The organism is Microcoleus sp. B4-D4, from assembly GCF_036705185.1.
Classification (GTDB): Bacteria; Cyanobacteriota; Cyanobacteriia; order Cyanobacteriales; family Microcoleaceae; genus Microcoleus.
The window spans coordinates 236958-294628 of the sequence record NZ_JAUBTX010000001.1 but is presented as its reverse complement, the minus strand read 5'-3'; the positions used below and the strand labels follow the sequence as shown (position 1 = coordinate 294628).

Annotated in this window: 52 protein-coding genes, 1 other RNA gene and 1 pseudogene; 19 read left to right on the top strand and 35 right to left on the bottom strand. The window is 45.5% G+C overall.

Features of this window, described 5'->3' with window-relative positions:
* Positions 1–24: 24 nt before the first annotated feature.
* From QUB13_RS01160 to QUB13_RS01135, 6 genes are all read right to left on the bottom strand, one after another.
* The gene (locus tag QUB13_RS01160; RefSeq protein WP_333377976.1) at positions 25–1509 is read right to left on the bottom strand and encodes a DUF1565 domain-containing protein; all 1485 of its coding nucleotides are present in this window, start codon (positions 1507–1509) and stop codon (positions 25–27) included.
* Positions 1510–1723: 214 nt separating this feature from the next.
* Positions 1724–2320: a Uma2 family endonuclease gene (locus QUB13_RS01155; protein ID WP_333377973.1), complete on the bottom strand. Its 597-nt coding sequence runs from the start codon at positions 2318–2320 to the stop codon at positions 1724–1726.
* A 213-nt stretch (positions 2321–2533) separates the two neighbouring features.
* On the bottom strand, positions 2534–3538 hold the full coding sequence (locus tag QUB13_RS01150) for a PD-(D/E)XK motif protein (protein WP_333377970.1): 1005 nt from the start codon (positions 3536–3538) through the stop codon (positions 2534–2536).
* Entirely contained in the window at positions 3535–6378 is a 2844-nt protein-coding gene (locus tag QUB13_RS01145) for a Z1 domain-containing protein (RefSeq protein WP_333377967.1), read from the bottom strand. Before QUB13_RS01145 ends, QUB13_RS01150 begins: the two co-directional genes overlap by 4 nt.
* 220 nt (positions 6379–6598) lie before the next feature.
* Positions 6599–8326 (bottom strand): hypothetical protein, encoded by a 1728-nt coding sequence (locus QUB13_RS01140; protein WP_333377964.1) that lies wholly within the window; start codon positions 8324–8326, stop codon positions 6599–6601.
* Between the two features lie 475 nt (positions 8327–8801).
* Positions 8802–10526 (bottom strand): zinc metalloprotease HtpX, encoded by a 1725-nt coding sequence (locus QUB13_RS01135; protein WP_333377962.1) that lies wholly within the window; start codon positions 10524–10526, stop codon positions 8802–8804.
* A 213-nt stretch (positions 10527–10739) separates the two neighbouring features.
* Between QUB13_RS01135 and QUB13_RS01130 the strand changes: the two genes are divergently transcribed.
* The 7 genes from QUB13_RS01130 (at position 10740) to folB (ending at position 16345) form a co-directional block, all read left to right on the top strand.
* Positions 10740–12026, top strand: a complete 1287-nt coding sequence (locus QUB13_RS01130; protein WP_333377959.1) for a glutamate-5-semialdehyde dehydrogenase — start codon at positions 10740–10742, stop codon at positions 12024–12026.
* Between the two features lie 44 nt (positions 12027–12070).
* Positions 12071–12538 carry a hypothetical protein gene (locus tag QUB13_RS01125; RefSeq protein WP_333377956.1) on the top strand — a complete coding sequence of 156 codons (468 nt, stop codon included), beginning with the start codon at positions 12071–12073 and terminating at the stop codon, positions 12536–12538.
* Positions 12539–12588: 50 nt separating this feature from the next.
* Positions 12589–13230, top strand: coding sequence for a hypothetical protein (locus QUB13_RS01120; RefSeq protein ID WP_333377953.1), 642 nt, complete (start codon positions 12589–12591; stop codon positions 13228–13230).
* 308 nt (positions 13231–13538) lie between these two features.
* Positions 13539–13931, top strand: coding sequence for a peptidase (locus QUB13_RS01115; RefSeq protein WP_194070715.1), 393 nt, complete (start codon positions 13539–13541; stop codon positions 13929–13931).
* The gene (locus tag QUB13_RS01110) at positions 13921–14337 is read left to right on the top strand and encodes a HEPN domain-containing protein (RefSeq protein ID WP_333092855.1); all 417 of its coding nucleotides are present in this window, start codon (positions 13921–13923) and stop codon (positions 14335–14337) included. The genes QUB13_RS01115 and QUB13_RS01110 overlap by 11 nt, the downstream gene beginning before the upstream one ends.
* Before the next feature lie 130 nt (positions 14338–14467).
* Positions 14468–15835, top strand: coding sequence for a serine/threonine-protein kinase (locus QUB13_RS01105; RefSeq protein WP_333377948.1), 1368 nt, complete (start codon positions 14468–14470; stop codon positions 15833–15835).
* A 153-nt stretch (positions 15836–15988) separates the two neighbouring features.
* Positions 15989–16345, top strand: coding sequence for a dihydroneopterin aldolase (gene folB, locus QUB13_RS01100; RefSeq protein ID WP_333377946.1), 357 nt, complete (start codon positions 15989–15991; stop codon positions 16343–16345).
* A gap of 261 nt (positions 16346–16606) precedes the next feature.
* Here folB and nuoK read toward each other — a convergent pair whose 3' ends face one another.
* From nuoK to QUB13_RS01030, 14 genes are all read right to left on the bottom strand, one after another.
* A complete protein-coding gene (gene nuoK, locus QUB13_RS01095) occupies positions 16607–16912 on the bottom strand; it encodes an NADH-quinone oxidoreductase subunit NuoK (protein WP_228050326.1) in 306 nt (101 codons plus the stop codon).
* Between the two features lie 131 nt (positions 16913–17043).
* On the bottom strand, positions 17044–17667 hold the full coding sequence (locus QUB13_RS01090) for an NADH-quinone oxidoreductase subunit J (RefSeq protein WP_333377942.1): 624 nt from the start codon (positions 17665–17667) through the stop codon (positions 17044–17046).
* A gap of 203 nt (positions 17668–17870) precedes the next feature.
* Positions 17871–18446 (bottom strand): NAD(P)H-quinone oxidoreductase subunit I, encoded by a 576-nt coding sequence (gene ndhI, locus QUB13_RS01085; protein WP_265239374.1) that lies wholly within the window; start codon positions 18444–18446, stop codon positions 17871–17873.
* Between the two features lie 103 nt (positions 18447–18549).
* A complete protein-coding gene (gene nuoH / locus QUB13_RS01080; RefSeq protein WP_333377940.1) occupies positions 18550–19668 on the bottom strand; it encodes an NADH-quinone oxidoreductase subunit NuoH in 1119 nt (372 codons plus the stop codon).
* 194 nt (positions 19669–19862) lie between these two features.
* The gene (locus QUB13_RS01075; protein ID WP_333377936.1) at positions 19863–19994 is read right to left on the bottom strand and encodes a hypothetical protein; all 132 of its coding nucleotides are present in this window, start codon (positions 19992–19994) and stop codon (positions 19863–19865) included.
* A gap of 169 nt (positions 19995–20163) precedes the next feature.
* Positions 20164–20554, bottom strand: a transfer-messenger RNA (tmRNA) gene (ssrA, locus tag QUB13_RS01070).
* Between the two features lie 198 nt (positions 20555–20752).
* Positions 20753–22501 carry a serine/threonine protein kinase gene (locus QUB13_RS01065; protein WP_333377932.1) on the bottom strand — a complete coding sequence of 583 codons (1749 nt, stop codon included), beginning with the start codon at positions 22499–22501 and terminating at the stop codon, positions 20753–20755.
* 69 nt (positions 22502–22570) lie between these two features.
* On the bottom strand, positions 22571–22798 hold the full coding sequence (locus QUB13_RS01060) for a type II toxin-antitoxin system Phd/YefM family antitoxin (protein WP_333377928.1): 228 nt from the start codon (positions 22796–22798) through the stop codon (positions 22571–22573).
* A gap of 58 nt (positions 22799–22856) precedes the next feature.
* Positions 22857–23126, bottom strand: coding sequence for a ParE family toxin-like protein (locus tag QUB13_RS01055; RefSeq protein ID WP_333377925.1), 270 nt, complete (start codon positions 23124–23126; stop codon positions 22857–22859).
* Positions 23123–23341: a hypothetical protein gene (locus QUB13_RS01050; RefSeq protein WP_242716725.1), complete on the bottom strand. Its 219-nt coding sequence runs from the start codon at positions 23339–23341 to the stop codon at positions 23123–23125. Before QUB13_RS01050 ends, QUB13_RS01055 begins: the two co-directional genes overlap by 4 nt.
* A 105-nt stretch (positions 23342–23446) precedes the next feature.
* Complete coding sequence (locus QUB13_RS01045) at positions 23447–23707, bottom strand: hypothetical protein (protein WP_333377920.1); 261 nt, start codon at positions 23705–23707, stop codon at positions 23447–23449.
* Positions 23708–23856: 149 nt separating this feature from the next.
* A complete protein-coding gene (locus QUB13_RS01040; protein WP_333377917.1) occupies positions 23857–25800 on the bottom strand; it encodes an ArnT family glycosyltransferase in 1944 nt (647 codons plus the stop codon).
* Positions 25801–25971: 171 nt separating this feature from the next.
* A complete protein-coding gene (locus QUB13_RS01035) occupies positions 25972–26136 on the bottom strand; it encodes a hypothetical protein (RefSeq protein WP_333377914.1) in 165 nt (54 codons plus the stop codon).
* The gene (locus QUB13_RS01030; protein ID WP_333377911.1) at positions 26112–26687 is read right to left on the bottom strand and encodes a hypothetical protein; all 576 of its coding nucleotides are present in this window, start codon (positions 26685–26687) and stop codon (positions 26112–26114) included. Before QUB13_RS01030 ends, QUB13_RS01035 begins: the two co-directional genes overlap by 25 nt.
* Positions 26688–26999: 312 nt before the next feature.
* Between QUB13_RS01030 and QUB13_RS01025 the strand changes: the two genes are divergently transcribed.
* Both QUB13_RS01025 and QUB13_RS01020 read left to right on the top strand, forming a co-directional pair.
* Positions 27000–27332, top strand: a complete 333-nt coding sequence (locus tag QUB13_RS01025) for a DUF565 domain-containing protein (RefSeq protein ID WP_333377908.1) — start codon at positions 27000–27002, stop codon at positions 27330–27332.
* A 57-nt stretch (positions 27333–27389) separates the two neighbouring features.
* Positions 27390–28538, top strand: a complete 1149-nt coding sequence (locus QUB13_RS01020; protein ID WP_333377906.1) for a glycerate kinase — start codon at positions 27390–27392, stop codon at positions 28536–28538.
* A 272-nt stretch (positions 28539–28810) separates the two neighbouring features.
* Here the strand turns inward: QUB13_RS01020 and QUB13_RS01015 are convergent, their stop codons facing one another.
* Positions 28811–29176, bottom strand: coding sequence for a hypothetical protein (locus QUB13_RS01015; RefSeq protein ID WP_333377903.1), 366 nt, complete (start codon positions 29174–29176; stop codon positions 28811–28813).
* 327 nt (positions 29177–29503) lie between these two features.
* Here QUB13_RS01015 and QUB13_RS01010 point away from each other — a divergent pair, with 327 nt between their 5' ends.
* On the top strand, positions 29504–30031 hold the full coding sequence (locus tag QUB13_RS01010; RefSeq protein ID WP_333377901.1) for an orange carotenoid protein N-terminal domain-containing protein: 528 nt from the start codon (positions 29504–29506) through the stop codon (positions 30029–30031).
* Between the two features lie 333 nt (positions 30032–30364).
* On the opposite strand, the gene QUB13_RS01005 is transcribed toward QUB13_RS01010, so the two are convergent.
* Positions 30365–32260 carry a sensor histidine kinase gene (locus QUB13_RS01005; protein WP_333377898.1) on the bottom strand — a complete coding sequence of 632 codons (1896 nt, stop codon included), beginning with the start codon at positions 32258–32260 and terminating at the stop codon, positions 30365–30367.
* 533 nt (positions 32261–32793) lie between these two features.
* Between QUB13_RS01005 and QUB13_RS01000 the strand changes: the two genes are divergently transcribed.
* Both QUB13_RS01000 and QUB13_RS00995 read left to right on the top strand, forming a co-directional pair.
* Positions 32794–33513 carry a response regulator transcription factor gene (locus tag QUB13_RS01000; protein ID WP_333090073.1) on the top strand — a complete coding sequence of 240 codons (720 nt, stop codon included), beginning with the start codon at positions 32794–32796 and terminating at the stop codon, positions 33511–33513.
* A gap of 474 nt (positions 33514–33987) precedes the next feature.
* Positions 33988–35643, top strand: a complete 1656-nt coding sequence (locus QUB13_RS00995; RefSeq protein WP_333377894.1) for an alpha-amylase family glycosyl hydrolase — start codon at positions 33988–33990, stop codon at positions 35641–35643.
* 429 nt (positions 35644–36072) lie between these two features.
* Here the strand turns inward: QUB13_RS00995 and QUB13_RS00990 are convergent, their stop codons facing one another.
* Together QUB13_RS00990 and QUB13_RS00985 are read right to left on the bottom strand one after the other, a co-directional pair.
* On the bottom strand, positions 36073–38721 hold the full coding sequence (locus QUB13_RS00990) for an EAL domain-containing protein (protein WP_333377892.1): 2649 nt from the start codon (positions 38719–38721) through the stop codon (positions 36073–36075).
* A 368-nt stretch (positions 38722–39089) separates the two neighbouring features.
* A complete protein-coding gene (locus QUB13_RS00985) occupies positions 39090–39893 on the bottom strand; it encodes a DUF2267 domain-containing protein (RefSeq protein WP_333377889.1) in 804 nt (267 codons plus the stop codon).
* A gap of 669 nt (positions 39894–40562) precedes the next feature.
* On the opposite strand from QUB13_RS00985, the gene QUB13_RS00980 reads away from it, so the two are divergent.
* The gene (locus QUB13_RS00980) at positions 40563–41024 is read left to right on the top strand and encodes a response regulator (RefSeq protein ID WP_333090065.1); all 462 of its coding nucleotides are present in this window, start codon (positions 40563–40565) and stop codon (positions 41022–41024) included.
* Here the strand turns inward: QUB13_RS00980 and QUB13_RS00975 are convergent.
* Both QUB13_RS00975 and QUB13_RS00970 read right to left on the bottom strand, forming a co-directional pair.
* On the bottom strand, positions 40993–41409 hold the full coding sequence (locus QUB13_RS00975) for a DUF2294 domain-containing protein (RefSeq protein ID WP_333377886.1): 417 nt from the start codon (positions 41407–41409) through the stop codon (positions 40993–40995). The genes QUB13_RS00980 and QUB13_RS00975 overlap by 32 nt on opposite strands.
* Positions 41410–41836: 427 nt before the next feature.
* A complete protein-coding gene (locus QUB13_RS00970; protein WP_333377884.1) occupies positions 41837–42223 on the bottom strand; it encodes a BON domain-containing protein in 387 nt (128 codons plus the stop codon).
* Positions 42224–43397: 1174 nt separating this feature from the next.
* Here QUB13_RS00970 and QUB13_RS00965 point away from each other — a divergent pair.
* A complete protein-coding gene (locus tag QUB13_RS00965; protein WP_333115167.1) occupies positions 43398–43646 on the top strand; it encodes a hypothetical protein in 249 nt (82 codons plus the stop codon).
* A 255-nt stretch (positions 43647–43901) separates the two neighbouring features.
* Here QUB13_RS00965 and QUB13_RS00960 read toward each other — a convergent pair whose 3' ends face one another.
* Positions 43902–44726 carry a cyanophycinase gene (locus tag QUB13_RS00960; RefSeq protein ID WP_333377881.1) on the bottom strand — a complete coding sequence of 275 codons (825 nt, stop codon included), beginning with the start codon at positions 44724–44726 and terminating at the stop codon, positions 43902–43904.
* Positions 44727–45137: 411 nt separating this feature from the next.
* Entirely contained in the window at positions 45138–45335 is a 198-nt protein-coding gene (locus QUB13_RS00955) for a hypothetical protein (RefSeq protein WP_333090057.1), read from the bottom strand.
* A gap of 751 nt (positions 45336–46086) precedes the next feature.
* Between QUB13_RS00955 and QUB13_RS00950 the strand changes: the two genes are divergently transcribed.
* From QUB13_RS00950 to coaBC, 4 genes are all read left to right on the top strand, one after another.
* On the top strand, positions 46087–47997 hold the full coding sequence (locus QUB13_RS00950; RefSeq protein ID WP_333377877.1) for an ATP-binding protein: 1911 nt from the start codon (positions 46087–46089) through the stop codon (positions 47995–47997).
* A 177-nt stretch (positions 47998–48174) separates the two neighbouring features.
* Positions 48175–48801, top strand: coding sequence for an alpha/beta hydrolase (locus QUB13_RS00945; protein ID WP_333377874.1), 627 nt, complete (start codon positions 48175–48177; stop codon positions 48799–48801).
* 47 nt (positions 48802–48848) lie between these two features.
* Complete coding sequence (gene isiD, locus QUB13_RS00940) at positions 48849–49061, top strand: protein IsiD (RefSeq protein WP_006632739.1); 213 nt, start codon at positions 48849–48851, stop codon at positions 49059–49061.
* Positions 49062–49468: 407 nt separating this feature from the next.
* Positions 49469–50668, top strand: coding sequence for a bifunctional phosphopantothenoylcysteine decarboxylase/phosphopantothenate--cysteine ligase CoaBC (gene coaBC, locus QUB13_RS00935; RefSeq protein WP_333378231.1), 1200 nt, complete (start codon positions 49469–49471; stop codon positions 50666–50668).
* 95 nt (positions 50669–50763) lie between these two features.
* Here coaBC and QUB13_RS00930 read toward each other — a convergent pair whose 3' ends face one another.
* The 4 genes and pseudogenes from QUB13_RS00930 to QUB13_RS00915 form a co-directional block, all read right to left on the bottom strand.
* Positions 50764–51069, bottom strand: coding sequence for a helix-turn-helix domain-containing transcriptional regulator (locus QUB13_RS00930; RefSeq protein WP_333377871.1), 306 nt, complete (start codon positions 51067–51069; stop codon positions 50764–50766).
* Complete coding sequence (locus tag QUB13_RS00925) at positions 51053–51400, bottom strand: type II toxin-antitoxin system RelE/ParE family toxin (protein WP_333377868.1); 348 nt, start codon at positions 51398–51400, stop codon at positions 51053–51055. The genes QUB13_RS00930 and QUB13_RS00925 overlap by 17 nt, the downstream gene beginning before the upstream one ends.
* 4 nt (positions 51401–51404) lie before the next feature.
* Positions 51405–51782: a helix-turn-helix domain-containing transcriptional regulator gene (locus tag QUB13_RS00920; protein WP_333377864.1), complete on the bottom strand. Its 378-nt coding sequence runs from the start codon at positions 51780–51782 to the stop codon at positions 51405–51407.
* Positions 51754–52099: pseudogene (locus QUB13_RS00915) on the bottom strand (type II toxin-antitoxin system RelE/ParE family toxin). Before QUB13_RS00915 ends, QUB13_RS00920 begins: the two are co-directional and overlap by 29 nt.
* Before the next feature lie 150 nt (positions 52100–52249).
* Here QUB13_RS00915 and QUB13_RS00910 point away from each other — a divergent pair.
* Positions 52250–52723 carry a hypothetical protein gene (locus QUB13_RS00910; RefSeq protein WP_333377861.1) on the top strand — a complete coding sequence of 158 codons (474 nt, stop codon included), beginning with the start codon at positions 52250–52252 and terminating at the stop codon, positions 52721–52723.
* 229 nt (positions 52724–52952) lie between these two features.
* Here the strand turns inward: QUB13_RS00910 and QUB13_RS00905 are convergent, their stop codons facing one another.
* The 3 genes from QUB13_RS00905 to QUB13_RS00895 all read right to left on the bottom strand — a co-directional run bounded on the left by QUB13_RS00905 (position 52953) and on the right by QUB13_RS00895 (position 57194).
* Positions 52953–54023 carry an aromatic ring-hydroxylating dioxygenase subunit alpha gene (locus QUB13_RS00905; protein WP_333377858.1) on the bottom strand — a complete coding sequence of 357 codons (1071 nt, stop codon included), beginning with the start codon at positions 54021–54023 and terminating at the stop codon, positions 52953–52955.
* Complete coding sequence (locus QUB13_RS00900) at positions 54023–54709, bottom strand: class I SAM-dependent methyltransferase (protein ID WP_333377854.1); 687 nt, start codon at positions 54707–54709, stop codon at positions 54023–54025. Before QUB13_RS00900 ends, QUB13_RS00905 begins: the two co-directional genes overlap by 1 nt.
* A 484-nt stretch (positions 54710–55193) precedes the next feature.
* Entirely contained in the window at positions 55194–57194 is a 2001-nt protein-coding gene (locus QUB13_RS00895) for an FAD-dependent oxidoreductase (RefSeq protein ID WP_442922115.1), read from the bottom strand.
* Positions 57195–57671: the final 477 nt, after the last annotated feature.

Below are 57671 nucleotides of genomic sequence, written 5' to 3'. Positions count from 1 at the left end.
ACGATTCGGGTAATCCCAATCGCCTTAGACGATGTAGGGAGAGTTAATTGCCTCAGCCCGGTTTGTGGCTACCAGGGTTTGGTAAACCAGCGCGGATATCTCGCCGCGGGTGATGTCGCGGGCGGGGGAAAGCTTGTCGCGGGCGGGATAGTTGACTACCATTTTGCGCTCTGTGGCGGTGGCTATCTCGTCGGTGGCAAAACTGGGAATCAATGCTCGATCGGCATAAACGCTCAAAGAATTGGGATTGCCGCCAGTCAACTGCAAGCCGTTTACTAAAGAGACGATCGCCTGAGATCTGGTCAAATTTTGCTCCGGGCGAAAGGTGAGATCGGGATATCCAGCCAAAAACCCACCTCGATTCGCTTTGACGATCGCCCCATACGCCCAAAAATCCGCCGCCACATCCTTAAAAACCGTCGCTTCACGGCGCGGTGCCAACTCAAACGCCTTCGCCAGCAAAGCCGCATACTGAGCTCTAGTTAAACTCTCGTCAGGTTTAAAAGTGCCGTTGGGAAACCCGCTGACAATATTCATCTTAGCGAGGCGATCGATAAAATCCTTAGCCCAGTGGGTGCTGGTGTCGCTAAATTTTACCCCGCCAGGAGTCGGAGTGGGAGTCGGAGATGGTGTCGGAGTCGGCGTTACATTACCCAAATCAAATAAACCTTTCACCCGCGCCGGATTGAGCTGATTTCCCAAGGCAGAAATCTTTACCCCAGTCGCGTTTTGCAAGTCAAATTCGCCGTTATCCCGAAAAATATTGCCCCCCAAATCTTGAGCCGTACCGATATCTGGCAGCGATTTCCCCACAGCAGTCAAACCGTCTTCGGTATTTTTTTCAATGCGATTCTTCCGCACAACCGGCTTAGATTCCCCTGATAAAACAATACCGGAGCGATTTTCCAAAATTTGGTTATCAACAATCAAAGGAGCAGATTTATCTTGCAGAGAAATGCCGAAACCGGTATTTTGAAAAACATTGCGCCGCAGTACGCCTTTAGCCGTTTCCGCCGCAATTACGCCAGCCGCCGAGTTTTGTACAAATTTGTTGTCTAGAATCGCAGGATTTGCCGAACCTGTGATAAAAACACCTTCGCGCTTGCAAAGCGTGAAAGTGCAGTTAGCCACTGTGGGAGAAGTTGACTCAATCCAGACTCCGGTGCCGCGACTCTCCAAATTAGTGACTGTTACGCCGCGCAATTCGGCATCGGTTGCTAGCAATATTGTGATATTTTGACTGGCTGCGGTGGGACTGACAAATTTGCCGCTTCCTTGAATCAGAGTGCCGCTTCCTTTGTTAGTTTCGCTACCGATAACTTTGACTCCAGAGGGAATTTCCAAGGGGAATTTTTCGCCGCTGGCTGCGCTGTAAGTTCCCGGTGCTAGCTGAATAATTGTTCCCGATGCAGCGCGGGCGATCGCGCGGGCGATCGTTTTCAAGGGCGCCGATTGGCTGCCGGCGGCTCCATCACTACCTGTTTGCGGGTTGACGTAAACTGTTGCCATGTTTTTGTCCAAGAAATAAATTTGCGATCGGGTCTTTGTGTACTTTTCATTCTCTACTAAGCTGACCCCGGATCTATATTTAGCTCGATCGGGAAGACAACCACAGGGGAAGACAACCACAGGGGGATTGACCCTACAAAGAACTATATTTATCGTTACCAGCAACAGCAAATACCCGATTTTTTAAACAAGTCAAGTATCTGCATCTTCTATTTCAATCGCAGACAGTCGAGATTCCCTGCCCAAAAACCTTAACCGCTTCAGCCAAATCAGTTTCACCCATTAAAATGCAGCGTCTTAGCAAATCGATATCCAGCGTTTCCAATCCTGAGAGTTGACTCCCAATTACTTCCTCGTAGCCATCTTCCCGGAGGTGATAAATCCGCAGCGTGCCATCTTCCCAAAACCAGATTTCTGGCACGCCCAAAGCTCTATATTTTGGCAACTTGCTCAATCCACCGCTAGTATAAACCACCTCGATCGACAAGTCGGGAATCAACTTAGGTTCCCCCAAACAAAACGATTTGTCTGCTTGAGTTGAAGCTTCTCCGATTTTCTCCTGCGTCATGGAACCAGAAGGGTAAAACCTAATGCCTTGCGCTAGCAAAAAAGTTGTCACCAAGTAACCAATAATTTCCGAAAAATTTTCGTGTTGGAATCCCGGCATTAGAATTTCGATTGCACCTGCAAAAAAAGACAACTTTACACCGGGAGAGTTTTCCGAACCCTTCTGGATTAGCTTGAATTGTTCCCATGTGCCATTGAGCACCACTCGTCCATCGAGAATTTCGCGATCGAGAACTTGTGTCATTGAGCCGCACCATTATCTGCTATGGGAATTATAGCGCATTGGGCGATCGCCCCTACAGAAGATCCGTGCAGCAATTGTAGGTGAGGAATCCGAACAGTTTTTCTCGTTTTTGAATAGAACAGGATCGACGCGAGTCTTAATTTTGAAAGATAGCCCTGAAGGGCAGCAAATGGGATTAGCAGCAGATTCGGTATTAATTTGGCTGGTTCACTCCTAGCTACCCCCGATTAGAGAAATTACATCTAATTCTGGTATTGAAAAGCGTCGGCACTCGGCAACGCTGATGGTGTAGCGAACATCGCCAACGCCATTTCGCAGATCCGCTTCAATAATTCTGGGAAAATCTCCCTCGACTTTGAAATAGTTAACTTCTCGTGGGGTATAGCCAATTTGTTCATAGTGGGGAGTATGTATATCCAGATAGCCAACTTCAAAAAGGAGTATTTCTAATTGTTCCTTGGCTATATGATCGTTTTCGAGAAGCGATCTAAGACTGGCGACAATCTTCGGTAGAGATTCACCTCGTTCTTGTCTGGCATCAAGGGATAGGTGCAGTAAAATCAGTGTGCCAGTGCCAGTATCATCTAGTTGCCGTTCGCTGGATATCGCTAGTTTCTGATGCTGTTTGGCTACAGTAGTTTTGACTTCAACAGCACAGTGTTGAAACTGGAAATCTTGTTGAGTTCCTTTTGCACCTGTCCAGCATTTGACTCCTTGGCGAGAGCCCAGTTGAGGAATGACAATATGCCGCAGAAACCAGAGTTCACCATATAATCCTTGCTGTTCCGCTTGGCTCAGTCCTTCGGCGTTATGTTTTTCTAAGAATGCTTGCCATCGCCGCAGACGGGTAAAGAATGCCACTACAGCGTTTTGCTCATCCGCAATCGGGGCAATTGCATCAACAATATCCTGTACTAATGTTGTAAAGATATCGCTGTAACGCGAGTTAATAAGTACCAGTTGCAGGGTGGCATGGGAATCCTCATCACCTTGCAAGACTACACGCCTAACCTCAAAGCAGTTGGAATTCGGAAAAACAGTGGCTTTCGCGATTGATTTTTGATTCACCCGCATCATCAGCAAACGCGCATTAGAAGGTCTTTCAATAGCGAGATAAACATCGTATGTAACCTCTGGCAATAGGCGGCGGGTTATATAGCCAGAGGTTACATTTGCAGTATCCTCTTCCAGTAGTTTCCAGGTAGTTTGCACTGTCATGGCTGACCAAATTCCTCTTTCCAGTACACATTATTAACCTTATATTCGACCATCTGAGCTGTCTTACTATCGGGAAAACTGATCACAAAACCGATGACAGCAATTTCAGAATTGATTACTTCTGGATCTAGTGGATAAAGCAGCAGTAAGCCGTTTATTGGGGAACGCTTGGAACGCAAAACTTTTCCATCAGGCGTATTACTAGAACTTGGTGGTTTACCAGCCTCTTCTCGCATCTTCTTAGTGATTTCAAGAATTTCATCACGAGTTTCTTGAGAGAGATCGAGCCATTCATCGGTTGGAATCAGGAGACGAGAATTGCTGAACCGATATTCGTGAGAAGATTCAGGAGAGTCATCCTTACGAAAAGTTAAACCAACCTCATTTCCGGCAATAGTTCTCTTATTTTTGGCTCGATTACTTGATATTAAAACAACTGTCCATAAGACGAGTTCATTGGGGAGTTGAGCCTGGATGTATTTGACAAGGAGTGAAGTATTTGCCAGTTTACAATTATCGTGAGACTGATAACCTGACAGAAAATCAATGACTTTTTCTGGAGGAACCTGCTCCCAGATATAGTTATTCTTTTCTGCTCTGGTATATGAGCCTTGGCTTCTCAGTAGTTCTTCTGTGACCTCAAGATTTTTCAGATTTATATTCTCATCTTTGTGTAAAATTGTGGTCTGGCTGAGGGTTCTGGTGTAGGACAGCCGCATGACAGTGCCGGTCTTCATCTTGTTAGCCCCAGTAATTACCAAACCCTGCGGGTGTGTGCGAACTTTTAGACCGAATTCATCAGGTTTCGCTCCGGCATCAGCCATATAGTCAAACTCCTGCCGGAGTTCCTCACTGGCAATAGTGATATGTTCGTACCATTCTATCAACTCATCAGTTGTGTACAATCGGCAAAGGTCGAGATATCCCGGTCTATACCCAAACCATCGACCCATCTGCATCAGCGTATCGTACATCTTTGATGCTCGGAGATAATAGCTGACACTTAGACCTTCCAAAGTCAGACCACGAGACAATTTATCACCGCCGATCGCAATAACGCTTAACCCTTTGTCTTTGTGTTCCCAGTAGTCTAGTACATCTTTGGCTGTGCCGTTTATTTTCTTAACCTGAATCTTAGAGGCAGCCCGGTGCAGTAAAAGTTTGACTTCTTGCCAAGAAACTGAAGTTAGTTTTGGATCAGCTATAGATGAGAGTATGGATGAAGTCGTTGGCACAAAGTCATCTTTCCATAACTGCTCAAATTCTTCCTCTAGCTTCCCTGTTACTTTGCCATCGCTGTGTCGCAATCCTTTTTGTAGGGAAGTCAACTCGTCTTTGACTTGCTTTGCTACCTCGGATTGGACAGCCGTAAAACGGGCGACATGAACTAGCATTGAGTTGTGTTCGTTCTCCTGTCCTCGCACAATTCTTGCAGCGCAACAAAGAATAAACGCCTTAATTGCCTCCTTTACAGACACTGGAAGTTCACCAGGAACATGGTCTTTTTTGTGTTTGTCGGGCATCCATTCTTTTTGGTCTTCTAGTAGATGTCTCGGAAAATTAGGTTTTTGTCCAGACCGGGCAAGGGTTTCTAATTCTTTTTTAGATATTAATGGTCTGATGATAGGCAAAGCTTTTGATGCTTCACGACCAATAGCCGGCTCGGTGTCCAGTCCAAATATCTGCACTGGGCCAATGTAGTTTGATGGTGCAGGTAGGTTGATAATGAAACTACGTGGAAAGAGATCGTCTCCATATTCTGGATTTTTTTTATCTATATCTGGGTGTATGAAGATATTAGCAAATGGTGTTGCTGTGTAACCCACATAAGCACTATTTTCAAAACTATGAAGCAGCTTCCTAATTAATCCATTGATTGCTGAAACATCATACTCTTCCTCAACTTTGCCATTTTCATCCAAGAGTGGGAAATTTGTGTTGATCGAGGCATTGTCTGCCTCGTCATCAATGACGAGTAACGGAACTCCTCTAACGATACCTTTTCCTGATTTTTCATCTTTATCCCCATGACGCAAAGCCCACTGTAGGAGATTTTTGAGTACAGTTGTATTCTTTTTAACAACAAACAATAGTGGATTTCCTCCCCCTGCCGATACCCCAAACTGACCTGCTATTTTTTTATGAAAATCACCTTTATTAGCACTGTTTGTAGCTGAATCAGCAATCAGCCTCTTCCCAACAGGAATTAGCCCCGCTCCAATGGAAGAACTATCTTGAGCCGAAGCTCTATGTACTTGTGAGTCATATCCCAGAAAACCTTCGTCTAGACGTAGCTGTGTCTGGCTCCGCAAGTTGTCCTGCATACCAGCAAGCACAATAATCAGTTTGTATCCTGCATCAACCGCCTTGCAGATCAGACCAGTATAGTTTGCTGTTTTTCCAGACTGAACCTGTCCAACAACCATTCCTCTCCGATCCCAAGATCCTGAACGCAAAGGGTTCTCTAGGCGTTCAAGAATAGAGCTTGTCAACTGATCTAAACCTTTGGTAGTTGCTGGTGCCCAGCCCTTGTCTTCCTCTAAATAACGTTCATAACGGTTCCAGAAATCCCAATTGATTTCACTGTTGCGGTCAGCCAACCAAGGGATGTGACCCTCTTTATTTTCTAGTACAGTACCTAGACCCATCCAGATGTTAAAAATACCTTCAAGTTCCCGGACGAGCTTTTCCTCATCTACCTCAACGGTACGGCCCTGTTGGCTAGTTCTGGTTGAATCAACGGCGATTTTGACTTTTTCCTGAATGATTTGTCTGGTGGGTGTCTGTTCACCCTTCAACAGAACTTGAGCCACCTGACGAGCTGTATCGTAGTCGTTCATTTTAGGATTCTCCATTTGTCTGCTTTTAGTTGTGAAATGTACTTGAGGTCTACCTGAACCTAGATTAACCCCTTTCGGACTGAGCCTCGTAGTAGGCTTGTACTTGTTTTACAATTGGTTTGGCGATCGCTTCAGCTAAAAGAGATTGACTTTTTTTAGAGTTCCCGGGTTCTGCTTGGGAATGCAGATGCTTTGGCTCTGCCTCGCCTTAATTCCCGGTCTATTTCACAATACAAGACGCATCCAAAACCACTACAACTTCATTCTGAAAAACAGCACAACTTGTGATTGCTGAAGCTAAGGCGGGAATTTTTCCTTGTTTGAGAGAAAGCATCGCCTCTTGTGCAGTATCAAACTGATCGAGCCAGCCGTAATCCTCTAAATACTCAAGAGTCAACGCATTGCGATTGAGCATCCAAAAATCAACTCCATAGCTATTAATGAAGTTTTGCAATACAGCTCGATCGGGAGTGTACTGAGCGCGAATTAAATCTCTAACTCGCTGCCGATATTTGCTGTAGTAGCCTTTTTGATAAGGCACGGCATATTCCTTTGCCACCAAAACCGAACGCTGGCTAAATGTTGGCAAATTGTCCGCCTCTGCCGCGATCGAAGCAATCAGGATATCTTTAGGTTGTTGTTGAAAAAAGTTGTACAAAGGCGGCATTTTACCTTCTACATAACCGACTGTCGGAAATGTTTCAACGAAGCAAGGATAAAGCACCACTGCGACAGCAATTATCGCTATTGTAATTAGTGCAACTAGATTTTTCAAATCAAGTTTTGTTACGGTTTGCGATGCCCAATGACCGACTCCATCAATAATTAACGTTAGGGCGATCGCACTTATCAAAACAATAATAAATCGCAAGCTGTACGCCGTATAGCGCCCTGGTTGATACAGCTTAAAAATGGTAGCGTGAGCCGCAAAAAACATCGCCGAGGATGCTAAAAATAGCTGAAGCAACAGCCAAATTTTGCTTTGAATCTGTTTGGCTAAAGGAAAGCGCGATCGCCAAAACAGCAGCAGCGGAAATAACAGCCCGACACAGTGAGTTACAGGCGTAAACAGCGACTTGGGAAACATCCCGCTACCCCTAGCCGTCAGCCAAAAATCTACCGGATTGGGACGAAAAAAAGCATTTCTACCCTTGGGCGCAAATTCGGCCATTTGCTTCGCTTCTGCTGCGGTATAAGTGGGGCCAAATTCAGATTTATCTAAGGCATAGGGCAGCATTACTAAAAAAATAACTCCCAAACCTGTACTGCAAAATAGGTAATTTGTGCGATCGCCCGACAAGCGCAAACGGCCGTTTTCCCAGCCTAGCAGCCGCAAAACTAAAATTCCGGCAGCAACCAAGGCGTAAGGAGGATAGAATAGTCCGATTAGAGCGATCGCCCCCAAACATGGCAGCAACGAACTGCGCGACAAATAATATAAAAAAGCTATAAATATCGGGTAGACAAAAGCTCTTGGCGTTGTGGAAGCCAAATCGTCAGTCATCCACATATGCTGATTTAACAGCAAAGATGCGATAAATCCAGTCAGTGGCACCGGCAGCATTTCTAGGCAAAGCCCAAAACAGAAATAAGTGGAGATTAAGCCGAGAAATAGCGGCAATATTTTGTGCAATAATAGGGGGTGAATGCCAATTGTTGCTGCTATCTTGTAGAGCGTGCTGTATCCTGCCGGGGCGACTGATTGATAGTAGTTAGCGATGAAATCGTTGGGGAATAATTGTCGATCGACAAACCGCATCATCCAGAAAACGTGCTGCCTCGCATCGTCTTGCACCACATACTCGGCGCTGAATGCTTGCTGCATACCTAAAACAGCATAAACTGCGGCAAATGTCAAGCTAAGAGTCAACCAAAATATTGTGTGCGATCGGGATTTTTCATCCACAGTCGCCGTCAGAAACTTGTGCAAGCGGGCTATTAATACCATTTAAGATTTGAGATTTGAGATTTGAGATTCGGAATAGCTGATTCTCAAAAGTAGAACTATATCATAAGCTGTTGTGCATCTAGATTCTGTATTGTGATTGAGGGGGAGAGGGGGAGAGGGGGAGAGAGGGAGAAAATTTTTGATCGATCGTCGAAATATACAATGTTTATTTGCACAACAGCTTATCTGGTCAATTACCCCTCAAAAAAACAGAAAATCGCCAGCTAACAATCATTTTTCCGGCCGTTATATCGTTTCCACTTGCATCGGAATGATTTAACCACAGAGTACACAGAGTACACAGAGGGAGAGGATATATATCTGAATCATTCCGATGCTACCGGATTTGATATTAGATGGGTTCCCAGACTCTTCGACAGCAACCGGTTACAACCTTTCAAATAAAACAATGGTAAGGTGCGCGTTGCACACCCTACAGATCGAGTTTGCGTGTCTGGGAGTATCCTTTCTATTTTTAAGCTGCAAACGAGACAAATAGAGAAGCAATACCGATCGCGATCGCGCCAATCCCCATTACAAAAGACCAGAAACGGTGATAACTGCTAACCGTCGTACCGCTATCGCTTTCAACCCGAATCAAATCCATCCAAGGCGCGACACCTCGGCGGAACCAACCCAAAGCGCTAACATCCATACCAATCAAACTTTTAACCCGTTTCATCCCAAACAAAAAATTACCAATCGGCCCAAAACGAGAAGCATAGCGCAGATAAATCATTCCCGTTTTGTCTTGCAATTTTAGATCGGAACCAAACGCATAACCCGCGTCGCCGCGACCAATTAATTCGCCTTGCAGTTTCGCAGGTTGACCGCGCAAAGGACTTGCATAGGGGTCAGACATTAAGGTTAAAACATCCAATTGTTCTGCTTGTGCGTAATTGGGGAACATTACCAAAGCTTTGAGCAAAATTCCCGCACCCAAACCGATCAAAGGACAAGCAACTATCATCATCGGATTCGCAGCAGACAGCGAAATGCCGATCGCAAAACCCACCGCCAAGCCCAGAGTTTCCGCACTGTACAGCAGCAAATCGAACACAAAATTGCCGTACAATTTCCGCTTGCTCAAATTGCGGCCTTCCCCAACAATCCTGCCCATATCAAACTCAATATTCAAACCCAATTGTTCTGCGTAGTTACTCAAAGCGCGAACTCGCTTACCAGTTAGCGGGTGAGTTGAATTCAACTCCATCCACCAAGCCCAAGGATTAAACATATCCCACAGAAACACTCGCCCAATTTTTTCGGGTTCCGACGCAATCCGGTAAGCAGTACCAGTAGAAGTTGCAGCTTTGGCATCGTAAATGCCTAAAGCGCGAGTTCCTTCTAACAAGCGGCTGGGTTCCGTTCCTCTTTGTCCTTCTTCCAAAATACCGTAAGCAATTTTTACCAAAGCGCGCGATAAAGCGTTGGGATTTCCGGTAGTTTCGGCGGCAAAATGGTCGGCAAAATATTCTCGCGTCCGCGACAAATACAGCAATAAATAAGTGCCGGCGATGTAAAATAAATAAGCAACTGCAGCTACAGTACCCGCCGCATCTTTAGCTTTGTCGCCGCCCTTACGACCGAGACTTTGAGCTGTTGTGTAAATTAAGTAAGTAATTTGTACCAAAGTGGAAGCTAAAGTCATTACTGCAAAGTCCCAGTGGACGATGTGACCGAGTTCGTGGGCGTAAACAGTGGCAATTTCATCGTCGTCTAAATAGGTGAAAAGACCTTGACTGACGACTAAGCGAGCGCTGTTAGGAAAGGAACCGTAGGTAAAAGCAGTGGGGTTTTGATCGTCGATAATTCCTAACCGTGGCTGAGTCAGTTTTTTCTGTTTGCAAACCTTCTTAATAACTTTCGCTGTTTCGGGACTGAGGTTTTCAATTTCTGCTAGGGAAACCCAGCGAGTATTGTACAGCCAATTTTGGGTTAAGTCCATCAAGTAAGGCGATAGAAAAAAAGCTGCTATGTTAAAAATTAGGGTAATCGGAAGTGCGATCGCCAATCCGGTGACTGGATCGGGACTGTTGAGAATCAAAACTGAGGCTAACGATAGCGCCAACACCATACCAAATAACATGGTGATCGTGACACCGGAAGCTAAAACGAGGTTTCCGCCAGTTTTCTGTATAAGTTTAACGCCGGCTTTGGGCGATCGCCCTGCCTTGCGTAAAGGAGCTTGAGATGGCATAATAATCTCCTAATGTTATTGACAAATGGAAATTTCGGCGGGATTTTATCTATACTTCACTGTTTTAACCTATAATTGCCGAGGGCTGTTAGGAGTCTCAACAAAAATATAGAATTTACTCGATCATTGTTAAGATGGAAAACCGCCTGCTAAATTTATTTGTGGGGATTCAATTCTCAACTCAAAACCGAAAACTATTTAAAACTTACTGCCATGTCGATTATTGAAATTGCCCAAAAAACCCGCGCATCTGCTAGAAAATTGGCAGTTTTGTCCGCCGATCTCAAAAATCAAGCGATTGAGGCTGTTGCTAAAGCTTTAGAAGCTGCTGCTGCGGATATTCTAGCGGCGAATGCTGCTGACTGCAAGGCGGCCCAGGCGGATGGAATTGCAAAACCGCTGTACGATCGCCTGAAGTTGGATGAGAGCAAGTTGAAAAGTGCGATCGCGGGCGTGCGAGACGTTGCCAAACTCCCCGATCCCATCGGTGCCGTGCAAATCCACCGCGAATTAGATGCAGGATTAATTCTGAAGCGCGTAACCTGTCCTTTGGGTGTTTTGGGCATTATTTTTGAAGCGCGTCCAGAAGCCTTAATTCAGATAGTATCCTTGGCAATCAAATCGGGTAACGGAGTTATTCTCAAAGGCGGCAAAGAAGCAGTCCGTTCCTGCGAAATCTTGACAAAAGTCATCCATCAAGCATTAGCAGAAACAGCGGTTAATCCCGCAGCCGTGCAGTTGCTCACCACGCGGGAAGAAACAATCGAACTCCTGAAAATGGATGAATACGTAGATTTAATTATTCCCAGAGGTTCTAATTCCTTCGTGCGGTTCGTGCAGGAAAATACCCGGATTCCCGTGTTGGGACACGCCGATGGGATTTGTCATTTGTACGCAGACAAAGCAGCGGATATTCAGAAAGCTGTAGAGATTTCTGTAGATGCCAAAACTCAATATCCAGCCGCCTGCAATGCCATTGAAACTATGTTAGTTCACAAGGATATCGCCCCCATTTTCCTGCCCGCAGTTGCCCAAGCTTTGCAGCAGAAAAAAGTCGAATTGCGGGGAGACGAACTAACTCGCCGCATCTTAGAAAATATTGCCGAAGCGACAGAAATAGATTGGTCTACAGAATACAGCGATTTGATTTTGTCAATCAAAATAGTAGATTCTTTGGAAGAGGCAATTAATCACATCAATACTTACGGATCGAGACATACAGATGTCATTGTTACCGAAGACAGCGAAGCGGCCGAAACTTTTTTAAATGCAGTCGATGCGGCGGGAGTTTATCACAATTGTTCGACTCGATTTGCTGACGGTTTCCGCTACGGTTTCGGTGCAGAAGTGGGGATTAGCACGCAGCAAATGCCACCTCGCGGGCCTGTTGGTTTAGAGGGTTTGATTACCTATAAGTATCGAGTTGTTGGAGACGGTCATATTGCTGCGAGTTATGTCGGGAAAGATGCTCGGGAATTTACTCATCGGGATTTGTTATGACGTTTGTAGTGAAGACTTCCGTCTTTATTAAACGGAGTTAACTAATGTCAGTCTCTATTTTTATAGACTACAAGCTCATTAATGATACTCAGTGGCATACTATTGAAATGTCACCTGAGAATTATTTTGATTTATATCTAGATGAGAAAATCAGATGGGATTGTGTCCCAAAATACGATAAAGTAATTGATTACTTAAATGTAGATCGTAAACAGGTACTAAATACTAGACTAAGGATAATTGATGATGAAGCAAGTGTCACCAAAATAATTACAACTACATTCTGGGATCAAGGTGAAAATACAATTGCTGAACGACTCGTTCGAGGTTTAGAAAAATTGTATTGGCTGATGGTCATCACAACTAAGGTACAAGATAACCCTGCTGTTTGGGAAATTTTGAGGTTGCAAAAAGAAAATGATGTCCCTATAGTAGAGTTTCATTCTTTTATAACAGATAATGAAGATGGCTCTGAAACTGAGAAAATAATTTATCCCATTAGGGAGGACTGATTTTTCCAACAGTGGTATAAAGTCGCACTGATGATGATTAGAGTTGGTGTATGTCAGTAGTTGACTTTTTTTATAAGGTGACAGGGATAATGATAGTAAATGGTATAGAATTCCTAGATGAGGATGCTGAATTTTTCCCAAATGGCTCCGTTCATGATGCTACACTTGCCAGCGATGCCGTGATTCAGGGCATTCCCTGTTTGGGCGATCGTAGTTTAGTTTTTTTTCCTTCCGAACGGCTTAAACTCTGCTGGCTATCCCAGACAACTGTTTTGGATGGTATTCCTTGTCCTGGTGACCGTATAGTCTACTTGCACGAAAATGGTAAGTTGCTGAATGCTTCGCTAGCTTGCGATATTCAAATAGATGGAGTTTTGTACCCGTTAGATAGCCGTCTGACTTTTGATGAAACTGGCAAATTGTTGGAGTATTCCCAGAAACTAGACGCAGATAGATATATCGAAGGATTTCCTTGCAGTTCGCAGTTTGTTGTGTGGCGGTATCCCGACGGTAAACTTAGTGTAATCGTGCTGTCTGCTGTGCATACGATCGACGGGCAAGAATATCCACGTGGTGCCGAGGTGTATTTAAACGAAGATGGAGAGGTCATCGACTGGCAATTAGTAAATCTGGATTCAGAGAAGCGTTATAAGCAGAAGGTTTATGGTATATTTGAACTAGACTGGGAATAAAAAAACGCGATGTATAAAGATTTATAACATTCAGAAAAGAGAATCGATAGTGCAGGAATTACCTTGGGAAAAATACAATAGTGCGATCGCCCCGATCGCGATTTGCCGATTCACAAATTATCGATCGCACTCGCGATTTCAGAAACCCGGTTTCTTTCTATATTTCTCGTTACCAAACGCAAAACTCGTAGAAACCGGGTTTCTAGCCCCATGTGTAAGCCCTGAAACTGTCCCAAGTGATGTTTTAACGCATAAAATTTATATCGACTATAATTTAAACAGTCAAACTCCTCTCCCCATCTAGCTTTATGACCATTACTCAAGATGCAGGTGTCAAGAGCAAAGCCTTTGATGATTTAATTAATTCATTTAATCTGATCAGAACCCTCTACACCATCCCCGATTCACGGGAAACTTTTAAATTCATCATCGATCAACAAACAATTACATCCTTAATTATTGAAGCTCACGATCAAATTACCACCCTATTTCCTGGCGAAAGATTAGAATTAGAAGTCAAAACAGACCCGGAAATAGCCGGAAGTCAAACTCTTTGGATTAATATCTATACTAAACTCGAAGTCGATGAAGCTTTTGATAAATTAATGATTCTGGATGAGACTTGGTGGATAGAAGCTGTAAGCTCTGTGACTAACAATAAGCTGCATATTAATCTAGAATGGGAATCAAATGAAATTTGATTTGTCTGAGTATTTGAATTTAGCAACCGAGTTAGCGGCTTTGTCGAGCGATTCAGACGATGTTGAAGCTAAATTACGTTCTGCTATAAGTAGAGCTTACTATGCAGTTTTCTGCTTGTCGCGAAACTACTTGCGCGATATTGAAAAAGACCCCCGACTATCTCGCAAAAACAGTTCAAACATCAATGAGCATCAATATGTAGCTGAGGAATTCATTTTTCACAAATCTAAAAACAAAGAAATGATAAAAACGGGGGAAAATTTAAGTAGATTAAGAGAGCTTAGAAATAAAGCTGATTATGCAGATACTATATTTAATTTACAAAAAGATGTCAACTATGCTTTAAAATTAGCTCAAAATATTATCTCAGCATTAAATAGTTTAAAACAAGATACTCGCTCTTAAGCAAAATGTCTCTTCTCCTTCATCTATCCTGAAAACAAACGATCGATCGCCCTCACAGCCAAAAAAACTTAGCTACAATAAGCTATACCGTCCCCCGCGACTCCTCAACTCGAACAATTTACCGTTGTTTATGTCTAACTCATCTCTCCTCGCCCCTGGTTCCACCCTCGAAAAACGCTACCGCATCATCCGCGAATTGGGCCGCGGCGGCTTCGGGCGCACTTACCTCGCAGAAGATATCAACCGCTACGGCGAAAACTGCGTGCTCAAAGAATTTTCTCCGGTTGTTCAAAGCCCTAAAGCGGCCGAATTGTTCGATCGCGAAGCGAATATGCTTTACAACCTCCAACACCCGCAAATTCCCCGCTTTCGAGAACTGCTTCGCACCGATTTGGGCGGTAATCCATCATTATTTTTAGTCCAAGACTACATCCCCGGCGAAACCTACGAACAAATACTTATATCTCGCCAACAGCAAGGTAACAATTTTACCGAAGCTGAAGTTACTCAACTGCTATTTCAAATTTTACCCGTTTTAGAATACATTCATTCCAAAAATTTAATTCACCGCGATGTTTCCCCCGACAACATCATCCAGCACACTGCTGATAAACTGCCATTTTTAATTGACTTCGGTTCAGTCAAGCAAATCGCAGCAACCGCCCTATTTCAGTTTAGCGGACAATCGGATACTGCGATCGGCAAACAAGGTTATTCGCCCGCCGAACAAATGCGACTGGGAAAAGTTACTCCCGCTAGCGATTTGTACGCTTTAGCAGTCACGGCTTTGGTGTTGCTAAGTGGCAAAAAGCCTCAGAAATTGTACGATATCCATAACAAAACTTGGGATTGGCGATCGCACGTCACAGTCAGTCAAAATCTCGGCACCGTGTTGGATAAGATGCTAGCAGAACAACCGGGCGATCGCTACCAGTCCGCAAAACAAGTCCGCGAAGCACTCAAAGACCCAAAATTATCCCAAATTGGCAGCATAATCTCCCAAATGGTGACAATGAACTTTGTCGGTCGCCCCTTCAAATACAGCACTCAAACAGCCACCAACAACAATACTCCTGTTGTCCAAAACAATCAAATTATCAACAGCAACACCAGCAAATTCAAGTTAATCCCTTGGAAAATTCTAGGGAGTTTAAGTGTGGTTTTATTACCGGGAATTCTAGCTTTTAGTGCGATAAAATCTGGTTTGACTCTCCCCAAATTACCGGAAATTCCTAAATTTCCAGACCGATCGCATTCTTCAGATCCCTCCTTAGATGCAGACATCGCTCGTCAAGAAAATATTGGCAAGCGCCGCAAAAATCTTAACATCGAGCCGGATATTTTTTATAATAAAGTAGATGAATTGTTTTACAATAAATATCCAGAATTACAAGGTCGTACATTGACAGAAAAGCCCGAAGATGCACCGATCAGGCGGAAATGGTATGAAGTTGCTGAGAAATTTCTGGATAGATTGGAGAAGGGAGAACAGTTTTGATATTTAAGATAGAATTAAGAGTGATTGAACCGCAGAGGGCGCAAAGAGCGCAGAGGGAGAAGGAAAAGGGCAAAAAAAGAGAGGGAAGAGAAAGAGAACTTTATCTGGTTTAATACAAATTGGTTAGGCAACGCACTTTTAGTTTTTTTCACAATGGATTGTATTCAACTTACAGGAATTCGCTGCTACGGCTACACGGGCTATTTACCTGAAGAGCAAGTATTGGGCCAGTGGTTTGAAGTGGATGTCACTCTCTGGCTAGATTTATCGCCCGCCGGCAAAAGCGATAATATTGAACAGACTCTCGATTATCGAAGTGCAATTACTCTGATCCAACAGCTTGTCAAAAACTCTAAGTTTTTATTGATAGAAAAGCTAGCAGATGCGATCGTCCAAGAGCTTTTAGAACTACCTTTAGTCGAAAAAGTTAAGCTCCAACTCTCCAAACCGGCCGCTCCGATTCCTGACTTTGGCGGCAGAATTACTCTGGAAATTACTAGAAGTCATTAGTTATTAGTCCTTAGTCCTTAGTCTCTAGTCATCAGTCTTTGATCTGCATTAGTTTGTCACTAATGACTGATGACTCATGACTATTGATTAATTCACGGCTTCCCAGGCTCTAGCGAAAGGAATGTAGATCCAGAGGCTTTGCCTCGTTTGGAGAAAGGGAGGCAGAGCCTCCGGGTAGGCGTTACCAGGCTAGAGCCTGGTAACGAGTATAATCTGCATCAGTTTGTCACTAATGACTAATGACTAATGACTAATGACTAATTACCACTTCAGCAAATTAAACTCTTCCATGTCTACGGTGTTGCGGTTGCGGTAAATCGCCAAGACGATCGCCAAACCGACTGCAGCCTCAGCAGCCGCTACCGTGAGTACAAACACCGTAAATACTTGACCTTTAATCTGTACGGGGTCAAGATAGTTGGAAAAACCCATCAGGTTGAGATTGACTGCGTTTAGCATCAATTCGATCGACATCAACACCCGCACTGCATTTCGGCTGGTAATTAAACCGTAAATCCCAATGCAGAAAAGTGCAGCAGCTAATAAAAGGAAATACTGGAGTTGCAGTTGCATAAATTTTTTGAGTTGCTTTCAGTTAAAATTACTACAAAACAGACAGATCGGACTTCTTGCATAAATCCATGAGGTGCTTGTGGCGCACCCTACGCAAAATTAGGTGCGCCACAAACACCCTAGAATTACTTTGTTTCGGGTGAAGAAACATCACCTGCTGAAACTAACTCGCGCGGCCGTTCTGGCAAGCTGAAAGCTGGTGTTTCTGATTGTTTGCTTGACAGTTCATCTGCAAAGAAATCGCGGCGGGCTAAGACAATTGCTCCTACCATTGCCATCAACAAAAACAGTGAGGCTAATTCAAAAGGTAGCAAGTAGTCTGTGAAGAAGTGTTTGGCGATCGTTACAATCGAACTTTCAGCCGGTGATCCTGTTATCGGCACGATCGCCCAAGGAGTAGACACTACCATCGTACCCAAAAGCGCAAACAAACCAGCACAAACCACTGCCGTTGCTACTTGACGCACCCAAGCGTTGGAAATTACGCGGAAGTCTTCTCGTTTGTTTACCAACATGATGGCGAACAAAATTAAGACGTTAACTGCGCCAACATAAATCAATACTTGCGCTGCTGCTACAAAATCAGCATTCAGCAACAGGTACAAACCCGCAATGCTGGTAAATACTCCACACAGCAAGAATGCTGAGTAAACGATGTTGGAGAATAAAACTACTCCTAATGCTCCTGCAATCATCATTACAGAGAGTATGCCAAATGAAACAAGTTGAACCCCTTCGGCTAGATTCACAATTTTTAATCCTCTGTTAGTTGCTAATAGCTAATTGGTAATTGGGCGGAGCGAAGCGGAGGGATTGGGCGGAGCGAAGCGGAGGGATTGGGCATTTGTTATTTGTTATTTGTTATTTGAAAAACTACTAACAAGTAACCACTAACCGCTAACTACTAACTATTCCCGCAATGCCCCATGCCCCATGCCCCATGCCCCATTACCTACTTTTCGACAATTTCCTCTGGACGGAGACCTGCGCGACGATCGGTGTAGGAAACTTCGTGGGGGTCGATCGCACCTTTAGGCAAATAAGCAAATTCCCGCATGGGTGTCACCATCGGATCATCTGTAACCTTGTAGGGCAAACGTCCGAGAGCCACGTTATCATAATTCAACTCGTGACGCTCGTAAGCGGCCAACTCGTATTCTTCTGTCATCGACAAACAATTAGTCGGACAATATTCTACGCAGTTTCCGCAGAAGATACACACGCCGAAATCGATACTGTAGTGCTTGAGCTGTTTCTTCTTAGTTTCTTTGTTAAATTCCCAATCCACCACAGGTAAATTGATCGGACACACCCTAACGCAGACTTCGCAGGAGATGCACTTGTCAAATTCAAAATGAATTCTGCCCCGGAAACGTTCCGAAGGAATTAGTTTTTCGTAAGGATACTGCACCGTAATCGGCCGACGTCTCATGTGGTCAAAAGTAACAGATAGCCCTTGACCGATATACTTGGCAGCTTGAAGAGTTTCTTTGGCGTATTCGCCTACTTGATTGAGGAATTTTAGCATTGTGTTCTCTCTCTGTACTTGAGTTTTTGGTAATTACTAATTGATAACAGGTAATTGGTTAACAGCTAATTTGTGTTAGCTATTGCCTTTTACCTATTATCAATTAACCGCCAAAAGCAAAGGGAAAGGCAAGCTTCAAAGCTGCGGTTAATAGCAAATTAACTAAAGCAACGGGAAGCAAAAACTTCCATCCCAAATTGAGCAATTGGTCGATCCGAACTCGTGGCAGAGTCCAGCGCAGCAGAATTGCCAGAAACAGGAAAAAGTAGGCTTTCAGCATGGTCATTGTAATGCCCAGCAAGCCAGTAAGTACCTGCAACCAAGGGGTCGTTTCGCTCAATCCCAGGGCATTGGTGAGGACTCCGACAGGAATGGGAGATTCCCAACCGCCGAGATACAAAACTGCTACTAGCAGGCAAGAAAGGACGAGGTTAACGTAGGAAGCGATGTAGTACAGAGCAAATTTCATGCCTGTGTACTCAGTCTGATATCCTGCTACCAATTCTTCTTCTGCTTCCGGCAAGTCGAAGGGCAACCGTTCGCATTCTGCGAGGGCTGCGATCCAGAAAATTAGGAAACCGGCGGGTTGTCGCCAGACGTTCCAGCCGATGATGCCGTAGCCGGCTTGTTGCTGTACGATGTCGATCGTACTGAGGCTGTTGGACATCATCACCACTGCCAATACTGCCAAAGCTAGGGGAATTTCGTAGCTGAGGGATTGAGCGGCTGCTCTGAGTCCGCCGAGGAGGGCGTATTTGTTGTTAGAAGCATAGCCCGACATCAGTAAGCCGATCGGCTGAATGCTAGAAAGAGCAATCCACAGAAATATTGCTGTCCCCATGTCGGCGATCAGCATATGCTCTCCGAAGGGCACGATCAAGTAGGACAAAAACACTGGAATCACGACAATCACCGGCCCGAGCGTGAACAGCAGCGCGTCAGCTTTTGCCGGTACAATGTCTTCTTTGAATACCAACTTCAGCCCGTCGGCAACGGGTGCTAGGACTCCCAGAGGGCCGATAAATTCGGGGCCGATCCGCTGTTGAGCGGCGGCGGAAATTTTCCGTTCCAGCCAGACGCTTGTCAGTACCCCGAATACAGCACCGACAACCATCAGTACCATCGGCAAAGGTAGCCAAAGCACTTGGGCGATGTCCGCCGGTAAGCCCAAATCGATCAGGGCTTCTACGAAACTTCCTTGTAAGTCAATTCCTGGGTTCATGTTTCCAGATCAATGAGCGATCGCCATATAATTTTTCACCAGTCCTTCGTAGGAGCAGGCTTAGGGAGCGGGTCTTTGTAAAGATTTTTAATGCTTTACCGCCTATAAGTATATCGCCCGACAGCCCCGCAGAACGCACGGACGGGGTAAAGTTCTAATTATCTGAGATCCCAGGTTGGCTAATGAGCGGTAACTTATGGTTGATGGTTGACTGTTGACTGTTGACTGTTGGGTGTTGGCTGTTGGCTGTTGGCTGACTGCCCGTGGCTGTTTAGTGCTAGACGCATAAATACCAAAGAAACCGGGTTTTTATGCGTTTCTGCCATCTGTAACGAAGTATTTTGGCAAAAACCCGGTTTCTGGACTACCCGTGGTTGTTTAGTCCTATGAGCGAGATATAGCCCAAACAAAAGGGCCCAGAGTTAACTCTGGGCCCTTTTAATGTTGTAAAGTGCCTTTCAAATGGCTTAAACCATTGATTTTACGTCACCTTTGCGATGGAACTGGGCAGAATCGAACTGCCGTCCAAAATGGGTATTTACCTTCCGATCGTTCACAGGTTTATCCCCTCTAATCCTTGGGGCGGGAACCATCTTTATCCCAAATGGGGGGATTTTCTAGTGATTGCTTTCCCGGCTAGACGACTAGAAACGTTTAGCTAGGGCATCCGTTGGGGGTTGTTATGCTGCTGTTAACGGAGTTAAGCTGCATACACTCTAAACCAAGCTCAAGAAGTTTTTAGGCTACAGCTACGGCTTTGCGAGCGAAAGGAACGATGTTGTTCGCATTTACTATTTTGTTTGAGCCGATATTAGCGAGAGTAGACTCCCTCTCGACCTGCATCACGGAGCAGCTTTCGCCACCCTGTCGAAACCATTACAGCCCCTCGTGTTCTCTTATCATAGCGAATATTTTGTTTAACGTCAATCGATTTTGGATTGAAGATTTTGGATTGGGGATTTTGGATTGGGGATTTTGCACAAGTGGTCGATCGATACATTCACCGCAGATTTCAGGCGGATAAACACTGATTGACGCAGATAATTTCAGTCTGACGCACCGAACTTAGGTCGATCGTCCTGGATTAATGCAAATTTTCGTCCCAAACGCCGATGTAAATCCGATCGCGCTCGTTGCGTTCGATCGTACCTGAGAGCGAACCCTTCCTAAAAGAAAACCGATTAGTCCGGCGCTGCTGCACATCTCGGAACCCCTGCAAAATCTCCCGGCTTGCGCCGCCCACCATCCCGTTTAAGGCGGTTTTGACTACCAAATCGTCCACCGACGGGGCAAAAGAACCCTCTGTTTGCACTAATTTGTCGGAATCGCGATCGTAAATGTAGCCGAGAGTAATTCGGTTCGGCAATATTTCGTAAAGTGCGGTGCGAGTATTGGGCCAATAGCCCCGGCCTTGAGAGTCCGTGGGTTGTCCCAATTCCGCTAAAATCTGACTTTCCGGCGTACCAACGGCATATCCGGGGATTGCGGGATTCCTCCGATTGCTGGTTGTCGGTTGGTCGCTGGGTGCGGGCGATCGATCGGGCGGCAACTCTTTATCAACAAGTTTTTCTGTTGGTGTGGGTTCGACAGCCTCTGGAGAAGGCGAGAAAGGTGTTGGAGAAGGGGCGGGTGTTGGAGAAGGGGCGGGTGTTGGAGAAGGCGAGAAAGGTGTTGGAGTTTCCGCAGCAGGCGGCGGAGTTTCTCTGGGAGTCGGAACCGGTGCGGGCGTGGAAGTGGGAATTGGTGCGGGACTTGATCGCGCGTCTGGATCTGCAGGGGCCGAAGTGCGATCGTCCTTCGCTACGGGTGCGGGTTCGGAAGGTTGCCGGTTGAGGAAAACCCTCGCAACACCGACCAAACCTGCAACTAACAGGGCGATCGCCACAAACCCCAAAATCCACCAAATCTTGCGATTGCTGCCCCCAGAAGACACCACAGCAGGCGCTGTTCTCACATTTGCAGGCGACTGAGCGCCATGTCCCGGCATCACCGCCACCGTCGGCCCGGTGTCCGACCCTGCACCCAGCCCGCGCAGCAGACCCAGCCACTCATCCACGCTAGCAGGGCGATTTTGAGCTTCTACCGTCATCCCCCGCATCACAGCTTGACTGACAGCAGGACTCACTTGAGGCCGCAAGTCGCGGGGTGAAGGCATCGGCTGGCTGGTACGCAAAATTGCAGCCACTGGCACTTGTGCTGTGAGCAGAGTATAAAGCGTCGCGGCCAGACCGTAAACATCTGTGGCGGGGGTATATTTTCCTTGGGCGAAATACTGTTCTGGCGGCGCGTAGCCGTCGGACACCATATTAGTGTGATTTTGGGTTGCACCTGCTGTAAACTCGCGGGCAATGCCGAAATCGATCAGCACGACTTCTTGGGTATTTTGGCGCAGGAGGATATTTTGGGGCTTGATATCTCGGTGTAGCAAGCCTTTTTGATGCACTGCTTTCAAAGCAGCGCCAATTTGAGTTATGTAGAGAATTGCTAGATTTTCTGGCAGCGGATTGTTTCCACCGACTACCTCGGCCAAATTCTGACCGGCTATGTAGTCCATTACCATGTAGGGCTGCCCGTCTTCGACAAAGAAGTCGCTGACGCGGACAATATTCGGATGGATGCAGGAAGCCAACCGCCTCGCTTCGTCTTGAAACTTGCGATCGAACTCAGCAAAATTGGGTTGCTGGCGCAGAGATTCGTTGAGGGTTTTAATGACTACAGGCTGTCCTAAATAGCGGTGATTTGCCCTGAAAGTAATCCCAAAGCCGCCGCGTCCCAGTTCTTGTTCGAGGGTGTACTTTCCACCCTGTAAAGTTTTGCCGATTAGCGCATCCATAGTTTCAGGCGATCGCACATCAAATAATATGGCTGATTATGGCACGTATGGTCGGCCTAGTTACCAGTCTCAAGGGCGATCGCACTCTTCAATTGGTGTTGCCATTCCTTCTCTAATCGATTCCCGCATTCCCGGTACTGACAGTAGATATAATGTTTCCTGTACCGATGCCCAGTCAGATTCAGATAATAACACTGCATTGCTAGTCTGTCCTGCGATCACGATCGGTTGATGCGACTCACTTACCGAATCGATCAACTGCTGCAACTGCTTTTGAGCTTCCTTGATTGGAATCATAATCTTCCACCTGTCTAAATACACTTTTCTAGATGATGTTGGCGGGCTGCAGACACTGCTACAACTGCCCTAGCAATCTATCGTAGTCTGTGTGCGAACCAACCCAAAACCAGATTACAGTGTCTCCATCCAACTGACCAACTGCTCGATAGTTTTTACTAATTCGGGCTGAGTAGATTGGTAAGTCAGGATGCACCTTCTTGAAACGCAGGCTTGGATGACTTGGGTCTTCCTTGAACTGGCGATACGCCCCCCGTGTCTGCTGTTGAACTTGTTCGGGTAAATCAGCAAATAATCTACGGAACTCGGTTGTAGTGCTTGACTTCACAATGTTTCTGGATCGAGTTCTTGGGTTTTGCCTGCACGATACTCAGCCATTGCGGTAGCTGCTAGTTTAGCAAGAGCATCTGGGGAACGGGAGAATGCTTGATCCCAGCGCCTCTCGTCTTCAAGTTCTTCCAGAATCATTGAAGCGAGGGCATCTTGCTCGCTAGCAGACAATGTTTTCAACTTGGCGATCGCACGTTCAAGTAACTCAGTCATGGCTACCACGCTTTTACAATTAAAATGGCATCCTATCCATTATTGCTTGTTTCAGGCAAGTTGAGCGTAGTCCGAACACGATCTTGGAATGCTGTTAAACTACCCTTAATTATGAGCGATCGTTCCCTTTCTGACATCTTGAGCCGCCATCATTGCATTGATATGGGTAAAGATACGATCTAATTCCCCAATAGCGTCGAGTTCCGCTGCCTCTTCTGCCATTAGTCGATCTGCCTTCTTCTTCTCTAACAATTGTGACCTGCGCTGTTGGAGCGATTCACTAAATTTGAACAACTTCCACCGATCGACTTTTTCAATGCAAATTTCATGGATTAACGAGGAGGGTTTGTTGAGAATTGAAACCATTATAGGCGCCGAGCTTCGGGTTTTAGGTATTGAGTAGATTATAGCTTTTACAGTCCTAGACGCACCATCTACCGATTCACGGGCAACCACGAGGGATTGCCCTGCAAAATATCATATAAATCTGCTCACCGCACTCGCAATACAATGCGCTATCGAAATGCTGTTCTCGGAACCCTAGCGAGTTGGTACGCGCCGCGACTGTCCAACAATTGATATTGATTTGGCTGCAATCCTAATTGCACAAATTTTTCTGGATATCCCAGCAACAAAATAGAGGGAGAAGTTGGGTTTTTAGAGTCCTTAAGGTAATCAAGCGCCCCTTTGAGAGATCGGTAGTAAGTCACGGGTTCTTCGGTATAAAAAACCAGACTCGGTTTCCAGAAACCAACCATAATAAACTCTTCCCCCGGCAGTTTTTGTTGGACAACAACCTGCGCCAACTGTCTTAGAGGTAACTGGCGGTTGAGATCGACCAAATTGTAGACGGGAGTGAGACCAAAGATGATAAATGCTACTAAGCCGATGAAGTTGGCAACCAAAATCCAGCGCTGTTTCCGCTTCCAGAGTAAAAGTGCGATCGCCACTGCAGCAGTTATCCAAATCGCACCGCCCACAATCAGCAATCCCGACTGCTGAAGTGCTTGCGGAAAATTGGGCATTGCCGGATCGTCTCCCAGCCAGTGGTAACAGTAGAAAGTTGCTCCGGCTACAATTAGTAAAAATACAACATTGAAAATGTATGTGACTAACAGCCCTCGCGGTAAAGAATTCGGTTTTTTTTCTAACTTTCCCGGCCTGTTTTTGGGTTCGTTACCTGCAATAATATCGCTCCACAGCAGCGTTACCAAAATGGCAGCGGCCGGCAGTAATGGCAATACGTAACTGGGTAATTTGGTGACGGCGATCGTGAAAAAGCCAAAGATACAGCCGAACCAAAATAGGGCAAATAAACTTAATTGATCTCTTCGCGGTTGACGGCGCCAGTAACTGCGCTGCCAAAAACGGGTGCGGGCGATCGCCACCGGCAAATAAATCGACCAAGGTGCAAAACCAAGCAGCACTACAAAAAAGTAAAAATACCAAGGCGCTGAGTGCTTGTTGACTACTCCAGTAAAACGCTGGAAATTGTGATAGCCGAAAAAGCTGTCAATATAAGTTTGACCGTTGGCTAAAATAACCCGAACGAACCAAGGCAGGGCGATCGCCAGAATAATCAAGATTCCAGACACCGGACGCATTTCGCGCCAAAGTTGCCGAAAATTTCCCAAATAAAGCCCGAAGCTACCAATAATCAGCGCTGGTATGACAATTCCCACAGGCCCCTTAGCCAGAATTGCTAGGGCAATTAGTACGTAAAAAGTCAGATACCACTTATTGGGAAATACCGATGCAGAAACTGTGGAAAATTCTGCTTTTTCTCTTTTTTCTTCTAAGGTGTAACCGAGGAAAAATGCCAGAAGTGCCGAACACATACAGCCGACTAACAGCATATCTGAAACGCCAGTCCGCCCCCAGGCAATAGTTTGGGGATTTAAAGCTATTAAAGCAGCACCAATCCAAGGAGTAGAAAGAAAGAGGGGGGGAGGGGGAGAGAGGGGGAGTGGGGGAGAGGGGGAGAGAGGGGGAGAGGGGGAAAATATTCCCTCGGACTTCTCCGTTACATTTGTTACATCCGTTACATTTGTTACATCCGCTACATCCGCTACAGAATGCGTTGCCGAACTTCCTTCTGTTTTCGATAGGGTATAGAATCCGAGACAAGTAAGGGCGATCGCGCACAAAGCCGACGGCAGACGTACAGCCCACTCGTTAACTCCCAAAGTGCGGTAAGCCACCGCCATCAGCCAGTAAATCAACGGTGGCTTGTCAAACCTGGTTTCGCCGTTGAAATAAGGAGTGATCCAATCCCCTGTCACCGTCATTTGACGGGCGGCTTCGGCAAACAGCGGTTCGGTTTCGTCAACTAAGCCAATGTTGCCAAGATTCCACAAAAAAGCTACGAAGCCGATCGCGCCCAGCCACAACAGCGACAGCAACAAAGGCGCGATAGGGCGATTCCTAAACTCTGACAAATTTTTAATAACTTCCTTCACCCAAACTTCCTGCGATTTTAGATTTTAAATTTTAGCTCGCATAGAGAGTCTACCGAAAGATTCGCATTCTCGAAACTCGAAACTCGATCGAATCCGGTTCAACTCAAATCTTGCACCGTTCTCAACAATAGCTGAGCAACCCGGTTTCTCAACCAAAATCTCCGGCCGCAGCTAAGTAAATCCACCTAATGAAATATCAAATATGGCTCGCGACAAAGCTGGCTGTGTATGTCTTCCTCCGACTTCCTCCTTCCTTTTTGCATCTTCCTTCTTCCTTCTTCCTTCTTCCTTCTTCCTTCTTCCTTCTTCCTTCAAGGCTGCAAAATTAATTGCCATTCCTCCGCTGTGCTGTTCCAAGCGGGCGAGGCTGTCTCCCCGGCAACGTAAGGCCCCCAGTAGCGGCGGGAACCATCTTGAGCAAAAACCACCACAATGTCTCCCCATTTGACTTGTAACTTGCCATCCGGCAGCGATAGCATTAGTCCCTTGTCGCCTCCTTCCCCCGGCGCAAAATCCCAGTGTGCCGGTTTCCCGTAGGATTTCTCGGCTTTGCCTTTCGACAGCAGCGCTACTCGCACTGGGTGTTCGCTGCGGTTGCTGACGCGCAGAATGCCGGCGGCTTTAACATTTGCAGGGATTGAGGCAACTAATTCCTCTGACTCTCGGGGCGCTGCTATTGAGTCGGGTTCTGGCTCGTTGGCGGTGTCTGCCGAAGCTGTGGTGACTGGGGACACGGGGGGTATTGGGGGGAGTGCTGTGGCTGCGTTCGGCAGCTCGCTGGACTGATTTGCACCGTTGGAGATCGTGATTTCAAACCTTCCTAGAAAGATTCCTGTCATTAGGACGATCGACAATCCAATTAAAATCTGGTAAATTTTAAGTTTCATAAGTTTTATGCTTAAAGATATAGACGCACACCTGCAATTAGTCATAACTATTTTTCATCTAGAACCTGGGGCTGCTGTGCCACAAGATACAGATACGCTTAATTACTTGACTGTTCAGAGCGATCGTCTTTGCTAGCAAAGAGGAGGGCTTGACTTTCGATCGCGAAAGCTAATGTAGTCGTGGCGATCGCTCAATACCATCTTAAATGTTAAATTTTAAATTTTAGATGGGGGCCGACACACCCGGTAAACATTTGAAGTCGCTCTCGACCCGCATTTTTTCACTCATCAGTATAAATTTTAACTACTATTATGCAGAATACCCGAATTAACAGATTGCTTGACGTTCTGGGCGAGCAATTCGCACGCTGGGCGAGCAATCCTTGGCGGCGGATTTCGCTTTTGCTCATTAGCTTGCTGTTCGGCACTTTTTTGGGAACTGCTCTTTCGACGATCGCCGGACAATCCGCTGATTGGGATATTATCGCCGCCGCGCTGTTGGTATTGTGGACGGAATTGGTGAGCCTGCTGCTTTATGGCTGGCGGCGGCAAGGAACTCGTTATTTATGGGTGGAACTGCTGCAAGCTTTGAAAATTGGTGTTACTTATAATTTATTTGTGGAGGCTTTTAAGCTTGGTTCTTAACAAGTATTGAGTTTTAGAGGCCTTGCTTTCGAGTGTCCGCCCGATATTTTTAAGCAGATGGATCGATCGAACTTAAATCCTGTAGAAATTTTAGAAGCATGGATAACTGGCGATCGCCCGCTCAGGAAGATCGGCACCCGCGAGTTAGAATTGCTGGCAGTTTGGGAACTTGCGGATGAGGCGCGAGCGCGCGCTTTTAACATTACTCCCGACTCAGCAGCCGATGTTGTCCGTCACAAAGCCGATTTATTCTTTGCTCTGCTTGACGAACTGCATACTTTCCCTCAAAAGTCAACTATTTTTCTCGAAACTTTGTGGAATCTTTGGCTGCCGCTAGCAATCCAATTATCTACTGAAAAACAAAGTTTCAACCGTCCTCTAATTCAAGGCATTTTAGGCAGTCAAGGAACCGGGAAAACGACTTTATGTCAAGTTTTGAAGGTGATTCTGGGAAAAATGGGATATTCTACGGTCAGCATTTCTTTAGACGACCTTTACAAGACTTATGCCGATCGCCAACAACTCCAAAAAGCAGACCCGCGTTTAATTTGGCGCGGCCCCCCCGGAACTCACGATATTGACTTGGGAATCGCAGTTTTAGACAAGTTATGCGGTTCAGAAACTAGCGAATTAACAGCAGTTGACAATCTAAAATTCGATTTCCCGAAAACAGATATAATTAAAAATATAGAAATTCCCAGGTTTGACAAATCCGCCTGGGGTGGTGGGGGAGACAGAACTCAACCCGAAATTATTTCCGGTGCAGATATTGTACTGTTTGAAGGTTGGTTTGTCGGCGTGAATCCAGTCGCTGATGCCACATTGAACGAGTTTTTAGCAACTGCGCCGTTTCCGATTTCTACAGAGGCTGACTGTCAGTTTGCGCGCGATATGAATGCGAAGCTGCACGACTATTTGCCGCTGTGGAACCGATTAGATCGGTTGATGGTTTTGTATCCCCGAGATTACCGCCTTTCTCAAGTGTGGCGGAATCAGGCGGAACAGGAAATGATGGCGGTGGGTAAGTCGGGAATGTCGGAAGCCGAAATTAATCGGTTTGTTGAATATTTCTGGAAAGCGCTGCATCCTGAGTTATTTATGCAGTCGATGCTGGAGGGCGATCGGGTAGACTTGGTAATAGAAATTTTGGACGATCGCACTGTGAGCAAGATTTATCGGGCGATCGACTTAAAATCAAGCAATTAGCGACACTTAAAACTTCATAGGTATAACATTTTTCTAAAGATGTGCTGATGAAGTCTTAGCCCCCCCAAAGTATGGGGGGGCTAATATCTAGCGCTACTTTATGAAATTGGTATTATATCAAATCCTCTCTTCATCGGAATACTAAATTCACTGTTAACGGTTAACAGTTGACTGTTAACAGCTAACAGTTAACAGTTAACAGTTAACAGTTAACATCATGTTTGAGTGCAACTGGAATTGATATTATGTGTCGAGGATTGAGAATTTCTCAATTAACTGCCAGGAGTACCGCGATCGATCGCCTTCTCTACCAAATCGTCGGTAACATTCCCCGGTGTACCAGCAGGCTTAACTTCCTTAGCCATCGCCCGAAAATCATCGGGCTTGCTGCTTGAATTTGCCGATGTTGGGATATCTTTAGGAGCGGGAACATCAAATTGAGGCTTAGTTGCAGCGGCGGCAGCTTTGGCACCTGCACTTGTGCGATCGACTTCACTAACGCTGAATTCTTTGGAAGCTTCGTAGTCTGCCGATACATCAACATTCTGCAACTTTTGTTCTCCAGCTTCCACATTTTCAGTTATTTGCTGAGCGTCAAATGTTTGAGAGTTATTTGCTTCTTTACTGACTTCAGACATATCGGACTCCTTGCTAGTTTTATTTAAGAATTCAATATTTAAATAATAAATTAATTTCGCAGCCTTTTCATCTATCTGCAGATGTATCGGTGGCTTCTATCTTAAGGATGACTTTTGACTACTGGTGGCTAAACATTACGCCCGTATAAAAAACTCATCTAACCGCCAGCCCGTACCCCAAACCCTTATAAAATCAGTCATTTGCTAATCAAAAATCTCAAATCAAAAATCTCAAATCTTAAATCACATTACCTCTAGAGGATGGTGACTTGTACTTACAAATCTTGATATTTATATATTCTGGAAGCATTTTTAAGGAACTTATTTATGAACTCACCCGCCGAAACCAATTCTCACTCTCTCTCCAACGACACTCAAAAGATAGTTCAGAAAATCAACGGGTTGGGTACAGATGAAAAACTGGCGCTGCTCTACTTTATTTATGAAGAAATGGGAGATTCAATTACACCAGCAGCTCCCCAAGCCGCAGAGCCAGAATTAGCTCCCGTGCTGCTAGGTGATTTTTACAACCTTTCTGATGACGAACAACTGAATATAATGCGAGCTATTGTCAACCGCGATGACACGCCTTATTCTCGCGATTACGGAGCTTTAACTGCTAACAATCAGTTGGTGGTTTGGTATGCTTGGGCGGTTGGTATGGGGGACAAAATTGTCGATATCCCCGAAGGATATGAGGCAACTGAGGCTGTCAATGGCGTGTTGGGTGACATTGAAGGTCTTGATTTTGAACAGCAAATTTCGGTGCTGCGCGATGTAGCTAATAATATGGGCCACACCGATGTTAAACCAATTGCTACTCAGGCTGAAGTTGGGAAAACTTCTAGTCTTTAGTCGGTTGTTAAAACCGCTTCGAGCTAAACGCAGAATCCTGTCCGATCGATTAACCGCACAGATAGGTTAGTTTGCAGTGCGGAATGGGAGTCCGCTCCTGGATTGCGGAATCGCATTCCGCAATCCAGAAGCATTTTTTTTTGGTAATCGATCGCACATAATACGATCGCCAATATCCAAATCGGTAGCATCAGAATTGTATATTTGCATCCTTAAGAGTGCTGTCCCCGAATAGCGAAATCGATCGCTATTCGGGGACAGCACTACATAATTTTGATGCTATCAAAAAGGATCTAACCGGACTTCCTTCTTCCTTTTATTGCCTGCATTTTTTTATAGTTGAGCGTGAATTTTTCGCGGAATTTCGATCGTAAATGTCGAACCTTGTTCTAGTTGACTTTCTGCGGCAATTGTGCCGTCCATCATCTGAACTAAAGAAGTACAAATCGCTAATCCTAAACCGGTACCTGGATAAGCGCGGGCTGTGGTTTGGTCAGCTTGGCGGAATTTGTCAAAAATTTTGGGCATATCAGTTTCACAGATGCCGATTCCTGTATCCCGAACTGTGATACTTAGCCGATCGCCATTTAATTCCCGCACCTCAATCGAAATGCAGCCCTGATGCGTGAATTTAATCGCGTTGGAAATTAGGTTAACCAAAATTTGCCGCAGCCGCCACTTGTCATTAACTATCAACCGCTCCTGCAAGCAGACGCTAACAGACATTGCTACATTCTTTTCGGTGGCTTGAGTTCCAAATTCCCGAGCGGCATCCATTACTAAGTGCGCTAAATTAAATTCTTCTATTTCTAATTCTGTGCGGCAACTCTCAATTTTGGAGAGTTCGAGGATATCGTTAATCAGGGTTAGCAGGTTTTTGCCGTTATTTAAAATCCGCGATACCATCTTTGTTTGCGGCTCTGTCAGCAGTTGTTTGTGCTGGCGCAGCAGCAATTGAGAAAAGCCGATAATCGAATTCATGGGAGTTAGCAATTCGTGGGACATGGTGCCCAAAAATTGGGATTTTAACTTCGCTGCTTCTAGCAATTGCAATTTTTGCTGTTGAATGCGCCGGCCCTGATTTTCCAGTTCTTCCTGCTGGCGAATTAATAGCTCGTTTTGCAACTCTAAAAGCTGTTCTTGCTTTTTTAATTTTTCGATCGCCCGCGCGTTGTTAATCGCGATCGCAGCTTGTTTTCCCATTACCGCCAGCAGTTGCACAGATCCCTCAATTGCCGCGCACTCTTTCCCGGTGCCGATCGCCAACACGCCCAAACGCCCACTTTCTCCCGACTCGATCGCCGCAGCGATTGTCGCCGCCGGGAATCCCGAGTCGCAGTCAGAGTAGCACAGTTGCGACTCTCCCGTCGCAAACGCTTTCAACAGCAGGTTGTTTTGCACCTGCGGGGTTTTGCCTTTCTCAAAGCTTTGGGAGCCTCCGACAGCGGTGAGCTTGAGGCCGCTGCAATCGCAGTCGGGGAGCGCTACCAGGCAAAATTCAGCTCCGGCGATCGCCTCTAAAGTAGCGTCTGCGATTGCTTGTAACAATTCCGACAAGTTACCCGCGCGCTGGCTTAACAAATTTGTAAACCGCTCGATCGCCTGCAAATCTTGCCCCACCTGCGTTAGCGTCTTGTTTTCGCACAAATTTTCTGCTCGGAAGTTAGCTTGCGAGCACGCTTGGGGGCCCAAAAATTCTGGTTCTGCTTTTGTCCCGGCTTGAGTTGGTTCGATCGCGTCCATATCTGTGTAGGTTCCCACCCACTCTAAAATATCGTGACTTTCTGGGTTCGCGGGCGCTCCTCTGGCTAGGTTCCAGCGGTAAGTGCCGCAGCGCGCCAACAGACGAAATTTTATTTCGTAACTTGGCGACTGGGTTTGAGGAGTGTGCGTTAGCGAAGCCCGCCCCTGCGGGGGCTGCGCCAACGAAGAGGATCGGGCCAACAGACGAGGACGGTCTTCTGGGTGAACGCGCGCTAAATAGCCGAAACCCAAGGCTGCTGCTGCCGGTACCCCCGTATACTCCTCCCAGCCATGACCTAAATAAGTCGCCCAGCCCTTCGCATTTACTTTCCAAACTATGTGAGGAATTGCCGATCGCAGGCGATCGTCCTGAGTTTTGCAGTCCCAAACTTGCCGTTGGGGGGAAGTTATTTCTGATATTTTGTGTAACACTTCCGTGTCGGAAAACTCGGAGCGAAAAGAGTTATTGCCGTGATAGTGAGTCATAACTGGTTTTTATCAATAAGCACTCAACTCGAGCCCTAACATCGACTCAAGAATCGCGCTACTAGCTTTATTTATTTTGATTGCCCGAAAGCATCAAAAGTTTTTATAGTTTAAATGTATCTGAGTAGTGTTATCTTTACCTCTATCAAGGGGCGGACAATGGCATAATTCAGTTAAACTGTTAAAAACATTGAGAGCTTACCAGCAAAATAATGGGTTTAAAGCCTCCCTTTGGAGAGAGAAAGGAAAAATTAATTTCCCTCGCTGACCATCTCTTAGCGATCGAGTACGAGGTAACAGTCCCCAGTCAACAGTCCGCGGTCAACTGTTGAACCGTCCCGCGATCGGGCGCAAGCTGGCGATCGCAGCAAAATAACTTAAAAATTAACTTGCATTCTTGGCGACTGCATGAGTATGCTTAAACAAGATGTGCGGCTTGTCAAACTCTAAATCAGCACACATTCTCAAATTTACTCAGTTTGGCTGAGTCAGTGGACGATATTTTAAAAGTTTAGGGGACTATTGGAAGAAACATGAGTAAAATTCGCGTTGCATTGATAGAAGACCACGATCTGACAAGAGTCGGCATCCGCACAGCTTTACAACAGCGTGACACGATAGAAGTTGTCGGCGATGCAGCTAACGCTACAGACGGATTGAAACTGCTTCAATCTTCAAAGCCTGATGTGGCAATTGTAGACATTGGTTTGCCAGATTTTGACGGTATTGAACTTACACAAAAGTTCAAAAAATCGGTAGCGGAGTCCGATCCTGATACCAAAATTTTGATTCTGACTTTTCAGGACAATGAAGAAGAAGTGCTGGCAGCTTTTGCCGCCGGAGCTGACTCTTACTGTATGAAAGATATCAGCTTCGATCAGTTGTTAGATGTGGTAAAAGTAACTCACGAAGGTAACTCTTGGATCGATCCGGCGATCGCCCGCATTGTTCTGAAACAAGCTCGCACCAAGGAGTCTGCCCCGGAAGAACCGAAGGTTGAGGGCAAAAGAGTCACAATTAAGGCTGCCGAACCCGAGTTCACTCACATCATTGAAACTTACCCTTTAACCGAGCGAGAATTAGAAGTTTTGGAACTGATCGTGCAGGGTTACAGCAATGCTGCGATCGCCGAAAAGCTTTACATTACTGTCGGTACGGTCAAGACTCACGTCCGCAATATTTTAAACAAGTTGTGCGCTGACGATCGCACTCAGGCGGCCGTTCTCGCCCTCCGTTCTGGCTTGGTTGGATGAAGCGTTATCCAAAGGCGAAAAAGTAGTTAACATAGGGTGCGCGTGGCGCGCCTTACCCAGATCCTGTAGGGTGTGCAACGCGCACCTTACTGCCAGAAATATAGACGGCAATCTCACCATCGCCACCCCGATATTTTTAAGTATTAAAAAGCTATATTTACCTCCGCATCTATCCCAGTGCAGATATTTTTAAATCATTATTTATCAGTAAATACACCTTAAGATAGATGTCAAATAATGATATAAATACTAATAGTTAATATTGAACGATCGTAAATAAAACAAATGGCGATCGCACTTACCAATACTGGCGCGATTTCACTTCACAAAATGCAGAAGCCTGGGCAAAATACCCTGCTTTGAGGAATAGTTGAGCAGTTAAAAAAGTTATATCCGCAGACTGATGCCTGAGTTCGCTTAAATTTGCGAAATTAAAATTATCAACTCTTACTGACATATTCTAAAAGAGGTACTATGGCGGCTCCAATTGAATTCAAATTATTTGCTCCTTACAACAAAGGAGCTGCCTTGATGGGGTGTTTTTCTAATTGGGAAGAAATCCCGATGCAAAAGGATGAAGAAGGTAATTTCAGCACCAAAGTAGATTTGGAGGATGGCGTTTATCAATACAAATTCCGCGTGCAGTCGAAAAGCTGGTTTCTGGAAGCAGATCAGTGGATAGATTTAGTAGATCCCTACGCGACTGACATTATTGACGATGCGAGTCAAAACGCCGTTGTTAGGATCAAAAATGGCGATCGCATCGTCGATAGCTACGTCTGGAAACACGACGACAAACCCCTCCCTGCCGATCGAGAATTAATAATTTACGAAATGCACGTTGCCGACTTTTCCGGCGGCGAAGCAGATCCCCTCGCCCGCGGCAAGTACAAGCACGTAGTCGAAAAACTCGATTACCTAGCAGATCTCGGCATCAACGCGATCGAACTAATGCCCCTCAAAGAATACCCTGGCGACTACAGTTGGGGCTACAACCCCCGCTACTTCTTCGCAGCAGAGTCCAGCTACGGCACCACAGAAGAACTCAAAAACCTCATAGACGAGTGTCACGCCCGCGGCATTCGCGTCATCATCGACGGGATTTACAACCACTCCGAATCATCCAGCCCCCTCACCCAAATCGATCACGATTATTGGTACCACCACGCCCCCCGCGATCCAGACAACAATTGGGGCCCGGAATTCAACTACGAATTTTACGACGAAAAGTTAGGAACTTACCCAGCGCGCAAATTTGCCGGCGATGCAGTCCGCTATTGGGTTCAAGAATACCATCTCGACGGCATTCGTTTCGACGCAGCGCGACAAATTGCCAACTACGATTTCATGCACTGGATCGTTCAAGAAGCCAAAAATGTCGCCGGCCCAAAACCGTTTTACACTATTGCCGAATACATTCCCGAAGAGCCTAGCATCACCAATGTAGACGGGCCGATGGACGGCTGCTGGCACGACAGTTTCTATCACTCGCTGATTCCACAACTGTGCGGCGATAATTTTGATTTAGAGCGGCTCAAAGAGATAATCGACTGCAAGCGCCAAGGTTTCTTGGGCGCTACAAATGTAGTCAATTATTTGAGCAATCACGACCACGATCGCCTATTCTCAGAATTGGGCGATCGCGGAATTTTGGATGAAGCAGCATTCAAGCGGGCGAAGTTGGGAGTTGCGCTGTTAATGACTGCAGTTGGCGTGCCACTGATTTGGATGGGCGAAGAATTTGGCGAATACAAACCCAAAACAATCGAGCAATCTAAAATCGACTGGACGCTGCTAGGAAATGACATGAATAAAGGTTTGTGGGAATACTACAAAGGCTTGATTCACCTGCGTAAAAATAACCAAGCACTTTACACAGAAAACATCGACTTTTTCCACGAAGATCCAGACGCGAAAGTGTTTGCTTACACTCGTTGGAACGATGAAGGTTCGAGAGTAGTGGTAGTGGCGAATATGTCGGAAAATTATCTGGCAGATTACAGCATTCCCCACTTCCCGGCCAACGGAAATTGGCATGAATGGACTGGAAATTATGATGTTGAATCCGGCGATGACCATATTATAATTGACTTGCCGGAATACGAAGCAAAAGTCTTTGTTTGGCAGTAATATCAATTCCGCTTGCACTCATACCGGAATTGTTGACTGTTGACTGTTGACTGTTGACTGTTGACTGTTTGCTCGTTACCAGGCTCTGCCTGGTAACGCAGATCCGGAGGCTCTGCCTCCTTTGAGGAAAGCAACTTACAGGAGAAAGCAGTGTAGACCGATGCCCTGAGCCCAAGAAATACAGCATATTCCAGGTTTATGAAGTACAGCAGCAGGCAGCAGGCAGCAGGAAGAGGTAATAATAGCAATGATTTGGGCACTCGAAAATGCCCGATCGCGCTGTGACCGTTGCTGTACACCCCGCGAATGCCTGCCTCTGGTAGTACGTGCTTTGAAAATACACGCCTTCGGGCCCGACACCCATCCCACAAAACAATCAAAATCATCCCCCAATTAGGCAGCGCCCTTTTTTATTTTGCTTCCGGGTTGTTAATTTAAACTACATATTTTACTCAGTTGATTTTCCCGGCACAATTCGGTTACGGCGGCCACCGGTAATGGTTTGCTAAAGAAGTAACCTTGACCCATCTCGCACTGCAGCGACTGCAAAAATGCCAACTGTTCGGCAGTTTCCACACCCTCTGCAATCACCTGTAAATTCAAGCCCTGTCCCAGGGCGATCGCCACTTTCACAATCGTAGCACCGCTGCTGCCGTTGAGCAAATCTGCCACGAAGGATTTGTCTATTTTTAAATTATTGAGCGGAAAGTTTTTCAGAGACCACAAAGAAGAATAACCGGTGCCAAAATCGTCCAGAGAAATGTGAATTCCCATTTGCTGCAACTGTCGCAATACCGACACCGTAAAATTCACATCGGTCATTGCAATGCTCTCAGTAATTTCTATTTCCAAATACTCGGGATTTAACTCGGTTTCTGACAAAATTTTAGCGATGGTTTGTACCGTGTTAGGCTGCAGAAACTGGCGGCCTGATAAATTCACAGCTATCCGCATCGGCGGCAATCCCATTAACTGCCACGCTCGATTTTGCAAGCAAGCAGTTCGCATCACCCATTCGTCTATTTGGCAGATAAATCCTGTTTCCTCAGCTAAGGGAATAAATCGATCGGGAGCAATCAAACCGCGTTCGGGATGCTGCCACCTAATCAGAGCTTCCATGCCGACTATTTTGCCAGTATTTAAGTTTATTTGCGGTTGATAGTGCAGCACAAATTCTGAGTTTTTCAGAGCTTTGTAAAGCTGATTTTCTAAGTTAAGTTCTTCGGAGACTTGATTGCCGATCGCCCGCGTGTAAAACTGATAATTATTTCGACCTTTCTGTTTGGCTCTGTACATAGCAGCATCAGCATTTTTTAGCAAAGTTTCTGCATCTTCTCCGTCGTAAGGAGCCAAAGCAATTCCCAAGCTAGCCTTAGTATAGAGTTCCAGACCGTCAAAATCAAAAGGACTGCTTAAACTATGGATAATTTCCTTGCAAACCTTAATTGCTTCTTCAGGGCTGTTGATATTGTGCAGCAGCACGGTAAATTCATCGCCGCCCCAACGAGCGAGCGAATCCCCCACGCGCAAACAGTTAGTCAAACGCCGAGATACAGCTTGCAGCAACAAATCGCCCACGGGATGCCCGAGAGTATCGTTAACATTTTTAAATCTGTCCAAATCCAGAAAGATTACCGCCAGCATTTCGGCGTTTTCGTGAGCGTTAGCTAAAGCTAAAGACAGCCTTTCATTAAACAGCAATCTATTCGCTAAACCAGTTAGTTGGTCGTGAGAAGCTTGATGTCGGATCATCGCTTCGACGCGCCTCTGCATTGCAGCCATGTACAGGTGCGTTCCCAAAGATTTTGCTAGCTTCATTTCCTCGGCGCTCCACTTTTGAGCTTCGCCAATTTTGATTTCTTTCCAAGCTGTAAAGGACTGTCGGGGACGATCGTTCCGGGCGTCGGAATTGCAATTTCCCGCCCACCAAATTTCGGTTTCTACGGCGCTGCGAAAAACGGTGAGACAGCCGATGCACTGTTGGCCGTATTGCAACGGTATTGCCAAAAATGACCGAAGGTCAGCTTCGATTAATTTTGCAGATAAAGATTTGAGTTGAGGTTCTTGAGAAATATCGGAAATCGCGTACAATTGCGGTACGATTAAACCGGAAATATTTGTATCAATTGAACTGTAATGCTCGGAATGTAAATTTGGAAAAACACCTAATTGGCTGGTATTAACGGCAGTTTGTTCTGCTTCGTTTTCATTGGAAAACCCCATGATCTGCTGCCAAAACTCGCTGAGTTCCAAGTCGCCCTCCGAAGGCTGCTGGCCGCAGGTATAAAGTTGAGCGGGCAGATCGCCAAACTCGGCTGCAATGTACAGCCGCCCTCCCGAACCGTGCAAATGCTTGACAGTTTGTTCGAGAACTACTTGCCGAATTTCGTGGAGTTCTAGAGGAGAGTGCAGCAAACTGCTAATTTGGTTGACAACGGCTTCGTCGCGCGCTTGCTGTCGGGCTTGACTCAGCAGAAAAGATTGGGCGATCGCAATTGAAAGCTGATCCACCAACAACTGCACCATTTTCAATTCTCGATCGTTAAACCGTTTCGGTTGGCTGTGGTGACAGGCCAACAACCCCCAAAGCTGATTTTGATGCAAAATCGGCACCGTCAGAGAAGAAAGCGCCCCCATAGCCGTGAGATATTCAACGTGACAGGAGTCTACAGGAGAATAGCGAATATCTTCAACTGCTAAAGTTTTGCCGGTTTCGGGACAATCTAACCGATTAATTGTTTGATGCTGCAATTGGACATCTACAATCACTCGCTGCCGCGCTTTGACAAACATTTGGCGGGCACTATTGGGAATATCGCTTGCCGGAAAGTGCAAACCAAGCAGGGATGGCAAATTGTCGCCGTTGATGGACTCAGCAATCACTTCACCGCTACCGTCGGGTTGAAAGCGATAAACTTTTACCCGATCGCTGCCTAAAAAACTGCGAATTTCTCGCGTTGTTGTTGACAAAATTTCTTGCAGTTCTAAAGAGTTGCGAATGCGATTAGTAATGCGATTGAGTAAAATTTCTTGTTCGAGAGTCGATCTTGACATGGGTCTAACTTTTGCACGGGCCATCCCTTTTGATCTCCGGCTGTTGACAGCATTTTTGCGAGCTGCTGTGTCAACTCGCCCTGTAGTATAGAATACAACACTTTCGCTGCGTCTGGGGGATTTATTCAACGTAAAACCAAGAAATTTGGTTTTTAGGGATCGTTCTGACTTGCCGACAAATTTCGGCGAGAAACCCGGTTTCTCACAGCAAGCAATTACAAGGTTCGACCGACAGAAATGGAACTCCAGATCCATTTAGGACTTGCATTCGTCTCGATCGAACTAATTGGAGGCACACAGAAACCGGGCTGACGAGACAAGTTTCTGGCAATACGCACAGAATGCTGGTTCCTCAACCCGGTTGCTAAGTATTTATACTCGGAAATATCCTGTCAAGCCGATTGCCAAATTTTCAGAATTCTGTCCGGCAAAAAGCCCGCTATTTCCTGAATTCGTTCCTCGGACAACTCATCCTTTGTTGCGGAAAATACGGCGGCGATCGCAGTTTCCGGTTTTACCCCAGAAGGAAGTCCGCCTTCTTGTTCCACCCGAAAAATAAACAAGTTGGAATCGATGACAAAAGGTGCAGGCCCTTGCCAAGGCGGGCGCACCCGGCTCAGCAATCCCACCAGCGGATTCGTATCTTTCCAGAGATCTGCTATTTCTTTTTGCAGGGTTTTGTCGTCCGTCGTCGGCAAAACTTCTGTGTGCAGTTCGGCTTCCACGCGATCGCTTGCTTCTGTTGTCATCAAGTCTCGCATTGTCCGGTACACCAATTCGGTAATATCGCGGGCATCAAAAATATCCTCCATGTTACCGTTTACCATCACTTTTTCCAAAAAGGGCATATCCTTAGAGGCGATCGGAACTGCTGACCCTTCTTGATGCAGGGACTTAGGAGGATTCGTCTCCATTTTCTGCAACATTTTGCGACCTTTTTCGGTTAAATCGGCTGTTTGAAATGCCACTAAAGGCGGCAATAACTCAGTCCCTCCGTAAGGCTCTCCGCTAAACTCTGCTTTGATAAATTCTTTTTGGTTGAGGTAGTCCAAGTGACCTAGCAATTCCGCTTCAGCCACTTCTCGACCGACATATTCTTCGGCTGCATTCCTAATTGCCGACTCTCCCTTGGCGTTGCCGCTGCCAATCTGTTTGAGCAAAATGTAAGTCAGGTCGTCTCTGATTGCAATTGTCATCAATATCTCCTTGGTTAATATCCGGCAAACAGCAAGTAAAAAATCATATTTTTAATTGCTAAAATTGCGATAATTACTACTTACAAACATTAAAATATAAATCTGCTCAACAAGTATCTCTCAACAGGGGGAAATTGTTAAACATTTGTGTCTGTTATAATCTTGCTTTAGGTATATTTACCGATTTAAACCTCAGTCTGCTGTTGGGAGTCCTGCGCGGGGGCGGGGTCGAAAACCCGATTTCTGCGTCAAGCATCTCTCGGAATAGATCGACGATTTTTCCGAGAAATCTGGTTTTTTGCCTCCGGGACTGTGCTGGTAGTATTCAGCAAAGCCTCTGCTACTGTTGAGAACAATGAAAGTAATTAAAATAAAAGGCTTTTCTGGCAATACTTTTGGTGGCGATCGCCTCTGCTTGTCAAGGCTGGCGCACGGCCTCGTATAAGTTGATATATTTGCACTCTAGATCGGTAAAATTATGGAGATGCTATGGTATCGATAGACTGATACAGTCTTTGCCCCAACTAGCAGCGATATTGTACAATCGAGCTAGACCAAAGACCGATCGTCTGAGAGCTAAAAATACGAGCCAATCTGTTTCGAGTGCCGGAGCGCCACTTGAGGAATGCCTCGCTGATAACTTTGACGATCGTTTTTCGATCGATATTTATGAACTACCCTAATTGGACTCAGACTTTGGAATCATCGTCCTTAAATAACGGTCAATGGGCGATTAACAACCGTCCTCTAGTTTTGGCGGTAGACGACAATCCCGACAACTTGGAACTGCTGACGCAAATACTCGATTTGTTCGGCTGCGAGTTCATCGGAGCCGTTGACGGCTACAGTGCTCTGTCAGCAGCAGCAGCCGATCGCTCTCCCGACCTCATCGTACTCGACATTTGCCTGCCGGATCTAGACGGTATAGAATTCGTCAAGCGAATCAAACAAAACCCCGAACTCGCCAATATTCCGATCGTGGCTGTCACAGCCCTAGCAAAAACAGAAGACCGCGATCGGATTCTCCAAGCCGGCTGCGTTGCATACCTTTCTAAACCTTTTAATATCAAGGATTTAGAAACTATTATCCGCCACCACCTCAACTATCAGCCGTTTCTGGTTGAGTTTTAGACTTAGAACTCGCCTCGCGAACTTTAGGTGCAGACTCCAAAATTGCTATGGTTCCCGTGCGGCCAGTCTCCAAAGTCGCATCGCTGAGCAAATCTGTCACGCCCACACCTAAAACCTCTTTGATTAAGTCTTTCAGTTGCAATTCCAGAACTGACTCTAATTGCGATCGTACCTGCGAAGCCAAATCTTCCTGACCGTTCTGAGCCAGCAACTTTTCAGGCTGAGTAATCGCATTTTCGATCACAATTATCAATTTATTATCCAAAATATTGCACAGCACCTGACTCGTTTGGTGTCCTACTAGAGAGCGGTACAAAGCTTGAACACCCTGTGCAATAGTCCGTTCTAATTTGCCGCGAGTAGGTACTAAAATTTCCCCGGTCATATTTTTTAGCTACAGCGAGATAATTCAAAAAAACTGTTATATAAGAAGTCAGTTGTCAGTAGTCAGTTGTCAGTAGTCAGTTGTTAGTGTTAGTAGTCAGTTGTCATTAGTCATTCTAGCCGGTCGCGAAGTCGAAGGCTAGTCATTAGGAAGAAGGCTGGAGGCATAACAATGAACTCTTGCCTCCGTTGCAGTCGGGAGCATCTGGTGTTTTGCATTTGAGCGTGCGAGCGTCCCCGAATAACGTATTTTACAACTCGCGAACGGGGACGATCGCACTATAATAAAAATGATTTTTGCAAAACTCCAGAGGCATCCGTTGCAATCGACTGCATGGGGAAAGTGCAATTAAGAACGCCTAACTAGGACTGGCAGTTTTTTATAACAGTTAACATTTAACTGTTAACTGTTATAAAAAACCTTCGTGCTAGCCGACAGTAACTTCATTCGTTTCCACGGCAGTTGCACCCTTAACACCTTTAGCAATTGTCACCAACTTGTTGACAATTTCTTGGCTGGGAACTGTACCTTTGAGAACAACCGTAGTGCCGAGTTGCGCCACATAAACAGTCTCAATATCCGCAACATCAGGATTTGCATCAAAGGCCTGAGCTACCCGTTTAGCTAAACCGCTTTGATCGTATTCTCCATTCAATCCCATGCGTTCCGGCGGGATTGTCTGAGGGCTCGCAGCAGCAGGTTGAGCAGGTGCTTGAGCTTGAGCTTGAGCTACAGGTGCTTGGTAAGCTGGAGCTTGCACATTTTCTTGATTTTCAAGTTTTTCTAAACCAAACAATCTTTTTAGCCAGCCCATAGAGTTTGTCCTCCGACAAAGTTTGTGTTAATTTTTGTGTTAATTGACAGTTGACCGATCGCAGTGCAGTTGTTATGCTCAATACCAGGAATGGCGATCGCACTCGCACCAAGAAACCGAATTTTTATACAAAAAAAACGTTTCCACCATCGCCCCCGCTAGGAAAGCACGGTTTTTTGACTTGTTTGCGCCAGTCTTAAATACCATTTAATGTTGCATGAGTTAGCAGATCATCTGTCTGGAGACATAAATTCTCCCACTCTCAAACAAATACCAGCGCTCACCGTGCCCGCCAATCAAACTTAAAGTCTTATTCCCCAACTTGTACAATTTTGTTGTACGCCCAATGTGCCAAGTCCCCGCAGCAGGAAAGTTAGGAATGCTGTTACCAGATAGATAATTATCATAAGAATTGGTTACTACAGCTCGCCTTTTATAATCGTTTCAGCGGTAGTAAACTAACACTTTAGCTGCTTAATATCCTGGATAAAATATATATTTTTAGTTTAAAGTGCAGGCAATCTTTGCCGCAGCAAAATCAGGTTTCTGTAACATTCCAGCAACTCATGATTAGGTCGATATTTTAATAAAAACCATTGCCGTCTGTTGGGCAGGTTTGGAGTTCGCCCTGTCGATCGTCCAAACTGTTCACCCATCCAGAGCAAATGTAGCTAAAGTTACTAAAAATAATTAATCGCTGTTTATGAAAAGTAATTTAACTTTTGATAACAATATAAATCGTGACAAAAGTTTAATAATTGTAACTAAAGGAACATTTTTTAGCTTACAGAGCTAATACTGTAGAAAGATGTCATTTTAGGCGGAAAGGGGGAGCATGAGCTTGTAATTACCAAGCAAGGGAAACCAGAAAAATTAATGCTTTATGCAACTGGATTTTCGCGCGATCGCCTTTAAGTCAAGTTTGAGCAGATCATAGCAATGATTATTTTTGCTTATGCCTTGACAGTATTAGTTCTCTAGTCTTGGACTGAGAAATTTTCGAGAACCCAAATCAACTTTGACGACTGCTGCTACCTCAGTAATTGGTAATCGGTGAAAATCTCATCCGTCCCTGTTACCTGTTAGATATTCCGAGCAGTATCTCTAGGGTTCTAAAAGTTTAATTTGGGATGTTGGCGAATTACCGTTACTGTAAAACTCTGGAGTGTTAAAAATGCTAAAACAAATGTGTTGGTTGCCCCGATTGGGAGGCAATGGAGAAAAGATATTGCACTTGCGTACCGAACTACGTCAAGCATGGCGGCCTTATACAGCTTTTCCGCAGTTCGCGGCGTCCGACTACCTGGAAAAGGACGGTTCTAAGGGATGGGCAACTTTTCAGAAGCTGACAACTCAAGGGTGGAATTTAATATCGACTGAAGAAGGGCAGAATTCGTTTTTTGACCAACAGAAAAGTGCTTAAACAAGCAGAAACCGCAGCAATAAAAGAAGAGGTCAAATCCTCTTCTTTTTATTAGTTCGCGGACGCATTGCCAGCTCAACCGGTGAAGAGGCGTACACCCTAGACAATTTTGAGATTTTGGCGGCGTTGCAAGTAATACCAATTTCATAAATTAGCGCTAGATATTACCCCCCCAACCCCCCCGAACTCGCGGGGGGGCTAAGATTTTATCTATACCACATCTTTAGAAAAATGGTATAAGTTAGCTTTTTCTTTCTATACTGCCGCTGCTAACCGATCCAACATCGGCTGGCGAGTTTTCAAATTAAATCGGTATCCGTGGGGGAGAATGTGCAACTTCGCGCCACAAATCGCCAAAGCCTCATCCTTCAACAGTCCGTCTATATTGTCGTGGAGTTTTTCCGACTCGTCGATGACAGTTACAGCGCCTTCGCCAATGACTTCCAACTCGTCGTCGCTGACTAAAATAGCTGTATTTTCGTCAATCCCAAATCCCAAGACTGCTGGTTGCAGCAAGAGTGCCGAAACTAAGCGTCCCAGACGACCTCGCTGGGCGAAATGCTGGTCGATGACAATTCCCGGCAGGAAACCCATTCCCGGGCCCATTGCTACCACCTCAACCCGTGGATTTGTCTCGGAGTCTCCTTCAATAATCATCATGTCTGGCATCATCGCCGCGCCGGCACTGGTGCCGCTAATGATTATTCCTTCGGAGTAGCGTTTGTGCATAGCTGCGTCGAGTTTGGTGTCTTTCAAACAGCTAATAATCCGCGCTTGATCTCCCCCGGTAAAGAATATCCCGGTCGCTTGTTCGACGGCTTCTAAATAATCTGGATTGTCGGCATCTTCTGGTCTCTGGGTGTCAACAATTCGCACCTCTTCTGCGCCCAGCCGCTCAAACACTCGGATGTAGTTATCTCCGACTTCTCCCGGCAGGCTTGTGGCAGCCGTCATCACTACAATGCGGGCTTTAGTGCCTCCGGCGCACCGCAAGAATTCTCGCAGAATTTTGCAGTCCCCGTCTTTGTCTTCGGCGCCGCCAATAATTAGCAATTTCCCCTGATTTTTGCCGCTAGCCATACGCTTTGCACTTTTAATTGATTATATTTAAATAAAACATAACCTTTTTTTTCAGGAAAACTGCTAAAAGGTAGATATGGATACAGAAATTTTATAACTTACGGATTAGTAGGGTTTAGCAAAAGTTTGGGATTGCTTTCACCGGAGATTGTGAGGAAGCATTTGTGTCGGAATGCAGTAAGTATTTTTTTTTACAGAATTACAAATGCGGCGATCGCCCTCCCAGTTTTCGATCGAAAAAAACTAACCCCTCCTGGCAGGGGAGGGGTCAAAAAATGAGTTTACATTCTAGGACTTACGCGGGCGGGGTCATCAACCGCCTTTGGGATAAGATTTTTCGCCTATCCTGATGTTAGTTTTTCCGACAAACCGGGTTGATGAGCGCAAGTGCTAAATGAGTCCGATCGCCAGTTAGTGCGATCGCTCGATCAAATTGCTCAATATTGTACGCGCCCGTTCTAAAGGCAAGTGTCTCGGTTTGCCGTTCCAGACAATCTGATATTCGTTGCTGTTTTGACCGTCGCCGTACCCAGAAATCAGCTTCAGGTGAAATGCTTCCTCAGCTAATTGGTGAACTTTATCCCTTAGAGCAGTTTGTGCGATTTTCATAATTGGGTGCCTCTTAAATCCTTTTTCACAGTCATAGCCAATTTTAGTTGGCGTTGTACCTCTCCAAAGTTATAGTTTTTTTAAGTAGTCATTAGTTATTGGTAATTGCTCGCGGGCAATTGGCGATCGGGCAATTGTCTTCCTCTCGCACTCTACCTGGGGAGCAGATCGTTATCTGTGAAAATAATTTTTTTGTGTGAGTGCTGTCACGCTCGCGAGTTTTGTATTATTGCTGACGACTTCAACTAGGGAAGCATTTGTCAATCAGCAATTTTACTCATATTTTACTTATATTTTGGCTATAAAACTGAGATTTGGGCGGACGTGGGGAGCGCCGTATTTATGCCCGCTCACCCCAAATCGCGAATTTTCTACTTTTCTCAAAAGCAGTTTTTTGAGTAATTTTACCGATTGACAAATGCAGCGTTAGTTTTAACTTTTCACTAATTGTCTTGTATGCTGCGCGAGTGTTGTATACTTCGCGAGTGTTGTATACTTCGCGAGTGAGGACATCACTGCGAAAGCCAAACACAGATGCTCGCTCTCTGAAATATAGCAGTGCTCACAAAGATGAGGTATCGAGTCGTCAATCTGAAATCTAAAACTTGTACGCCGGCGTTGCCGAAGTATCTAAAATCTAAAATCTCAACTTCTCACCTTTTTGAGAAAGGCTATATCTATGTCGGCAGGTAGTATGCAATGCACCGACAAGAGAGTTAATCTGACAAATTAGTTACAAGGAGGTTAGAAAATGCTGCAAGAAAAAAGCACCGAGATAGCCCGCGTCAATGCTCGAAAAACAGATGTATTTGATATTTTCCATTTCAAATACTATATCGGGCCCAACCCTTATTTAGAAACAGCCGCTTTAGTTTTCGATTTTGCAGTGACGGACGATCGGCAACCAAAGCCGATCGCGCATTACCGTGAAATTATTGGCGATCGCTACCCGCAACTGCTGCACGAAACTTTCTCGAACCACGCTCAACTGTTCGGGCGTACCGCCTCAGAAGTAGCCAAACTAGACATGGGTTTGCACTTCCAACACTGGAACATCAAGGCATTTTCTGAGTTTAACAGAATCAGCATAGAAGCACTTCACGCCCGCAGCGCCCGAGCCGTAGTTTACGCTGTTTGGGATTGGTTTGAAGCCATCGATCAAAATCAAGACTTCCCACTGTCAGCACAAATAGGCGCGCTGCAAAATATGTTCCGGCAGTCTGTTTACGGAGGCCCGACAGTTTATTCATTAATGCGATCGGCATCCCAAAAAGGCATTCCCGCATTTTATTTGTGGGATGAAGGACTGATGCAATACGGTTACGGCAAAAAACTGGTGCGCGGCTCTGCAACAACGTTTGATTGCGACAGCCATTTAGACTCAGATTTTACCACACGCAAAGACGATTGTAAAGCTTTTCTCGCTACCTTGGGATTTCCGGTTCCCAAAGGAGATATCGTCTCCACAGAAAACGGAGTTCTGACAGTTGCCAGAGAAATTGGCTACCCAGTTGCTGTTAAGCCAGTAGTCGGTCATAAAGGAATTGGTGTCACCGCAGATGTCCGAGATGCTGAAGAATTGCAGGCGGCTTTTAAAAGAGCAGTTAAGGCAATTCCCGAAACAGAACCGGTGCGAGTAATTGTGGAAAATAGCATCAAAGGCTCGGATTTTAGGCTGCTGTGCGTTGACGGCAAATTTGTTTCTGCAACTGAACGCCGGCCCGCTTCGGTAACAGGAGACGGAGACTCAACTATTCGCGAATTGATCCGCCGTGAAAACCGCAAACCCGAACGTTTGGATACGCCAACTTCGGCGATGAGCAAAATTCAGTCCGACGCAGCGATGGAAATGTATCTGGAAGAACAAGGGCTGTCATTGGATAGCGTGTTAGAGGGCGATCGCACTGTTTCTCTGCGGAAAGTGGCCAATCTTTCAGCAGGTGGCGTCAGCATCGACGCTACCCGCAGCGTTCACCCCGATAACATAATTTTGGCTCAAGATATCGCCCAACATTTTCGGTTAACTTGTTTGGGCATTGATGTGGTAACAGAATCTCTCGCGAAATCTTGGAAAACCGGCAATTTTGGGATTATTGAAATCAATGCCGCGCCGGGAATTTTTATGCACCTCAACCCGGCTGTCGGAGAAAGTGTTGATGTGCCTTCGCATATTATCGATACTTTTTTTGACTCGGGAAAATCCGCCAGAATTCCGATTATTAGTTTCAACAAAATTTCCGTGCAGGAACTGCAAGAAACCATCGACCATATTCTATTGCTGCATCCCGATTGGACAATCGGTGCTGTTTGTCGCGCTGGACTTTTTGTCAACCGTTCTGAAAAAGTTTTGCACAATAATTACAATCTTAACGTGCAAACTTTGCTGCGGAATCCCAAGCTAGATTTGTTGATTGCTGAATATCCCGAAGATGTTTTGGAAGCAGAGGGAATGTTTTATCGTGGCAGCAATATGGTGGTGCTGGACAATCCGGGGGAAACAGAGATGATTTTGGTCAGAGAAAGCACTGATGACGATACGGTTGTGGTGAGGGAAGGAAGTAATATTTCTATTCGCCGCCAGGGATTGATCGAACAGTACAGTCTGGGGGATGGGGAACCGTTTGCGCGGGTTTATTTGAAGGAAATCGGGACTGTTTTGTAAGCGGCGGATTGCTACTTGGGTAAGGTCGCAGCGCACCCTAAATTTAACAGTTAGTCAGGTGCGAATTGACTTAGGTAAGGTGCGCTGCGACGCACCCGGAGCGTTAAAAATTTGGTTTTACTCGCCGCGACAATTTATAATTGTAGTAATGCCAGATTACCAATTACTAACACTACCATGTCTTTACAATTTATTAGCATTCCGCCAACAACCGATCGCCAACCTGTCGCTTTGATTGTCGCTTTACACGGGTGGGGTGCTAATGCTCGGGATTTGGCGGCCTTAGCACCGGCTTTCAATTTGCCGGATTATCAGTTTGTGTTTCCCGATGCCCCGTTTCCCCATCCCCAAGTAACGGGGGGCAAAGCGTGGTATGACCTTCAAAGCAAAGATGCTCGGGGATTGGTAGAAAGCCGGCAATTGCTGAGGGAATTTTTGCTTTCTTTGGAAAGCAGCACGGGGGTGCCTTTGTCTCGCACGATTTTAGGGGGCTTTTCTCAAGGCGGAGCGATGACTCTGGATGTGGGATTGACTTTGCCCGTAGCGGGTTTAATTTGTTTGAGCGGTTATTTGCATTCGTCGATTTCGCCCGCTGCGGGGAGTGCTTTGCCGCCTGTTTTAATCGCGCACGGTACTCAAGATACTATTGTGCCGATTAGTGCTGCGGTGCGATCGCGCGACAGTTTGACTGCTTGGGGAGCTCAGGTGCAGTATCGAGAATTTAAGATGGGACACGAGATTCTACCGGAAGTTGTAGATGTAATGCGAAGTTTTGTTGTAGAAACTGTGTCGAAATGTGATTAAAGGCTTAGTATATAGTATGGCGGAAGTCTAGGGCAGGGGTAAAAAACATGAAAACTTTAACCAAAGCATCGCGCGATATTGCTGTACTTACTTCTCAAGACGTGGCAGAATTGGCTGTCCGTTTGGAGGTTGACGATTATACTGATCCTTTTGAGGGATTGAATGATTGGCATTTGTTGCGATCGCTTGCCTTTCAGCGGCCGGAGCTGGTTGAACCTTATCTCCACCTTCTGGATATGGAAGCCTACGACGAAGCATAGCCTTGAAAATCTAGCTTAAAAATTAAGGGCGGAATTGAGGAAGAAGTTAGCAGCATTTTTTGTTGCGGGTTGAACAGATGAATTATAGATTGTTGTCTGTTTTAATCTCAACTTCTTTCTTGATTTTTTTTATGAGAAAATAGACTTATTTCATAAATATTTGATTGATACCGAAACCGCAGATGCAAGGCGGATAAACACAGATAAACGCAGATAATTTTAAGATAGAAGAGCGCATGAATGCAATCTTGTCTAACGGCCAATACGGTTTAGTTAGCACTGTTTATTGCCCGGAGATCCCCCTAAATCCCCCGGATAGTCGGGGGACTTTGAGAGCTTCTTGTTCCCCCCTTCTTAAGGGGGGTTAGGGGGGATCGGAGTTAACTGAAGTGTATTGGTCTAATGGCATGAAAGGCAGACGAATTTTAATCGGCGTTAGTGGCGGGATTGCGGCTTACAAAGTTTGCGAAGTAGTTTCAACTTTGGCAAAAGCTGGAGCTGAAGTGAAAGCGATTCTTACTGAGGCTGCGGGGGAGTTTGTAACGCCTTTAACTTTTGCTACTCTTTGCCGCCATCCTGCTTTTACTGACAAAGATTTTTGGCAAGCAAATCACGGTCGCCCGCTGCATATTCAACTGGGAGAATGGGCGGAAGTTTTTGTAATTGCTCCTTTGACTGCTAATACTTTGGCTAAGTTGGCGGGGGGTTTTGCTGATAATTTGCTGACGAATACTGTCTTAGCTTCTACTTGCCCGATTTTGCTGGCACCGGCGATGAATACGGATATGTGGGAACAGCCTGCGGTGCAGCGGAATTGGCGGGAAGTGTTGACTTATCGGCGCTATCATGCTGCGAATCCGGGGGCGGGAATGCTGGCGTGCGATCGCGCGGGTGTCGGCCGCATGGCAGAACCTGGTGAGATTTTGCCTCATATTGAATCGCTGTTGTATGCCAAGGGCGATCGAGATTTAGCTGGTAAGCGGGTGTTAATCAGTGCGGGAGGAACGCGGGAACATCTCGATCCGGTGCGGTTTATCGGCAATCCTTCCACGGGCAAAATGGGCATAGCTTTGGCGCAAGCTGCACTGCACCGCGGCGCGACGGTGACGCTGGTACACAGTATAACTGGCGAGTTGCCGCTGTCTGGGGTGCGGGCGATCGCAGTTACGAGTGCACGAGAAATGCTGCAGGCGATGCTGCAATGCTTTCACGATGCGGATTTGACGGTGATGGCGGCGGCGGTAGCGGATGTGAAACCGGCTGAGTACAGCAGTGAGAAATTGCCGAAGCAGCAACTCCCCAATTCTTTACCGTTAGCACCGGTAGCGGATATTGTGGCAGAGTTGGGAAGATTGAAACAGCCACACCAAAAACTCGTCGGGTTTGCAGCACAAACTGGGGATATTGTCAAGCCGGCTTTGGAGAAATTGCGATCGAAGAAATTGGATGTAATTGCCGCAAACCCGATCGACAAAATAGGTGCAGGTTTCGGCAGCAATACCAATCAAGCAATATTAATTAATGCCGCCGGCAAGCAACTAGAAATTGCACCTTGCAGCAAACTAGAAATGGCTCATCGCTTGTTTGATTTTGTGAGGGAAGGGTAAGGGCGCGATTTACTCATTAACTGGGATTAATTACTACTGGTTCGGGCGATAATTCTGATTCCCCAAAATCCGTTGATTCCGAGTCAGCCGACAACTCAGTATCTGCGACAGTAAGTAATTTCTAGTTTAAATCCTAACGCTTCGAGCAATTCTACCAAACTGTAAATTTCCGAACCGCCGCTTTTATTCAGCATCTTATCGAGTTTTTCGTGATGTTCTTTTGCTGACTCCGAAAGAGCATCCATCCTGATTCGAGCCTCAATTACCTTTGTGATGGCATTTCTCAAAAGTGCGGGTTCAGGGTCTTTTTCTTCCAAGATAGCCCCGATAAAACCAGCAGCGTGTTCGGCATCTTTGAGAGATTCAATTAGGGACTCGCGGTAGCTATCGCTGGTAGGCATTTTCATTTCTTTCATAGTCGGCCGAATACTCCTTCGCTTTGCGAATATCTTGTTCTTGGGTACTTTTATCCCCACTACAGAGCAGAAGCACAATTGTGGCTCCTATTTCTCTAAAATAAATCCGGTAGCCAGGGCCGTAGTTAATCCTGAGTTCGTAGACACCATCTCCTACTGGCTTATAATCCCCCAGATTGCCGAGACTAACTCGCTCAAGCCTTGCATCAACCTTAACTTGGGCTTTGCCATCTCCTAGGGTGCAGTACCACTCTAAGAAAGGAATTCTGCCATTAGGTCGGATGTAACGTCGAATTTCCCTCGGTTGTACTTCCATAATTTTATCGCAGTCGATCGGCAATTTCTATCGTAGGGCGATCGGTAGTACATTCAGCAGACAACTCAATATTAGCCATATTAATTCCTAGTTTAAATCCTAACGCTTGGAGCAATTCTACAAAACAGAAAATTTCCGAACCTGCACTTTCGGTCAACATCTTGTCAAGCTTTTCCCATTGAATTTGAGCTGACTCTGATAAATTGTTGAACTTTAGCCGAGAATCTACAACGTCTTTGAGTACCATTTGGAGCAATTTAGGTTCATCGCTTGCTTCAGTCAATGTCACCTCGATATAACCTGCTGCTTCTTGGGCATTTCTCAGAGATTCGAGCAGAAATTCTTGGTAACTCCTACTCGTTGGTGCTTTCACGTCTTTCATAGTCTCTCCAATATTGAATAGCTTTGCCAATATCTCGCTCTTTCCTTTCTCTTATCTCCACCTATTAGCAGAAGTACAATTGTCAGCCCGACTTGTCCAAAGTAAAGCCGATATCCAGGGCCAAAGTCAATTTTGAGTTCAAAAACTCCTTCTCCGACGGACTTACAATCTCCTAGATTACCAGTCATGACTCGCTTAAGCCTTAACCGAATCTTATTTTTGCCTGTGGTATCCCGGAGCGAGTTATACCACTCTTCAAAAGGATTTGTCCCATCTGCTCTCAGGTAGTTGCGAATTTCCCTGGGTTGTATCTCCATAATTTTATCGTAATTGATTGACAATTTCTATCGTAAGTGCGATGACAGTGCATTAAGTGGGCAAATCATACTTAAGACAGAGGCATTCTACCGACAAAATAGTAAACCTTGTTTGAGGAAACAAAGTTTAAATCAAACAGGGAATTGTGAATGAACTTTAAATCGATCGCAAAAACCAATCTACTATTCGGTAGCCTGATAATTAGCCTCGGATTGCAAACACTTCCAGCAGCAGCCGCACCAGTCACCGACGCGCAAGTTTCCGCCCTCGTAGAAGCGCTGCGACAAGCCGCGCCGCCACAAACCGCAAACGACGGAATGTACAGTCAGTGGCAAGTTTTACCGGGCAATATTTCCCGCTGGGCAAAAATCTGTACCAAACAAGATTTAACACCGCAACAATTTGAAGCCAACGCGACAAAAGCCAAATCAATTGTTACCTGTATCGCGGGCGATTTGCTGCGCGACGAATACAAAGCTAGCGGCAACAATGAAACCGCCGCTGTACGCCGCGCCGCTTGCTGGTGGATGACTGGGGAATCGGCAGCTTGCAAAAGCGGCGCAACTGCTACTTATGCGGATAAAGTTCTCAGCGTTTACCAGCAGCAGCGCGCTAAAAAGTAAAGTTTGTGCTGGCGGAATTTAGATTTTTGAGGTTCGATCGTTCGGACTTCAGTCCTTCCTCCGAGTCAATCAGGACTAAAGTCCTTACTACAAACAAATCGGCCTCATTTTTTTGAGAAAGGCTATACAATTTATACCAAATCCTGGTTTGGGAGATTCTTTATAAACCAGTTGGCGCAGGCCGAAATCGTTTGATTTGCTCGCGGTTTCAACCGCCCAATCATCTAAGTCACCCATTTTCCGCCTGACTTCTCATCAACTTTTGCACGCTCCCCAACGCCCTATTTAATTCGTAACTTTTTCTTTCGGAATTCTGCAAAAAAGCCTGCTGTTCTTCTTCAATCATTAACACATCCTGCCGCACCAAACCATCTAATAACTTTTGAGCCGCACCAAATAAACTATCTTTAATAAACCTGCGAAACCAAACAGGCAATTTGTGCAGCCGCCAAAACGCATTTAATGAGGTAAAATGAATTAAATAAGCGCGAGTTGCCGTCTCGCTCACCGGACAAACCAAGCAGTAAATCTTAAAGTCGCTGCCCAAAGTTGAAACCCAATGCGGGTAAACGTAACTCACCTCTAGCGGTTCCGGGTGCAGCTTCCGCAGAGACTTAAAAAATAACTGGGAAATTGACCAAATTTTATCTATTTTGTAATAACTTTGTGCCTGATAGCAAGCTGTTACTTGATGCTCGTCTTCTGTTAAAGTATCTAATACTGGATTTGCCCAAGCTTGCAAGTCTTCGTGCAAGTGTCCGTGGTACATATCCATCAAGTTTTCAATTAAAAATGAATAGTGGGCATGACAGTCGATGACTGAAACTGTGGCAATATAATTGAGATGTTCCCACTCTGGTAAGTCTAATAAATCTATTTTTTGGGCTTGGGTTGCATCGCCGGGAAACAGCCAGATAAAACCGTTTTGTTCTTGGACTGGATAGGAGCGAATTTTGCAGTTAGGTAGCTTTTGATTTTCTGCTAAATAATCGACTTCGGCGCATTCTCCGCTGGCATTTAACCGCCATCCGTGGTAAGCGCATTCGATTAAATCGCCTTTGATTTTACCGTGGCTGAGTTTGACTTGTCGGTGCGGGCACCTGTCTTCTAAAGCGTTGATTTTTCCTGCACTGTCGCGGAAAAGCACGATCGCCCGATGCCACAATATCACAGGTAGTGGCTGACTCTGTACCTCTGTGCTGCGGGCGACTGCATACCATTGCTCCAAATTAATGCTCAACTCGCGGATGTGACTATTTTTTTCCCGCGCAGATACTGATTTTATCCCGTTGTTTTGCATTACAAATTTTCCCAAATCACGCCCATCAAACAATCCAATCTTACAAAATAACAGCCGGGAAAGCAACGACCGTACATTTTTTTAAATCTCGCTTCTGATAAATACCTGTTGCTGGCTAAATGCTTCAACCAGCTTGGCGACAATCTAAATTTTAATAATCTTGAAGCCTTGCGAAATCCGTATTTGGAACAGTCGGGCATAAAATCTCTCACGGCACCTAATATATAGCTTATTGTAGCAGGTCTTTCGACTCCAGAAATGTTATCTAAAAAGACAATTTTTCCCTGCTGATTCAACAGGTTTTTAATTAATGATAGAGTGGCGGGGAGATTGGATAAATGGTGAAAAGTGGTATCACTAACTATTAAATCAAATTTGCGATCGAGCGCTAATTGACTCGCATCCATTTGGATATATTCGATATTGGGCGCTGAGCGTTTTTGATTGGCAATATCCAGCATTTTTGCTGAAATATCGACGGCTACGACATTATCGTAATACTTGGCTAATTCAAAAGCCAAAATTCCAGAACCGCAGCCAATATCTAATGCTGCACCTTTGCTGGTAGATAGGTTTTTAGTAAAAAAATCGTTTTTACTTTGCAAGGTGGCTGCGAAATCGTATTCAGTTGCAAAAGCATCAAACATTACAGATTTATTACGAATTTTCCAGTTACTATTGGGCATCTATTATGGCTTTATACTCATTCAATATTTTAACCGCAGATGCACCCAGATTGACACCGATGATTTTTTTGTTCGCAAGCTATGCCTTTTTTTGATCGGCGAAACCACACCTACAAACCGTAATTCATCTGAATTTCTACTAAGATTGCTAACAAAGTCAGAAAGGCGATCGCTCCTAATCCTCCTAAAAGAGCTAAAAGTAGCGCCAACAAAGCCGCAGCTTAGTTGTACAGGACTGCATATCGGGCGATCGGGTTTATCCTCATCTTGGCGCGAGGTGGTATAGTAAATTGCACCGATCCCAACCCACCACATAGGTATGAATAGCAAGATATATTTTGCGACTAAATTCCACACTACGAACCCATTTTATTAAGGTTCGTAGTGAGGACTTTAGTCCTTCTATGGATGCGGAATAAAGTCCTCACTACGAACCCGTTTTTGTCCCTGCAGACACTATCTAAAATCCGCTCCGCTGCAAACCTTAGATTTTCAGCACGCCTTCGGGATTCACCGTTAAGAGCGATCGCCTCTGCAAACCTTCCTGATATAATATCGCATTAGCTGCTAACAAACCGCTGCTCACAGCCCTTTCCATTAAACCGCAAGGAAACGGCATTTTTACCCAATCTCCGGCAAACAAAAGATTAGGTACAGCGCAGCTAGTGTCTGGCCGTTCCGCATAACTACCGGGCGGATAACCGGAGAAATTCTTTTGATTTACCAATTCCCGGTGCAGCAGAGTCGCCGCTTTTAATTCCGGTACAATTTCATACAATTCTTCCTCAAAAGTAGCGAGCAAAACTTCCTGGTTGGGAAATTCTTTCTCCTTGTAACAGTAGGCGTGCAGTTCCACTACGCTACCGCCAGTTTTCTGATGCCACTCGATGAATTGATCTTGAATTTTGTGGTAAAGTGTGATGCTGTCAGTCAGTTTGTAGCCGGAAAGCGAACTAAAATTGCTGTGTTCCCAGGGAAAATCGCGATCGAACCAAAAACGGCCCACCGCAAACGGATCGGCTATTTTCAAGCCCTCGATTCGGCTCTGCACCTGCGGATTTACCTCACCGCTAGCTAAACTAAACAAATGCTGCATCCCAGGAACATCGGCAGCAAAAACATAGTAATCAGCCTGCAATGTTTCTCCCAATTTTTGCGGTTGTGATTTGTTTACTGCTGCTGCCAACTGTACCTCATCTGCTTTTTTATCGACTACCTTAAATCTGGGTAAATCCCGCTGAGCAGGCCCGCTCACAACTCGTCCCTCAGCATCAAAAACTGCTCCGTGACAGGGACAGTGAAATTGACCGTCGTTTTGTTTCTGAACAGTGCAGCCTTGGTGAGTGCAGCTTAGAGAAATTGCTTCTTTTCCTCCAGGGGCGCTGGCAAATACGCTGTCTCCCGCGCCGAAATATTCTGTAGAGTTACTGTCAGTTAACAGGGCGTTTCGTTTTACCCAAAAAGGCACTTTACTTTGCACGTCTCCCGACTGATAACTCAGAGAATCAATCCTGCCGTTTTCCCAGTGAATATTGCTAACTGCGACATCTGTTAATACTTTGCCGCCTTTGCTTTCAATGGCTCTGGCAATAGGCTGCACCAAACTTGTACCCATATCTTGCCGCGTGCCGTTGAAGGCTAAACCTTCGGGATTTCCGAAAAAGTAAAAGTGGAAAAATTGCATTAATTCTCCGACGCTCAATTTGTCGGGAGCGTTGAGGCTGGATTTGGCAAAAGGCAAAAAATACAAGTCGTAAAGTCCGCGAGGAAATTCACCTTTTACCCAATCAGCAACTGATATATTGTCGAGGCGATCAAAAGTTTTTTGCGTTTGAAAGCCGCCAATTTCTCGAAACACTTCCCAGTGAGCGGGTTTTGTCAGGTTGATTCCCCACTTGAGACGGTTGGGAGAAGATATCGCCAGGTCAACTATATTCCAGGGGAAAGCTGAATGGTTGGGACGGAAAACTTCTGGTTTGTATTTACCGTCTCTAAACAGGACGGCGTAGGATTCTAAAGATACAAAATTATCGGTAATTTCTAATTCTTCAACTACACTTTTGAGGTTGTAGTATTGCGGAAAAAAACCGTGGAAACCGTGTTCCATCATAAAAGTTTCGTTCCCGACTTGTATCGGCCAACTAGCTATTTTGCCTCCGAGTTGGGGCGATTTTTCTAGTAGCGTCACCGCGAAACCTCGCTGACACAGTTCGTAAGCGCAGGCGAGCCCGGCTAAGCCGCCTCCGACAACTGCTACGGTTTTGCGGTTATTCAGCATTCGCGGTAAGTCAAGAGAATCTTGACCAAAAACGGCGGGTTCTGGCTTGGAAAATCGAGAGTAGCCCAGCAGCCCGCCGGCGGTACCGACTCCGAGGATTTTGAGGGCGGTTCTTCGAGAAATTGGTTGGGATTGTGGTGGATTGGTTGATTGACTCATCAGCGGTACGCGATAACGGGCTTTAAACACAAAAACGGCATAAGGCATATATCATAGACCGAAATCAGGCTATGTGAAGAAATACTAAGATATATCCTCCGATCGGATCGCCTTTGACACGCCCAAAAACCCATACGGTGTCATTTACTCGCTTAGTATCGAGTGACTGTTGACTGTTGACTGTTATTTGTTATTTGTTAACTGTTGTTTGTTATTTGTTAACTGTTGTTTGTTATTTGTTAACTGTTGACTGAGAAGGGTTAACTGTTAACTATTGTTTGTTAACTGTTGACTGAGAAGGGTTAACAATTTCAAATTTCGCTAGAAATATTTCGTTTGTCCGAGAGTCCGACAGGGGTTTTTAACCTTTGTTTCATAGCGAAAGTCCTCTTTTATAGGACTAAAATTACTCGCAGTTTCTGTCAGATTTCACAGTCGGTTTTAACTGAAATGTTGCACCATTCTCAATTACTTGTTTGGGAACAGGCCGGAGAGCCTGTTCCGCAAGAAAATTAATCTTTTGTG

Coding starts and splice junctions, on each gene's coding strand:
- QUB13_RS00950 (WP_333377877.1), top strand. CDS start 46,087: ATGCTGCAAGAAAAAAGCACCGAGATAGCCCGCGTCAATGCTCGAAAA.
- QUB13_RS01105 (WP_333377948.1), top strand. CDS start 14,468: ATGTCTAACTCATCTCTCCTCGCCCCTGGTTCCACCCTCGAAAAACGC.
- QUB13_RS01015 (WP_333377903.1), bottom strand. CDS start 29,176: ATGTCTGAAGTCAGTAAAGAAGCAAATAACTCTCAAACATTTGACGCT.
- QUB13_RS01000 (WP_333090073.1), top strand. CDS start 32,794: ATGAGTAAAATTCGCGTTGCATTGATAGAAGACCACGATCTGACAAGA.
- QUB13_RS01060 (WP_333377928.1), bottom strand. CDS start 22,798: ATGATTCCAATCAAGGAAGCTCAAAAGCAGTTGCAGCAGTTGATCGAT.
- ndhI (WP_265239374.1), bottom strand. CDS start 18,446: ATGCTAAAATTCCTCAATCAAGTAGGCGAATACGCCAAAGAAACTCTT.
- QUB13_RS00945 (WP_333377874.1), top strand. CDS start 48,175: ATGTCTTTACAATTTATTAGCATTCCGCCAACAACCGATCGCCAACCT.
- QUB13_RS01120 (WP_333377953.1), top strand. CDS start 12,589: ATGTCAGTAGTTGACTTTTTTTATAAGGTGACAGGGATAATGATAGTA.
- QUB13_RS01005 (WP_333377898.1), bottom strand. CDS start 32,260: ATGACTCACTATCACGGCAATAACTCTTTTCGCTCCGAGTTTTCCGAC.
- QUB13_RS01045 (WP_333377920.1), bottom strand. CDS start 23,707: ATGGTTTCAATTCTCAACAAACCCTCCTCGTTAATCCATGAAATTTGC.
- nuoH (WP_333377940.1), bottom strand. CDS start 19,668: ATGAACCCAGGAATTGACTTACAAGGAAGTTTCGTAGAAGCCCTGATC.
- QUB13_RS00970 (WP_333377884.1), bottom strand. CDS start 42,223: ATGGGCTGGCTAAAAAGATTGTTTGGTTTAGAAAAACTTGAAAATCAA.
- QUB13_RS01160 (WP_333377976.1), bottom strand. CDS start 1,509: ATGGCAACAGTTTACGTCAACCCGCAAACAGGTAGTGATGGAGCCGCC.
- QUB13_RS01050 (WP_242716725.1), bottom strand. CDS start 23,341: ATGACTGAGTTACTTGAACGTGCGATCGCCAAGTTGAAAACATTGTCT.
- QUB13_RS01145 (WP_333377967.1), bottom strand. CDS start 6,378: ATGAACGACTACGATACAGCTCGTCAGGTGGCTCAAGTTCTGTTGAAG.
- QUB13_RS00925 (WP_333377868.1), bottom strand. CDS start 51,400: ATGGAAGTACAACCGAGGGAAATTCGACGTTACATCCGACCTAATGGC.
- QUB13_RS01030 (WP_333377911.1), bottom strand. CDS start 26,687: ATGAAACTTAAAATTTACCAGATTTTAATTGGATTGTCGATCGTCCTA.
- QUB13_RS01125 (WP_333377956.1), top strand. CDS start 12,071: ATGTCAGTCTCTATTTTTATAGACTACAAGCTCATTAATGATACTCAG.
- QUB13_RS01140 (WP_333377964.1), bottom strand. CDS start 8,326: ATGGTATTAATAGCCCGCTTGCACAAGTTTCTGACGGCGACTGTGGAT.
- QUB13_RS01110 (WP_333092855.1), top strand. CDS start 13,921: ATGAAATTTGATTTGTCTGAGTATTTGAATTTAGCAACCGAGTTAGCG.
- QUB13_RS01065 (WP_333377932.1), bottom strand. CDS start 22,501: ATGGATGCGCTAATCGGCAAAACTTTACAGGGTGGAAAGTACACCCTC.
- QUB13_RS00895 (WP_442922115.1), bottom strand. CDS start 57,194: ATGCCTTATGCCGTTTTTGTGTTTAAAGCCCGTTATCGCGTACCGCTG.
- QUB13_RS01150 (WP_333377970.1), bottom strand. CDS start 3,538: ATGACAGTGCAAACTACCTGGAAACTACTGGAAGAGGATACTGCAAAT.
- QUB13_RS00910 (WP_333377861.1), top strand. CDS start 52,250: ATGAACTTTAAATCGATCGCAAAAACCAATCTACTATTCGGTAGCCTG.
- QUB13_RS00985 (WP_333377889.1), bottom strand. CDS start 39,893: ATGACAATTGCAATCAGAGACGACCTGACTTACATTTTGCTCAAACAG.
- QUB13_RS00990 (WP_333377892.1), bottom strand. CDS start 38,721: ATGGCCCGTGCAAAAGTTAGACCCATGTCAAGATCGACTCTCGAACAA.
- QUB13_RS00980 (WP_333090065.1), top strand. CDS start 40,563: ATGAACTACCCTAATTGGACTCAGACTTTGGAATCATCGTCCTTAAAT.
- QUB13_RS00965 (WP_333115167.1), top strand. CDS start 43,398: ATGCTAAAACAAATGTGTTGGTTGCCCCGATTGGGAGGCAATGGAGAA.
- QUB13_RS00905 (WP_333377858.1), bottom strand. CDS start 54,023: ATGCAAAACAACGGGATAAAATCAGTATCTGCGCGGGAAAAAAATAGT.
- QUB13_RS00960 (WP_333377881.1), bottom strand. CDS start 44,726: ATGGCTAGCGGCAAAAATCAGGGGAAATTGCTAATTATTGGCGGCGCC.
- QUB13_RS01075 (WP_333377936.1), bottom strand. CDS start 19,994: ATGGCAGAAACGCATAAAAACCCGGTTTCTTTGGTATTTATGCGTCTA.
- QUB13_RS00955 (WP_333090057.1), bottom strand. CDS start 45,335: ATGAAAATCGCACAAACTGCTCTAAGGGATAAAGTTCACCAATTAGCT.
- isiD (WP_006632739.1), top strand. CDS start 48,849: ATGAAAACTTTAACCAAAGCATCGCGCGATATTGCTGTACTTACTTCT.
- folB (WP_333377946.1), top strand. CDS start 15,989: ATGGATTGTATTCAACTTACAGGAATTCGCTGCTACGGCTACACGGGC.
- coaBC (WP_333378231.1), top strand. CDS start 49,469: ATGAAAGGCAGACGAATTTTAATCGGCGTTAGTGGCGGGATTGCGGCT.
- QUB13_RS01130 (WP_333377959.1), top strand. CDS start 10,740: ATGTCGATTATTGAAATTGCCCAAAAAACCCGCGCATCTGCTAGAAAA.
- QUB13_RS00920 (WP_333377864.1), bottom strand. CDS start 51,782: ATGAAAGACGTGAAAGCACCAACGAGTAGGAGTTACCAAGAATTTCTG.
- QUB13_RS01025 (WP_333377908.1), top strand. CDS start 27,000: ATGCAGAATACCCGAATTAACAGATTGCTTGACGTTCTGGGCGAGCAA.
- QUB13_RS01115 (WP_194070715.1), top strand. CDS start 13,539: ATGACCATTACTCAAGATGCAGGTGTCAAGAGCAAAGCCTTTGATGAT.
- QUB13_RS01020 (WP_333377906.1), top strand. CDS start 27,390: ATGGATCGATCGAACTTAAATCCTGTAGAAATTTTAGAAGCATGGATA.
- QUB13_RS01035 (WP_333377914.1), bottom strand. CDS start 26,136: ATGGCAATTAATTTTGCAGCCTTGAAGGAAGAAGGAAGAAGGAAGAAG.
- QUB13_RS00995 (WP_333377894.1), top strand. CDS start 33,988: ATGGCGGCTCCAATTGAATTCAAATTATTTGCTCCTTACAACAAAGGA.
- QUB13_RS01010 (WP_333377901.1), top strand. CDS start 29,504: ATGAACTCACCCGCCGAAACCAATTCTCACTCTCTCTCCAACGACACT.
- QUB13_RS00900 (WP_333377854.1), bottom strand. CDS start 54,709: ATGCCCAATAGTAACTGGAAAATTCGTAATAAATCTGTAATGTTTGAT.
- QUB13_RS01135 (WP_333377962.1), bottom strand. CDS start 10,526: ATGCCATCTCAAGCTCCTTTACGCAAGGCAGGGCGATCGCCCAAAGCC.
- QUB13_RS00930 (WP_333377871.1), bottom strand. CDS start 51,069: ATGCCTACCAGCGATAGCTACCGCGAGTCCCTAATTGAATCTCTCAAA.
- QUB13_RS00975 (WP_333377886.1), bottom strand. CDS start 41,409: ATGACCGGGGAAATTTTAGTACCTACTCGCGGCAAATTAGAACGGACT.
- QUB13_RS01155 (WP_333377973.1), bottom strand. CDS start 2,320: ATGACACAAGTTCTCGATCGCGAAATTCTCGATGGACGAGTGGTGCTC.